Consider the following 57,671-nt stretch of genomic DNA (forward strand, 5'->3'; position numbering starts at 1 on the left):
TACTGGAAGATTGCCAGTTCCGCGTCTCGTCGCGTGTGCCACGACCTGCGCCAGATCAGCTCTGCCTTGATGGTCTTGAAGAAGGTCTCGAGCAAGCCGGCTACATTGCAGCAAGTCGTAGCTATTGGTTACTCGCCCTAGCCGGAATAGGGGGCATCGGTCCATTTATGTAGCCGGTGCAATGGTCGGGTAACGAGATCAACTATTTCGATCTTTCCTATAAGTTTGCCCAAACCGGCGCAAATCGTCACGCGGTCTCCCCCACATATCAGGCTCGAATTCGCTCTCAGCGCCTCTGAGCGTGATGTTCTATCATGGATCCGTGCCAACACGGCACCGAATGCGGCAATCGTAATGCAGGAGGATCAATTCTGGAGGGCGATCCGTTTCCCGGGAGGGATGGAGCGATTTAACGGACGGGATTTCGTCTTCAATTTCAAATACATTCCAACCAGCAAACCCGATGTCGTGCGCTGGTACCAGTTATTGCAAGCACGTCGCGCATTCTTTGATGGAGAATGTGCCAAGAACACCGTGTTGCGCGCGGATTACGCCGTAATCCGGTTTCGGTCAGGGATAGCCCCAGCGGATTGCGTCACTATAGTATATTCTAACAACGAGTTCCTAATCGGACGAGTTTTGCCGCAGGAGGCAGACAGGGTCGACCTTCAACGGACATAAAACCTTTCAATACGGGGATCTACCATCATGAAGTGCATTATCTGGCATTTTCGCACAGTACTTTCTCGCATTCTCTGACACCTTATTAATCTTGATAAGTATCGCTTATCGTGTTTATTTGATTTTGCTGAAAAATGCACGCAGAATAGGTGCCATGAAGCCCGCTGTCCCCTATCTCCCGGCCGCCTCCCCTGCCCTGTCCCAAGCCGATCAGGCGGCGCTGACCGATCTCTATGTCCGCGGCACCCCGGCCAACACGCTGCGGGCCTATGAGCGCGACCTGCTCTACATCACCGCCTGGGCCAATGTGGCCTTCAAGAAGCCGCTTGAGTGGCCGGAGCGCCAAGACATCGCGCTGGCTTTCATTCTCGATCACGCCCGGAATCTCAATGACGCAGCGCCAGATGATCGCGCTCGCCGGACCGCGGAGGCTCTGATCAAACAAGGCCTGCGCAAGTCCCTCGCCTGCCCGGCCCCGTCAACGCTGGACCGGCGCATTGCCTCCTGGCTGGCCTTTCACCGGATGAAAAACCTCGCCGCGCCCTTCGATGCTCCGCAGGTGAAACAGGCGCGGTCCAAGGCGCGGCGGGCTGCAGCCCGGCCCCCTGCCCCAAAATCGCAGCACCCGATCACCCGCGATGTGCTGGAGCAGCTGCTGGCCACCTGTCGCGGCTCTCGCCGGGATTGTCGCGACCGGGCGATCCTGATGCTGGGTTGGGCCAGCGGTGGGCGACGACGCTCCGAGATTACGGCTCTGATGCGGGAAGATGTGTCCTTGAAAGAGTTCGAGACCAAGGGTCTGGTGTGGATCTCACTGCTGGAAACCAAGACCACGAGCAAGGGCGACACCCCGCGATTGGTGCTGAAATCCCGCGCGGCACAGGCGCTGGTGCATTGGATTGAGGTGGGCCAGATCGGGGATGGGCCGCTGTTCCGGCCCATCTCCAAGGCCGACCACGTGCTCAAGCGCCGCCTGTCCCCTGATGCGATCTACCAGATTGTTCGACACCGACTGAAACTGGCGGGGCTGCCTGAAGGCTTCGCCTCGCCCCACGGGCTGCGCTCGGGGTTTCTGACGCAAGCCGCATTGGATGGCGCCCCGATCCAGGCCGCCATGCGCTTGTCCCTGCACCGCTCCATGGCACAGGCGCAGAAATACTATGACGACGTCGATATCGCAGAGAATCCGGCAACGGACCTGTTGGGGTAGACGGTTCGACCAATGCCGTAAGATCAATCAGGCTGACGACTTGCGTGCCGGTCCCCTGCGCCCTCACGCCTGATTTTGGAACGCACAAAGGACGGCTTCGAAATCACCAGAACGTAGGAATACAAACCCGGTAGACTAACTCTCGGATTCTAAGTTTCTTACCACCAAGAAACCTCAATCAAGGACCCAACCAACCCGGCATCGCACAGCCTGCGGCTTGCTGGTTATTCTAGAAAACTGTGCAACCGCAGCCGATCTCATACCGCCCGGTCTTATGGTGTCAATCTTACTGCGGCCGGAACAACCTTCTATTGCATCATGGCAGCTCGAATGAAAAGCTTAAGCATAATTGGTGTTAAGTGGGTAAATCGTTTATGTTTGAAATCTTGTTGCGTGGAATACTGCTTTTTCCATTACTCATTTTGCCCGGTGCATGGATCGCGTTTTCTGGATTACTAAAAAATGTGGACCTCTGGGATCGCCTTGGGCTTTCGTTTGCCCTCTCAATCCCAATGTCTTGCGCACAGTTTCTAGCCTTGGCGTATATGGGGGTTGGTACGGACCACATTCCTTGGGTTATCCTGATAACAAACTTGGGTGCGGTATGGTTAATCGCTCGATCTTGGCAATGGGTACCTATCCAAGGCTATCGTCAGATTATTCCCGGCGCATTGGTACTGCCTTTAGCAGTGTTGATTATACATGCAAACGCACCAAACGTTTATCAATGGTCACACACATTTCTGCATGCCGATCTAATTTATGCCTTGATGGAGAACCCAACGGCACCAGAAGAATGGCAACTAGCCGGACTGGGTACGGGCTATCCTTGGTTCGGACATCTCCAACGGGTTTTGCTTACTCAGGTTCTCAACCAATCTCCAATAAGCGCCTATCTGTGGATCAACCCGGCAATGGCGTTTGGATTTGGCACTCTGTCCATTCTCGTCGTCAGAGCTGTTGGGGGCAGGGTCGTGGCAATGTCTTTGGCACCAATCATCGCCGCCTTGTCAACAAACCCAATCGGTGTACTGGCCAAACCCATTTCTTCATCACTTTGGAGTGGAATTGAACGTTTTCACTTTCTGATGGGAGATCCACGTTATGATGCTACCGGCTTAAAATTTCTTTATCTGAACACCAACCAGGTCGGGTTGATTCTTCTGCTAGCATTGTTGCTCACAATTCTGCGTTCGGGCTCGTCGCAAAACCTTAGAGCAACGGTTCCTATATGGCTAATTTGTCTAGTTGGAACCGGGCTCGTTTATCCGCTCTATCTTCCGTCTGCAGCGGTATTCCTAGGGGCTGCTGGCATTACATGGATGGTTGACAGAACCAAAAACCTCAAAGAACGCCTAAGAAATGTTGCGCTGCTGTATATGTCTGTAGTCTTGGCAGCGGCTTGCACATATTTCCTCGTAACATACCAAACAGGTGATCGCATTACGGGAGCAGGGATCGAACTTAATGTCCCGGGGCAGATTTGGCGTCATGCCGTAGCCACCATAACCGCACTTTTGATCCCTATTTCTGCGTGGCTGTATTTTTTGACTAAAAGATGCCCCATACCTCGTGGACAGCTCATTTTCTTGTCGATTGCAGCAGTTACTTCAAGTTCCATGGCGGTACTTCTGCATATCCCAAATTTTCGCAACGAGTACAAATTTGTGATGGTTGCAGCAATATGCGGCCTACCTTTTGTAGCATTGTTGCTCGAGCGTCTTTGGCAACAGTCTAGAGTACCATGGACCGGAGCAATACTTCTTCTTGTAATCATCGTCGGCGGGGGCATGTCCGTCTACCCAAGGATGAAAACTGATCAAGCACCTTTTGAGATTAGTTTCTCAAACTTAGATCAAAAACTGTCGGACCCCGCAGGGCTGGGCGACGCCCTGACTGTCATACGAGAAAAAACAGAACCCGGTACGCCGACTTTAGTTGGGCAAACCGAGCTGCATGTCACGCCCTTCACACGACGTCCAGTGTATGTCCTTTACAATGAAGATGCTCAGCTAACCGGACTGGGGATGAGGAACGGATACCTTCTGTATGATGTCAAAGGCTTTGATCCTGCCTTGCTAGAATCCAGACAAAACCGCCTAAACACCTTTCTGAACACTGGGTCAGTTGAGGCAAGGGAGCAGGCCTACCGCTCAATTCGCAATGAGCTGGGTAAACCTTTGGTGGTTTTATCGGAAAGAACAAGGCAATTCTCACTATCGTCGTGGATGACAAATCGTGACGCAGAGCTTCTACACGAAGGCGTTCGTTATTCGGTCTGGTATCTCAAATAGCAACCCCCGGTTCACATAATTCCTCCCGATTGCATCTGCATACTCTCGCCCAGTGTTTCGCGCGCGAAACATCAGGTGCTGCGTGCGTGTAGCCAGGTTCTCAGTTCCATAAGAAATTCTTCAGACATCCCTTGGCCGGACAGGGTGACTTGTGAACCGTTTCGACTCTGTTTCAAGTGAATGTCACCGAATGTCTCTTTCGAAACCGTCTCGGGAGCAGGCGATTTTGCATCCCTTGATGACAGGCTGTTTGCCGCGCAGGTCAGAGCCGATATCTCAGTTTCCGATGTCTCGGGCGCGACCCCTTGCAAGGCTTTGGTGATCAAAGCAGCCGCTTTCGACTCCTCCTTCAAAACCTTCGCAATAGACAATCCCAGCCGCTCAGGGATGGCAGAGGCAAATCTCAAATGGCCGTCCAGCGCGTGATAAATCGCCACGAAAGACCCGATCTTGGATCGTTTGGCCCGGCTGGCCGAGGCAAACAGCCCGCGCAGGGCGGCGGCTTCATCCGGGTAAACGCCCTGCTCTGCCGCGCGTGCTACGATCCGGGCGCGCTCATAATAGCTCAGCCCGACGCGGATCTCATTTTCCTCGACCATGGCCACGTAAGCGTCAGATGCGCTCTGTGGTTGCCTGAGAAACGCACGCACGGTTGCAAAGCGCGCCTCACCCGTCTCATGCACCAGCGCCCGCAGCGCTGTCATCCGACGCCAGCCAGAGATCAGCCCATAACGCCCTTCCGGCAGCTCCACGACCTCAATCGGGGTTTGCTGACCGCGCGCTTTCAGGCTTTCCTTCAGCGCCTCCATATCCGCGTCATCTGCCGCCATGCGGTCGCGTACCAGGTAGGTTTCCTCGATGGAATCCAGCGGCAGGTCCTGTACCAGCCGCCCCTCGGCACGGGCCGCACGCAATTCTCCGGACAGCTCCTCCAGTGCCGCCTGAGCCGCCGTGGCTCCGGCCACCTGTGCAACCGGAGGCGCAGCGCGGGGCGTATCCGCAGGAAACATAGGGTTCAACCCGGGGGCAGGGCGGGTGTCTTCCAGATAATCCGGCCGGGCAGGGGTCAACCGTTTGCGTTTTGCCATCACATTCTCCTTTTCCAGCGCAGATCAGACCCTGTTTCGGGCGCCACTGATGTGTTTCGCGCGCGAAACATGATCACCTTAGCGCCAGTTCCGGCGTTCCCGCCGCTTCGGCCTGCTGCGCCAGTTCCTCACCTCGCCAGACGCCAATCAGCAGCTTCTTGAATGAGGCATAGGTGGCATCAAAGGTTTCCCGCCCGCGCACATAGGTCTCGCGGTTGAAATCGCGGTAATCGGCCTCGTAGATACCGTTGACCTGTTCCCCCGCCTGCCCGATCAGCGCCGTGTAGCCCTGCCAATGCGGCGACAGGGTGCGGCCCAAATAGGCTTGCATCAGCCCGGCCAGCTCGGCCTGTTGGCTGCCGTCATAGCGGGTGATGATTGTGCGCACTGCGTCCCACTGAAAGGCCATCTCGGGCCGCCCCAACGCGCGGGCCGCCATGTTCTCTCCGTCTTCGATGGACTGAAACGTGGAATGCAGCATGTCAAAGAACCGCCCGGTGGAGTCGAATTCCAGGAACGAGGCCCCCATGGGCACCAGCAGGATATCCGAGGCCGCAAGCCCATTGATCGTCAGATAGCCAAGAGCAGGGGGGGTATCGATGAAAATGATATCGTAATCGTCCAGCACCCCATCTTCGTCCAGCGTATCTGTCAGCGCATCCCACAGCTTCCAGCTGCGGCCCTGCATTCGCCAGACGGGGATCTGGAACTCGGCCCAGTACAGGTTCAGCTGAGCGCCGATCAGGTCGATATTCGGCCAATGGGTGGTCTGGATCAGATCGCTGCTGCGGACCTTCAGCGCTTCGGACAAGGTGTCGTCGATCGGATGCGGTGCCTCACCCCGATCAAGCCGCCCCTGATTGTCACGGCGCAGATGGGTGGCGTAATGACGGGCGAGTAAGGGGAACACCGTCTGCCATTCATCGCTCACCTTGCCGCCAAAGATCGACGTCATCGAACCCTGACTGTCCAGATCAATGACCAGCACCTTGTAACCATCCAGGGCGGCAGACATGGCGAGATGCGCGCAGGTTGAGGTCTTGCCAACACCGCCCTTGAAATTGGCGACCGAAACGATCTTGGCAGGTAGCCCGTTGGGCCGGTAAGGGCGGTACTCCTTGGCTTTGGACCCCTCCGAGGCAAAATGTGCCCGCAGCCGCAGAACCTCATCCAGCGTGAACCACTTGGCCCCACCCTCGGTTTCGGATTGCCCCTGCGGCAAGTCCGGGTTGCCCTTCAGCACGCGCCGAAAATGGGCGGGTGCAACAGGGATCAGATATTTGGTGATTTCCCAGGTTGAAAACAGGCGCAGCTTCTTCTGACCGTTTTCCTCCAGCCCCCGGTTTGCCAGATCACTGCGCCCCCGTGCACACGCATCCGCGATTTGTGAAAACTCACCCGTGCCGGTTGGATTTCCAAGTTCAGCATAAGCCAGATCCGGATCAATATTGAAATAAGGGGGAAGCCCCTCGGAGGTTGCTGCTCGCATTGAAAACCTGCCTATGTGCTATGTTTTGATCAATATACCACAAAAGGAAGCATGTGGAAGCATTATGAGCACAAAACCGGATTTTCTAAGCAAAATTAAGGAGTAACTATCGATTGAAACACTGGTTTTGAGTGTCCGGCAAAAAAATATCCAGTTAGAATCCTGTTATTTTATTAGTTACGGAGAAATCCTGATGACTTTAAGTATAAGAAAAAAAAGAGGTTTTTGTATTTTTGAGCATTCATAGTGAATCTGATCCCACGTTCAAGCGACTCTGATCCCACGTTCAAGCGACTCTGATCCCACGTTCCGGCGGCTTTACGCGTCCTGTGGATAACTCTACGGTAGGCGTCAATAAAACCACGAACAAAGATTCGGGCAGGACATATGGGCAGGGCAGTATGAGCGGGTCAGGGGCGTTGTTGCCCGACCGGCACCCAACGGGTGATTTTTTTGTATGCGATATCTTCGATGCGCTGCCCAAGACAGATATGGGCTCGATGGAGCATCCGATGTTTTCGCTCTCGACCCGGCCGGATCGCCGGATCCTCAATTACGAGCATAACGGGGTCGAGATCACGGTGACGCCCTCGGTGCGGGGGCTGGCGACGATCCACGACAAGGACATCCTGATCTTTTGCATCAGCCAGTTGATGGCAGCGATCAATGCGGGCCGGACGGTCAGCCGGGTGTTGCATCTGAAGGCGCATGATCTGCTGGTGGCCACCAATCGCGAAACCAGCGGCGATGGCTACAAGCGTCTGCGCGAAGCGTTTGAGCGGCTGGCAGGCACCCGGATCACCACCAACATTGTCACCGGCGAGAAGGAAACCACCACCGGGTTTGGCCTGATCGAAAGCTGGGAAATCGTTCGCCACACCCGGGCGGGCCGGATGGTCAGCGTCAGTGTGAAACTGTCGGACTGGCTGTTTCGCGCGGTGCTGGCGAAATCCGTGCTGACCCTCAGCCGCGATTACTTCCGCCTGCGCAAACCGCTCGAGCGGCGCATCTATGAGCTGGCGCGCAAACATTGCGGTCGTCAGCCCGAGTGGCGGATTTCGGTCGAGGTGCTGTTGAAGAAATCGGGCTCGGCCTCGCCCCGGCGGGTGTTCCGCAAAATGATCCGCGACATGATCGCAGCCGATCACCTGCCCGATTATGAGATGATCGAAGAGCCCGGCGACCTGATCCGCTTTTCGCGCCGTGGCCAGGTGGTCGAGGGACCGGACAAACCGATCCTGCCGTCACAGGCGCTGGAGGAAGCCAGGGCAATGGCACCGGGCCGCGATGTCTATGCGTTGGAAGCGGACTGGCTGGCCTATTGGGCCGCGTCCGGTCGCCCGCAGATCAGAAACCCGCAGCGGGCGTTTCTGGGCTATGTGGCCAAGAGGGTCGCCGGGCGGGATTAGGCGCTTAGCTGGAATAGGCGGGGTTTTGTTTCTGCACGCGTGTCTTCACGGCTTTGACAGCACCGATGACGATGAGAGCAGCAATGATGAACAGCCAGCCGAAGAGGACATAGCTGCCCAGAGCCATAAGGATGGACGCACCGGAGAACAAAGCAAACCCGCCGGCGCACAAGCCGACAAGAATGGCTATTCCGATAACTCCGATCATGTTCTCCAAGTCCTCCGGCTATGGTCTTGGTCTGGCCAGCCCTCAAGTGGTTGCAGTTCAGCCATTGGGCAGATGCCCATAATGATTTCGCGGTGAAATCATGGCAAAACTTTGAACTACAGAGGGTTAAAATTTGGTTATTTTTACCGGGAGGAGCTTTGCTCCACTACTCGTGCCACACCGCTTTATAATTTATTGAGACATAGGAATGTCTGAGAGGATAGTTTCTCAAAACTTTTGTGACAGCAATATGGAACGCCCGCACCCCTGAAAATGTGCAAAGGTTCGCCTATGGCACCGCTCTGTCAATCCGCGGTTGCTTGGATGGAATGCCAGATGAACGTGCGTTTCGGTCACCAAATGTCAGGGGGCTGAGGGGGTCACATCTTGACCAGACGCCCGTCCGTCACCCTGATCCCCGCTTTTTCAAAAACATTGCGCGTATCAAAAACCAGCGCCGCTTCGCGCGCGACCAGACCGTAATCCGGGGCGCTGTGATCGGTGATCACGGCCACCGCCGCATAGCGTTTCAGGTTGTCCGCCGTCAGCGGCTGGGAGGTTCGGCCTGCAAGTTGCGGATATTCGCCGCCTTCGGGCAGGCGGGGGAAATACGGGTCGTGATAGTCGACCTCGGCCCCCAGTTTTTCCAATTCGTCCAGCAGCACCAGCGCGGGGCTGCGGCGGGTATCCTCGACATCGCGCTTATAGGCGATGCCCATCAGCAGGATGCGCTGTCCGGTCAGGGGCTGCCCGGTCTCGGCGATGGCCGAGCCGTTACGCGCCGCCAGTTCGGCCGCCATCCGTGCCGCCAGCATGGATGGCACGGCGTCATTGCTGGTACGGGCCAGATTGATCAGCGGCGTATCAGATCCTGCATCCGCGGCGCGCCAGGCCAGATAGGCCGGAGACACCGGGATGCAGGCCCCACCAATTCCGGGACCGGGATAGAAGGGCATGAAGCCAAACGGTTTGGTGGCCGCGGCCTCGATCACTTCCCAGACATCCACGTCCATTGCTTCAAGCGCGGTCTTCAACTCGTTGACCAGCGCAATATTGACGGTGCGAAAGCTGTTTTCGACCAGCTTCACCGCTTCGGCTGTGGCGGCCGAGCTGACCGGAACGGCGCTGGTGACGATAGCGCGGTAGAAATCCTCGACCAATTGCCGCGACAGCGGATCGTCGGCGCCCACCACCTTCGGGATGCTGTGCGTGTCGAACTTGTCATTGCCGGGGTCTTCGCGCTCGGGCGAAAACGCCAGGAAGAAATCACTACCCGCGCGCAGACCGCCCGCCTCAAGGATCGGCTGAACCAGTGTGGTCGTGGCACCGGGCCAGACGCTGCTTTCCAGCACCACCATCTGACCGGGGCGCAGATGCTGCGCGATGGTTTCGGCGGCGGCGGCGACAAAGCGCATGTCCGGGTCTTGTGCATCGGTCAGCGGTGTCGGCACGCAGATCAGGATGATATCGGCCTCGGCCAGTGCCGCGGCGTCCTGCGTTGCGCGGAACCTGCCGCTGTCTACCGCTTGTGCGATCCGGTCTGACGCCAGATACGATATGACCTGATCGCCCTGATTGATCCGTGCCACCCGGTCAGGGTTGAGATCAACGCCGGTGGTATCGAACCCCTCATCATAGGCGGTCAGCGCCAGCGGCAGCCCGACATAGCCCAGCCCAACCACAGCAACCCGCGCATCGCGCGCCGCGATAAGCTGCTTGAGGGAAAGATGGTGCGAGGTTTCGTAGTTCATAATCTATCCTGATCGTACAAAGTCAGACTGAAATCAAAGGCAGGACGGGCAGCAGGAAATTATCCTTTCTTAACGGATAGGCAGGAATCGGAGCGAATCCAACTAATTTGTCGGCCTTGTATCGGCGGGTCGTATAGTGTTTCAAAAAGGGCTTCAATTATTGGCATTTTACTTAATTGTTCATTTTTTGAAGTTGGCTTCCAGATAGGGTCGCGTGGCTTCAAGCCCGGCTTTCAGATCATAAGCGGGCTCATATCCCAGCCGTATGCGGGCATGATCGATCTGGCATTGTCCCGTACCCGAGAATAGCTCCAGCATATAACGGTCAGGATACAGTTCGTTTTGCCGGGGCAGCCGTTGTGTGGCCGTTTGGACCAGTTTTTCGAACCGGTCCCGACCGATCCAGGCGCGCGCTATGGTACTGACCCGTGCAGCCAGCGACTGTGTGTCTGGTACTTCGCCCGGCTCTTCATCGGGCAATCGGGCCCGGAGTGTTTCCTGGGGAATGAGCCCGATCTTCCCTCGGCCAATGATATCGGCATAACCGGACAGCAGGGCCGACCAACTGACGGGGGTGGGGCCCGAGATGATGAACCGCTCTTGCTGCAGGTCTTCCGGCGCGGCAGCGCACAACATGGCCTGTACCAGATCGTCCACAAATACAGCGTTGCACAGCCCTTCCGGTTTGGGCAGCACCACGGTACCAGCGGCAAGCCAGCGGGTCAGCTTATCTGTCCAGAGCATGCTTCCGGGCCCGTAAACCAGTGTCGGCTGCAGGATCGCAGCGGGGCAGTTTCCCTGCAACAGAGCCTGCTCCATCGCAATCTTGGCGCGCCGATATGGGTCAGCCTTGCCGTTTGAGATCGGGGAGCTCTCGGTCAGGTTTTGCTGCGGCCATCCGTCATAGACAACGATAGAGCTGGCATGAACGATTCGTCCGACCCCGGCTTTTTCTGCGGCGGTTCTGAGGGTCTCGAAGGTGGCAAGATTATCCGTTGCCGTAGCGCGCATGTCATAGGCAAGATGGTATAATACATCCTGATTACGCAGGGCCTTTTCTTGTAAGGCGCGATCCCCTGCCGTTCCCTGTATGACCCGTGCCCCCATCGCGCTGAAGGCTTGCCGACCATGGCGGTTGCGCAACAGGACGGTGACCCGGGCACCGGCATTGATGAGAGCCGGAACAAGTCGCTTGCCGATAAACCCTGTCGCCCCTGTCACGAAGACGGCCTTGCCGTCGAGATGATCTGGTCCGGTGGCTGTCATAGTCTTTTTCTTCGTCTCAAATTCAAGACCCGGCACAATGTGTTTCAAAGCAGAAGCCTAGCCTAGGGTGGGTGCCTGTGCTACTGCGCAGAGGACGAATTATTGTCATAAGTACGGGGTAAGCTGTGCCCCACGTTTGTTAATGAGGAATTCGATGACGATCGGTATAACCGGCGTACAGACGTCGCCGTGGCGCATACTCCTCAAGAGAATATTGTTATGTGAAGCTGACAGTTCGGGTCCGGGCTGTTTGCGGTCTGTCTTGTGAGGAGAAAACCATGCGTATCGGGGTTGTTGGTGGGGCCGGGAAAATTGGCAAACTGCGGGTCGAGACCATTCAGGAATGCCCGGATACAACGCTGGCGGCCGTTCTGGATCTGTCTGAAGAAGCCGCCCGCAGTGTCGCCGGGGGCGCTCCTGTGTTCACCGACCTGAAGCGGTTTCTGGAAACGGATATGGATGCGGTCGTGGTATCAACCCCTCCGCATACGCATGAGGACCCATGTGTCAGCGCCCTGAAACACGGGATGCATGTGCTGGTTGAAAAACCCATGTCCAACAGCGCCGAAACCTGTCGTCAGATGCTGGCCGAGGCAAAGGCCGCAGGTCGGGTGATCGCCACGGGCTTCAACATGCGGTATTACCCCTCATTCGCTTATGTGAAAGACACCATAGCCAGCGGGGCAATCGGAGACATTACTCATATTCGTGCCTTTGGTGGGCATGACGGGCTGGCCCATTTTACCCATGACTGGGAATACAAGGTGCCAGAATCCGGTGGCGGAGCAATGTGGGATATCGGGATTCACATGAGCGATATCGTGCGTCACATGCTGGGCGAGGTGAGTTCGGTTTATGGTGTCGCCGGTGAACGTGTATGGAACCTGCCGGGTTCCGAGGACACCGCAGTTGCGATATTCCGAAATCCCGAGGGTGTGCCCGCAGTTTATCATGCCAGCTGGGGAGAATGGCGCGGATATGATTTTGCAATCGAAGTGCACGGGACACATGGCATGGTGATGGGTGCATATGCACCAATGAAGAATGTTCTTATCACGATGCCGGAACCCGGCGGGACGCCGACTACGACAACGCGCAGGTATTTCGACATTGCAGTCCGCGAAAAACTGTTCTCATGGAAGACAACGGCCAAGATTTCGTTCGCAGAGGAATTACGGGATTTTATCAAACTGTGCGATGGAGATTCGAGTGGCCGAATTGCAGACGGCAAGGCCGGGCTTCGGTCAATTGAAATTGCCAATGCGGTGATCGAGAGCAGTCGCACAAATCAGGTGGTCGAACTGCCCCAGTAAGAACTGGTATATTGCACCTGTTGTTCCTGGTTCATCAGCTTGCAATTCCGGCGCGTTTGGTGACCGGATCAGCGAAGGCCCGCTGTGAGCAGCCCGATCTGACTGGTCCAAATTGATTGTTAGTGCATCATTGGCCTGTGATCCATCGGGATGGTGGTTTCAGGCGCTGGTGGGCGGTAGCCCGGAGCACTGTGGGGGCGTTTTGTGTTGTAGTGTCTCCTCCATTGTTCGATCAGGATTTGTGCCTCGCGCAGGCTGTAGAAGATTTCGCCGTTGAGCAGCTCGTCCTGCATGCGCCCGTTGAAGCTTTCGCAGTAGCCGTTCTCCCAGGGTGACCTGGGTTCGATGTAGGCTATGGAATATATGGCTCAGCTGTTTACGGATCGCTTGCCGATCGTCATCGCGCGCCCCTTTAACTACACGGGGGGCGGGCAGAATGCCCAATTCCTTGTCCCTAAAATCGTGGCTCATTTCCGGCAGCGCGCCCCGCAGATCGAACTGGGTAACCTGGATGTTGCCCGGGACTTTTCCGACGTTCGCGATGTGGCGCGTGCTTATCGGGCATTGCTGCGTCCGGATTTGCGCGGGCGGCAGGTCAATATCTGCTCTGGAGTGGCGACCCCTTTGCAGGACATTGTGGATATGTGCATCGACATTACCGGGCACAATCTGACCGTGACCGTGAACCCCCAGTTTGTGCGGGCCAATGAGGTGAAGGAATTGATGGGGGGTGTCACGTTGTACCGCAGCCTCACCCAGGACGGGCCAAATTACGGCCTGAAGGAAACACTTGAATGGATGTTGATGTAAGCGCTTAAAATTAAGTGTTCTTACGCCATTTTTATGTTGTTTCGGGCTCTTCCCCCTGGAAATATCCAATCAATTCGCCAAAGGCCCACATCGTCACGATCAAGAAAACCAGCGGGGAAGCAGGCCAGAACTTGCGGAGATAAACGCGCTTGTGCATTTGGTTGCGCATATGCCGGGTAAACAGAACAAACGGTAACAGCGGAGTTACGGCTGCGCGGAAGGCGCGCAACCCGAACGAAATTTCGCCGGACCGAATGCGGGCATATTTACGGCCCCAATGAAACCATTCGCCCGCCAGTGTGAAGGTCGGAATACGCGGACGGTATTGGGTTGTTCTGGGGCGATCTGACAGAACCATTTTGTCACCGTTAGCCTGCAGGGCAGCATGGATGGAGGGTTCATAGAACCGATGTTCATACAGATGACGCAGTGCGCGCAGCTTGTCGGCGCGATAACACACATTGGTTGCTGATAGAAAATCTGTCTCACCGGTCGGTAGAGGGGCCATATAGCGCCCGAAGTCGCAGATATGAACGGCCCAGTTCCAGGTCGTATCATATCCGTTGTCAGCACACCCCCCGACCGCTGCGGCCCCGGTCTCATCCATCAGGTCCATCACCGAGGCAATCCAGGTTTCGGCCGGAATGCCGCGATCTTCGACAAGGCCGATCCGGCACCCGCGTGCGGCATTGATGCCCTCGGAACGGCGGATGTCCCAGAACCGGTGCAGATCAAGGGCGTTTCTTGGCACCATACCGCCTGCGAGTACCCCGAGATCGAGAAACCGGAAGCTGGGGAAATCATCTGCCATTCCGGCATCTTCAAGCGACAGCTGATCATATGGCACGATGACTTCCACCTTGTATTCACCAATCTGATTGGCAAGCGCATTCAGACATGCCCGAAGCGCGGCTCCCCCATCAACGATAGCCACAACGACAGAGATATCAGGTAGTGAAGGATCTGGATTGTTCATCACAGACATTTCTCTCATCGAACCTTGGACAGAGACCGACCGGCCCCGAACCAGTATCCGGCAACCTCACCCAGTCCCCAGGACAGTGAAAACGGGACCAGCAAAGGCAGGGAGGGCCACAACCGACGCACATGACGCCCTTTGGTTATGACGTTTCTGACCACGCGGTAATAGACGATCGGAGGCAACGCAAAAGCAACGAGCCCCATAATAAGCCTTTTACCGCTCGACTCCTCGCTGACCCGAGCTCCGGCGAAACTCTTGGAATACAGGTATCTCTGGGTCAGATACAGACCGAATGTATAGTGCATCTTATGCCCGGAAACGATGTCATTGCGCAGGGTCATAGAGATACCATCTGCGCGCATATGATCATGCAGGTGGTTTTCCCATTTGCCATCATCCAGCAGGGCATCGAACCGCTCCAGAACATCACGTCGGTAGACCGTGTTGTTGCCCGGAAGCCAGTCCGAGGGGCCATCATTCAGAGGGGGTAGAACGGCACTGTACTCGCATAGGAACGCCGCCCAATCGATCAGGGTCTCTTTGGCTTCATTATCGACAGGCCCGGCCACTACATCCGAACCGGCCGCGATTTCATCTAGCATCCGCCGGGTCCAGTTCGGCGGAACCAGCACGTGATCTTCAATGACCCCGATAGCATCGGCTGTCGCGGCCCGGATGCCTGTGGCGCGCATCTGAGGGATTGTAGCGTCCTCGGGGACTGCCAGAATGTTTACGTCTGGAAATTCTGTCTCAACATCCCGAATGAAGTCCGGGCCGAGGCGTATAACAGCGATAATCTCGGGTTGGGGGCCGGTCTGGTTCTGCAAAGCCGCGGCGCACCCACGAAAATCAGACAGAGAGTTGACGCATGGAATGACGACCGAAATCTGATGCTGCGTCATGTGTTTTCTCCGGTGTGAGCTGTATCCTTCGGGAGGATCTGACCATAGTCGACCATGGAAACGGAACTGCGTTTACATCTGGGTCTGAAAACCCCGGAGCGCGTTAATTTTTGTGGCATTTTCCGCACTAATAAATTCCTTTTCGATAAATTGTTTCTATATCAGGAGTTATTTTAGGGGCGCTTTTTAAACGCGTTTTCAAAACTGATCTCGGTCATTTCGGCAGCACGATTCCAAGTGAACTTTGCGGCCTGGCGTACGGCCTGCTTTGACAGGCGCGCATGAAGATCGTCGTCACTTAGCAACCTGTTTGTCTGATGGGCAATCGAGGACGCATCGGTTGGGTCAAACAGCAGTCCGCCATCGCCGACAACTTCTGGGACGCTGCTTGCATCAGACCCCAGAACCGGGGTGCCGCAGGCCATTGCTTCGACAGGGGGAAAGCCAAAACCTTCATAGAGCGAAGGGTGCACAAGCGCATGTGAGGCATTGATCAGAAGCGCCAGCTTTTCATCCGAAATCTCGCCGGTGAAAATGATCCGTTCTGACGCAATCACATTGGCTCGGGCCGAAGCCTGTAAATCCTCGACATTATCCCAGAACCGGTCGCCCGTTGTGCGCCCGACAATGGCCAGAAAAGCATCAGGATGTTGTTCCAGGATCATTGGCATCGCATGGATAAGGCGCAGCACATTTTTGTGGCGGTTAAAGCCGCCCACATAAACGAGAACACGGGCCCCGGGAGGAATGTTATATTCCTCTCGAATTTCTTCTATCTTATTGTTATCACTTATCTCTTTGAAAACGGGGGCCGCAGCCATCGTTGTCAGGTCAATCTTGTTGCGCGGAATGCCCAAAATGGATTGCAGGTCTCGGGCCGACGATTCAGAACCGGTGATGAACCGCGTGGCCTGCAATTTAGCGAGCGTGGTTTTTGCTTTCCACAGCGCAAAATTCAGTTTTGAGGGGAAGATCAAATCCGGAAAGCGTTCAGGGATCGTATCGTGGATACAGATGACTTTCGGGACCCGCGACAGCAGGGGATAATACGAAAAAACGGTGGGGTAAAAGAACACATCGCATCTCAGTCGGAGCGTTGCTTGATGCATCTGAAACCGGTTTGCCACATCTGATCCGTTCGGCATTGGCGCAACCACGATATCGACCCCCTGAGGAACCGGGTAAGACGGTTCCTGATCACAGATCAGGGTGTAACGAAACCCACTGTCCCGAGTTGCCAAAGCTTCGAGCACACCTCTTGTGAAGCGCCCAAACCCGCGCTCATTACGCCAAGTCGTCCCATCAATCCCGACATGCATGATGATACCCCGTACCTGCGAAATTCCTTAGCCCAACTGCTTCGAGCAGCGACGGAGGATTTAAATCCAAATCATGAGCTTACTCTATGGCAGGCAGAGCGCGGCCCACAATCATTTGATATCCCTGCATCCCTGTTGCTACATCATCGAGGCCAATTGAAGGGCGGATTCGTAAATGCACGCTGTAACGGAATCAGATGATCGACGGCATCTTCGGATCGCACAGATGTGCACGGATTTCGGAATGGGAGGGATTGCCAGACATGCCCTTGATCTGGGCATCTGGCTAAAAGGTCAGGGTCATGGCGTTTTCCTCGCCGGAACGCCGGGCGAATGGGCGGGGCAAAAGCACGAAGATGGCTTTCTGTCCATCCCGACACGCTATGTTGGGGCGGATGGTGGCAGGCTGATGCGCAGGCTTGCCCATACTGGTCATGGGGCGATTGCCTTGCGTCGCTGGCTTTCGAAGTCGCGTATCGACATTATTCATGCGCATGAATCTGCACCAGCATTGGTGGCGCTGTTGGCGCGGATGCATCTGAACATCCCGCTTGTCGTGACGTATCACGGGTCGGACCCACAGCGGATCAGGGGGTTTGGAAAGATTGCGCGCCATGCTGATCTGGTGGTGACGCCCAGCCATCGGGCCGCTGAGGATCTGGCCGAAATCGCCAATGTATCAAAGGACAAGCTTCGGGTCATAGGACTTGGGATCAAGCCACCGCCTGAGGACACGGATCAGGACGTTGCCGAGTTGAGAAAAACCCTGCTGCGCGGCGGTACGCATCTTGTCGTCTCTCTCGCGCGGGTGGCCTATCAAAAGGGTATTGACGTCTTGATCGATTGCGTCGCGCGTCTGAAGGATACCCACCCCGACTATCGCTTTGTTGTTGTCGGGGACGGGCCACTGGATCAGGAGATGCGGGCACTGGCAACACAGCGCGGTCTGGATGAGCATTTGTTTTTCGCCGGACGTACCGAGGTTCCCTATCGCTATTTGCGGGCAGCGGATCTGATGCTGCTGACCTCGCGGTGGGAGGCGCTGCCCATCTCTATTGCCGAAGCGTTCCAGGTCGGAACCCCGGTTGTAGCCACCGATTGTTCCGGTGTTCACGAGTTGGTGCATGATACGGTCGGCGCCTGTGTACCAATTGGCGATGTCGCGGCGATCACGCAGGCTGTTGAGCACATTCTCGAAGATGATCAAAAGCGCACCGGTATGGCGGCCAGTGCCCTGGAGAGATCGAAAGAGAGTCGATTTGATCCTGACCACATCAATCGGCAGATCGAGGCGCTTTATTTCAGTCTTCTTGAGTGAACAGCGGGCAAAAGCCGCATTCCCTTGCAGCATGCCCGCAACACAGCGTGTGAACAGGGCATCAGGGCAAGTTCCATCTTTCGATCACGGTATGGATCATGCTTTCATACTGGAAAGTCATTGGTAATCCGGTTTGAGTCACATGCAGTCTTTGCGCATTCTGATGTTCACCACATTTTATCCCCCCTATTCCTTTGGCGGTGATGCCATTGGCATTCAGCGCATGGCCCGGGCGCTGGTGGCGCGGGGACATGACGTGACGGTGGTGCATGACGAAGACAGCTATCTGATCCTGGGCGGCAAACCACAGCCAGAAGGTGCCCCGGACGGGGTCCGGCGGATCGGGTTGCGCAGTCGCAATGGCATGATGTCGAACCTGCTGACCCAGCAGCTTGGCCGCCCGGTTGTCCATGCCGCCCGCATCCGCGAGATACTGGCCGAGCGGAAGCCGGATATCATATGGCACAACAATACTTCGCTGATCGGCGGGCCCGGCCTGTTGCCGATGGGCGAAGGGCTGAAGATCTATGAGGCGCATGAGCACTGGCTGGTCTGTCCCACGCATGTGCTGTGGCGGCACGGGCGCGAGCTGTGCGATGACCGCCAGTGCCTGCGCTGCGTGCTGAATTACAAACGCCCGCCGCAGCTGTGGCGCTATACCGGGGCGCTGGACCGGGCATTGGATCACATGGACCTGATCATCGCCAAAAGCGAATTCAGTCGGGCCAAGCATCGCGAGTTCGGCCTGCGGCAGGAGATGCAGGTGCTGCCCTATTTCCTGCCCGATCTGGATCAGGACGCCTTGCCGGAACCGGCAGCACACGAACGCCCCTATTTCCTATTTGTCGGACGGCTGGAAAAAATCAAAGGGTTGCAGGATGTGTTCCCGGCCTTTGATCGTTATCCGGATGCCGATCTGCTGATCCTCGGAGATGGCGATTACGCGGATGAGCTGAAGGCACAAGCCGCAGGCAATGACCGGATCAAATTCCTGGGCCGCAAGACACCTGACGAGTTGAATGCCTATTATCGCGGCGCACTTGGATTGATTGTGCCCTCGGTTTGTTATGAAACCTTCGGTATCATCCTGATCGAAAGCTTCCGGTTGGGCACGCCGGTGATCGCCCGGCGGCTGGGTCCGTTCCCCGAGATCGTCGAGCGGGCAGGGGGCGGGGAACTGTTCGAGACCGAGGATGATTTGATTGCAGCGATGCGTAACCTTCAGCACCAGCCTGACCAGCGCGCAGTTCAGGGTGCTGCAGCACGTAAGGCGTTTCTGGAGATCTGGCACGAAACACCCGTGCTGGAGGCGTATGGCGCGGCGCTGGCGCGCGTGGCCCATGGTGCAGGAAACCAAAGATTGGCTGCGGCGCTGGAAGCTGGGGTCTTTGAAACCGGCGCTGGATAAACACCTCGGAGTTGTAACACTGTCAGGGGGCCAGCATTCCGATCCGGTGGGCGTTGGCCATGACCGAGAAAGTGATGGTTGTGGCCGGGATGCTTGGCAGGCATGAGGCATCGACCAGATGTACCCGTGACAGCCCTTTCGGTCGCCCCAGAATATCCGACTGCCCCGCACCAGGCGTTTTGGCCATGGGAACCGAGCCGCCCACGTGAAAGCTGGATCCCACATCGCCGGGGCGGCGGGCGAAACTCAGCGGCACAAGCCCTGCCAGTTTCAGAACCTGCCCCATGCGTGCCGTGGCGCGCGCCATGACCTGTTCGGTTTCGTCATTACCTTGCACGGTCGGGGTCAGCCGCCCGTCTGCGGCCATCGTTAGATCGATCCGGGCGGAATGGGCAGAATGTAAAAACGCCTGCGCCACGACCAGTCGTTGCGCCAGCAGCCTCCATACCGGGGCCGATCCGGGCAGTTTCGAGCCATAAGTATTGATCAGATCATGGGCATAGAACTCGTTCCAGGTATAGACCTGCGCGTGGACCAAATGCGGTGAGACCGCGGGGTCATCCAATTCAATGAAGATCTGCGGCAGGGTGTGATAGGGTCTTCGGTCCGGGCGCCGCGGCGCGCGCCAGCGGTGCAGGCTGGGCAGAAAGAAATGCTGACTGTCTTGCAGTTGCAAGCGGGCTGCGGAGTTCGGAGATGACGCCAGCATCAGCCGCGCGGTTTCCAGAACCCCGGCGGCGACAAAGATACGGTCGGCTTGCAGGGTTTCGCCGTCCTCCAGCGTGACCGTGACATGACCCGGGCGTTCCTCGAACTGGCGGACAAGACCGGTGCGATAGCGGAAATCCGGATTGTGACGCAGGACGTCAAGCGTTTGCCCGGACGCATAAATCAGACCCCAAGGGCAGCCATGCAGGCACTGGCCGCAATATTGGCAACCGGGTTCAACAGCCAGCCGCGCGGCACCGGCATGGGCTCCCAGTTTCGCAAGCATCGCTGCTTGGCGATCCAGATGCGTCAGCATCCGTTCGGCTTGCGGCGATGGGGTCAGAGGGGCGCGATCCTGCATCGAAAGGGTGGGGAACAGAGTCTGTAATGCGTCCACCCGACCGCTGATGGGAAGGAATTCCGCAACCGCGTGGTAATGCGGTGACAGATCGTCAATTTCGATCGGCCAGTCGGCGATATCTTCGGCGCGGTTGGGCAAGACGGCCGAGCCCCAGAGATTGGACAGCCCGCCTGTGGCGTGTGAGGCGCGCAATCCGATCCGGTCGGGCGATACCAGCGTTTCCGCCCCCGGTACCATGGCAAAATCCGACCCGAACCGGCGGACTTGCCCAGATGGCGTGTCGAACTGAGGAGTTTGCCAGGCTTTTACATCATCGGCGGACCAGCTTTCGGGACCGGCCGCGGCTAGCCTGTCACGGCGAGCCTGCGCCGAGCCTTCCAGTCTGCGCCCTCCATCCAGCATCAAAACCTGTCGCCCCCGCGCCAATAGGGCCTTGGCCACGGACACCCCCGATGGCCCCGATCCGATGACCAGATCGGTCACGAGGTTGGGCCCGTCTGTGTCGGGGTATGCGGCCTCATGCGGGAACCGGGCGCTTCATCTCGGCGACGATGTCATCGATGATCTGCTGCAGCGTTCGCATCGGGCGGAACCCGGTGACACGTTGCAGTTTCGAGACATCAGGCAGGCGGCGCTGCATATCTTCGAAGCCTTCGGGATAGACCGTGTCGTAAGGAACACATTGAATTTCCGAGGCAGAGCCGGTCGTTCGGATGACCTGTTCGGCCAGCTCGCGGATCGTGACCTCCTGATCGGTGCCGACATTGAAGACGTCGCCGCGCGCCTCGGGCAGGGTCATCAGACGGCACATGGCCTCGACCACATCGGCGACATGGCCGAAACAGCGTGATTGTTCACCAGTGCCGTGGACCATCAGCGGCGCGCCTTCCAGTGCTGACTTGACGAAATTCGGTAGCACCATCCCATAGCGCCCGGTCTGACGCGGACCGGTGGTGTTGAAGAACCGCAGCACCGTGACCGGCAGGTCGGATTCACGCGCGTGGGCCAGTGCCAGAAACTCGTCGAGTGTCTTGGCACAGGCATAGGACCAGCGCAGATTGCGGGTGGCGCCGATGGTCAGATCGCCTTCTTCCTGAAAGGGGAAATTGGTGCTTTTGCCATAAACCTCGGAACTGGAGGCGATGAACGTATGCGTCTTGTTCACCAGCGCGGCATCCAGCACGTTCTCTGTCCCCGCCACATTGGTCAGGATCGACCGGCTGGGTTCGTCCATGATCAGCTTGACCCCGACGGCCGCCGCCAGGTGGAACACTACATCTGCCGGATCGACCAGTTCGGCGACCAGCCCCCGGTCAAGAATGCTGCCTTTGACAAAAGTGAAGCCCGGATGATCCGCAACAGAAGCCAGATTGGACATCAGCCCGGTCGACAGATCGTCAAGGATCGTGACCCGATGCCCTTCACCGATCAGCCGTTCCGTTAAATGGGAGCCTATAAACCCGGCGCCGCCGGTAATCAGAATATGCATTTGTTTGTACCAGTCACTGTGTAAGAACCAACTTTACCACGATTTTCCCCGCACCATCGCACGGATGCCGCGCATTGCCCTGCGGGCCGTGAGATAGGGCCCGCCGCGTCCGGCAAGATGTGTCTTCCAGCGGGCGATGTTGTTGAAATAGAACATCTCGAGCCGGGGCAGGTCGTGCATATCATCCCCCGCTTTGGCCACGCCCAGCCTTGTGCCGACCGAGGTGTCGTAATGCTGCGCGACCTGTCTGAGCACGCTAGAGTTCGACGCGCCATAAGGCGGTGCGAAATGTCGGGTGGGCTGGCCAAGCCGGGCGGCAATGTCCTGGCCGGATCCGCTGACTTCCTCTTCCAGCATGAGCGCGTCCAGCGTGGTGAGATCGGGATGAGTGACACTATGCGCGCCAAAACAGACGCCTTCAGCTGCCAGCGTCTCGACCCTGTCCCAGCCCATCAGCGGGCGGGCAGGGATATTGCCTCCGGCCCAGCTGTCGCTGCCGCCCATCAGGCCCGAGGGCAGATAGACGATCGGGCAGAAGCCATGTTCGCGTAGGATCGGCCAGGCGGTATCGGCGAAATCCTGGAACCCGTCATCGAAACTGATGATGACCACGCGGGGGGCAGGCGGGTTGGCCAGCGCATCAGGTGTGACCACCGGCAGGCCCGAGTCCGCAAGCGCCTTCATCTGTGCCTTGAACACCTCGGGTGCAATCGAGGTTGGCCCCGGCGCATCCGAGATCGAATGATACATCAGGATATCGGCCTGCCAGGCGGACATGGATCAGTCTTCCACCACATGGGTGGCAAAGACCTCGCGATATTTGTTCCATTTCGCGCGGTCGACATGGCCCTTGCCGTCGATGCAATCCGCCGCGCCATAGGCCATGGCAAAGGCGTGATGGGTATTATCGTGGGCAAACAGGCCCTGCCGTCCAAATACGAGCAATCCATCCAGATTTGAGAGCCACTGATCCACCGTATCGAACCGCTCTTCATAGCCCATATCGTAAACCGGATAGGCGTGGCTTAGCCGCCGGGTTTCACAGCGGCGCACCGGAACCGTGACCGGCAGGCCCAGCTGACCCAGCCATTTGGTGAATTCCTGCCCCAGCTCCTCGTCGGACATGGACCACCATTTCTCATCCGGGTCGCAGGGCAGTTCGGCGCACAGCACGGTGACGCCTTTTGGCGTGCCGCTGGCGTTATAGTTCTTGGGCTCTGACATCCGGCTGATCGGGATCGAGAGTTCCGGGAAGTAATGTGCATCGAACTCGGTGAACTGGTCGGTCTCCAGCACCAGATACAGCAGGATCATGCCCCGGAAGCGGATCGCGCGAGCCGCCTCGACCACCTCGGGCGGCGGCGTGTCGATCAGGCGGGTCAGTCCGGTCAGCGGGATGGTCGACAGGATCAGATCGCCGGTCAGGCGCCGTTCACCCTCGCCCTCGCGGATCGTCAGGCCAGTGATGTGGTTGCCGTCCCTCTCGATGGCAGTGATTTCGGTGTTGAACAGGAAAGTTGCCCCGTTGCTTTCCGCGCTGTCCCGCATCGCGTCGGAAATCTGACCGAACCCCTTGCGCGGATAAAAGAACCGCCCGGCGGTTTCACTGCGCAGCCCTGGCAACAGACGCAGCATCTTCATCAGGATCTTGCCGACCGACCCGCTGCCGACCCGGCGCTCAGCCAGTTTCACGGCCAGCTTGTCCGGGTCCAGCCCCCACAGTTTGCGCACATAAGGGAAATAGAAATTGTCCGAAATCGTCGGCCCCAGCCCGTCATAAAGCACGGTCGAGAATGTCTCGGGCCCGGTGCTTTTCTTGCGGAACGGCTTCAGCACCATGTCGCCGATCAGCGACAAGGCAAAGGGTTTGGGCAGGCGCATCAGCGCGTCGGTCAGTTTCAATGGGAAGTGGATCCATTTTCCGCCCAGCCGGATGCGCCCGTGGCGCGGGCGCAGCAGCAGATCGTCCCCCAGCAGGGCTTTCACATCGGCCAGAACCTCAGGCTCTGCCGCCGGGTGGAACCGATGCGAGCCATAATCGCAGATCACACCCTCAATCGGGAAGGAAGCCGAATTGCCACCGGCAATAGCGGCGCGTTCGATTACCGTCACGCGGGCCTGCCCGGTTATCGCATGGGCCGCGGCCAGCCCGGCCGGTCCGGCACCCAGTATGATGATATGGGGCTTGTCGTCGCCGTTGGGTCGGGAAACATCCGTCACTTGCACTCTTCCTTTTGGGAATTTGCCGGGGTGCTGAACCGCATCCCGGACAGGGTCAGAACCAGCGCGCCAAGCCCGCCTGCCGTAAACAACACTACCTGCCAGACCAGCCCGGCGGCCACGACCGCAGGCGCGCTGGCGCCAAATGGGGCCAGAAACCCGGCCAGCGTGGCCTCGCGCAGGCCTAGTCCGTTCAAGGACACGGGCAGCACGGCGATGATCTTGGCCAGCGGCCAGGCGAAGATCCATGTCCCGGCGGCCACATCGACACCTGCCGCGATGGCCAGCCACCAGGCCAGTAGGACCAGCAGCAACTGGATCAGCACAGATGCGATGAAAGCGACTGCCAGCGTGCCGGGTTTGCGGCCCATCCCGGCCAGTGCATCGGCCAGACGATGGGCAAACCCCTTGCCGGGCAGGGATGGGACATAGCGCCAGGGCAGGGGCAGCAGGCGCGGCAAGGCGACCATACCCGCCAGCGCGGCCAGCAGGATCAGCGCCACGGGCCAGATCATATGCCCGCCCGCCGCGCTTTCCCATGTCAGGACCAGGCCCAGACAGGACAGGGTCAGCAGGGCGACCATGTCGATCAGCCGGTCAACGGTTGCGCCCGCGACGACCTGCGCGCCGTCTTTCATCGCGGCCTGCGCCAGACCGGCCCGCACCGTATCACCACCAATTGCACCGGGCAGGCACAGATTGGCGGCCAGTCCGGCAAAATGGGCCCGGATGGCCAGCAGGGGCGGAAGCCCCCGGTTCAGCAGCAGCCACCATTTCAGCGCGGCCCCCACATGGGCCAGCAGGAACAGGGTCAGCACGCATAGAAAGACCCAGATCGGGATCGACTTCAGTGCCGTCACGATGGCCTTAGCGGGAAGCAACCAGAACAGGATCGCCAGCACCACGACCGATCCGGCCACCCGGATCAGCCAACGCCGTTGACTTGGGTCGGAAAGCAGCCTGCCGCTCATGTCACGGTCTGAGGTGCAGCCGCGAGATCATGTCGGCGATCAGCCCCAGTGACCAGATCATGATCGCGGCCAGGAATGAGAACACTGCAGTTTCGCTGAGGTTCCAGTAGAACATGTCGATAATGAACTTCACCGTGCCCAACGTGAAAAATGCCAGACCCAGCGGAATGAACACCCGCAGAGGATTGAAGAGCGTGCTGATGCGCAGGATCAGGATGATGAAGTTCAGGAAATCAATCGGTCGGATTTTCGATTTGCCCACCCGTTTGCCGTATTCGATGGGCGTATAGATCATCCGCTTGCCATTCGACGTCATGCACAGCGTGATCGTGGTGGTGAACGAAAAGTTCTGCGGCAGCAGCGGCAGGAATGGGACCAACTCGGATTTGCGGAACACGCGCAGGCCCGAGTTCAGATCGTTGATCTTGCGCTCGGCCAGAAATGAAGCGAAGGCGAACAGGAATTTCTTGGCCGGCCTGCGCAGCAGCGGCACGTTTTTCATCGCCGCCCCCCGGTCGCCCACCACCATGTCCTGATCACGGCACATGGCCAGCATGCCCGGCAGATAGCGCGCAGGGTATGTGCTATCGGCATCCAGAATGGCCACATATTCATGCTGCGCCATCCGCACCCCGCGCTTGAGGCTGGCGCCATAGCCGGAATTGACGTCGTTGAAGGTAACGGTGGCACCACTGGCCTCGGCCTCGGCGCGGGTATTATCCTGGCTTGCATCGTCCACCACGATGATCTCGTAAGGGATATTCAGCGGCTCAAGATGGGTGCGCACGTCCTCGACAGTATGGCGGACGGCGTTTTCCTCGTTATAAGCGGGGATGACCACGCTCAGGCTCATGCCGGCGGTTTCCGATGCGACCAGCTCTTCAGATGTGGTGCTGTTCGTCACCATCGGCTCTGCGACTTTGTTCATGAAAATGAAAACCTTTTATTCACTTAATAGTCCCAGCCCCAGCCCCCGCTGCAAGATTTGCGTGGCGCATGGAACGTAACGGGCATAATTCCCTGTATTGCGTATAGTATTCGAACACGTACAGACTGAACATAGACAATAAATTTGACCAAATTCGACCGTTAAGGCGTCAAGTTTGTAATTACGTATACTGCACGCAGCAGGTGCAAGTGTTTGAGGCATGTGCCGCCTGGAACATGGCGGGGTGCGGGCAGCAGGAAGGAAACGGATGTCAGGGCGGCAGAGTTTCAGCAGCGGAGTTGCCTGGATGTCGGCTGGTATCTGGGTCGAGCAGGCGTTCAACTTCATCATTTTTGCCATTCTTGCCCGTATTTTAGGGGTCGAGGCCTTTGGTTTGCTGGCGATGGTTGCGGCCTTTGTGCTGTTTTCCGAGTTTCTGGTGCGCGAAACGATTTCCGACATTCTGCTGACCCGTGATGCGCTGTCACCAGAGCGGCTGAATTCGGTTTTCTGGTTGCTGGCGCTGCTCGGGGGTGTGTTGACAATTGCGCTTTATCTGGGCGCAGGGCTGGTCTCGAAATTCTACAATGAACCGATTGCGGGCGAATTGTTGATAGGATTGTCCCCAACAGTTCTGATGATTTCTCTGACGGCAGTGCCTGTGGCGATCCTGCGCCGGGAAATGAAGTTCCGTGTTCTGGCCATCCGCGCAGCACTTGGCGCGGCGGTCGGAGGGGTTGTGGGAATTGGCATGGCGCTGACCGGGTACGGGGTCTGGAGCCTGGTCGGTCAGCGGCTGGCGATGACAGCGACCAATATCGTGATGGCCTGGGGCGCAGTGTCCTGGCGTCCGGCTTTTCACGCGTCGCGGGATCACATGCGCAGGATTTTGCATTTCAGCCACCGGATTCTGGGCCTGCGCGCGGCGGAACTGGCGGCGGTGCAATCGCCTGCGGTAATCATCGGCGCGATGCTGGGGCCGGTGCAGGCGGGGTATTACGCAATTGCCTGGCGGGTGATCGAGACCGCCTCGTTCCTGATTATCACACCGCTGCGCACCGTGGCGCAGCCTGCCTTTGGGGCGGCTGCGCGCGATGGTGGTCCGGCGACGGATTTGCTGATCGACATCATGCGCCTGACCGGGTTTCTGGCCTTTCCGGCCTTTGCCGGGCTGGCGGTTCTGTCAGAGCCCGCGCTGGTCTTGCTGTTTGGTCAGAAATGGGCTCTGGCGGCTCCGGTCCTGAGCCTGATGTCGGTGTTCGGCATGTATCTGTGCGCCGAAAAGGTGCAGCAGACCTTTTGTCTGGCGGCAGGTCAGGCCGGGCGTCTGGCGGTTCTGTCCTGGGTCGAAGTGGCGCTGGCGGCGGCGGCGATCGTGGCACTGGCTCCGTATGGTTTGCCCGTCGTCACCGCCGGTTTTGTGGCGGTCTTTCTGCTGATCTGGCCGCTCAAATTCGCCAATCTGGGGCATATTGCAGGGCTGCCCGGCCCGGCTTTGATGCGGCAGCATCTCGCACCGTTTCTGCTATCTGCAGGAATGGCTCTCGCAGTGTTTGGAATTGTGCGGCAACTGGACGGGATGTCTCAGGTTTTGTGTCTGCTGATCGGCACTGCGACCGGAATGGTTGTTTATTGTCTGTTGGCTGCATTGTTTTTGCGTGACAGGTTGCGTCTGCTGATCGCAATGGTGCGCAGGAAAGAGGAAACAGGCCCCGAGATTGACCCGCAAGAGGTCAGTGGATAGCACATATTAATGCGCTACCCATCCTGGTTGATGAGCGGGACAGGCAGCTACCAAATCGGTGCGCCGAGGCGGAAATTGACAGCCTTCTCCGCGCCGTTGGATTTTTTGAGGTGAGCGGTGATGTTATTCTCCGCCTCCGAAGGGAGCAGCTCAAAACTGGCGATGGCCCTGTCACCGTTCTGTGTGAATTTGACCGCCTGCACCTCATCGCCATTGATCGTGATCGCTGCAGCCTGAACATCAGGCTCACCGATCCGAAGTTGGATATCAAGGGCGGTGTCGCGCCGGAGTGGGGCGTCCATAATCAATCGGGCAACCGACGGTGGGGCGTCGATTGCAAAAGCTCTGGTTCTGTCGTGGGAATTGGGGCCAAAACGGTAATACGCGGTAAACAGAATACCTGCCAATAACAGAAGGTATCCCCACCGGGTCCATCCCATACCACGCCAGATGCGCCTAAGTGGGCCATTTTGTGTGGCATCAGGGGCAATTCTGGCCGCGAAAATCAGGGCGCCTGTAAGGGCAAGGCCGGTGGCAATCAGGCCGAGAATAATCCATAGCGCCATCGAGAACGCGCCGCCCCAGGTGCCGAAATGCAGCATGTTCATCAGCTCTTTCCACTTCGCAAGCCCGCCCAAACCGTTCGGCGTCAGAACCCCCAGAACCTCGAGCGTCGCCGGATCCAGCGCAACGGAACTCATGCCGCGAAATTCTGCGATCCCTTCTACATGCCCGATAAAGACAAGGCTGTCGGCTTTGCTGCCGGGTATAAGCATCACAACAGGATCAAAACCGGACAGGGCCGCCTGGGCGCGGGCTTCGGCAATGTTTATCATCTCTGGCCCAAAGCCCGTCGGCAAAGCGGAGTCGCGAGGAGACGAGGGAGGAAGCTCTGGTGTTGTGCCACTCATTCCCAACCCACCTAGCATGAAATAGAAGCTGGTCAGGGCGATCAGGATCACAACCGGTGCGGACCACACAGCGGTGAGCCGATGCGCACCGCCTGCCCATGATCGTATTCCGTTCGAACGGCTGGGCCACCGGAAAAACCCTTTCCAGAACCGCCGATACGTAACGAGCCCGCTGATGATCTGTCCCAGCAGCAGGACCGATGTGGACGAAACCAGTACGAACATGGCCCGTTTCTCGGTTAGAAGCGTATCGTGCAAATCCCGCAATATGTTGCGAAAGCCTAGGTTGCGCGTTTCTTCGACAACCTCTCCGGTGGCCGGATCTGTCCAGAATGTTACCGCCTCACCCCAACCTGTGTTGCCATAGACCTGGTCCACGAACCAGGGGGTTGAGCGTTTGACGATCACGAAAGGCCGGCTTTGGGGATGGGATTCTTTGACACCTTCATAGATCATACCGAAGCTGGCGGTGCGATCTTCCTTGGCGATAGTGGTCCAGATCGCCGGACGGCCAATCGATTCAAGTTCGAATCCGGCCACCAGAAGGGTTCCGGTCAGAAACATGAATGCAAAAAAGAGAGATAATTGCAGGCCCATCCAGGTGTGGATCTGAAAAAGCGCATTACGGATTCTACGATTCATTTGAATTTTTCAGTCTACAATTCCTTAGTATACTAAAATCGATTAAGGCTCGGGAAACAATAGTCGCGCGGTAACGTTACCGGGTAGGACGGATTTAATCTTCTCTGTGGCTGCGAATACGCATTGTTGCATGATTTTTCTGCGGTGCAGATGTTGTGCGAATCCCAAACTTTGCGGGATGCTATGATTGTGTCTGCATATTGGGTGGGTAAGTGGTGCCGTTAGATGTTAGATGATGATATGAAAACAATTTCTGTTGTCTCTCCTTGCTTCAACGAAGAAGACAACGTGGCAAATTGCTACGAAACCGTTAAGGCGATTTTTGAAAAAGAGCTGCGGGGTTACAGGTGTGAGCACGTCTTTGTCGACAATGCTTCGACCGATCGTACCGTGGAAATCCTGCGTGGGATCGCCGCCAAAGACAAGAATGTAAAAGTGGTAGTGAACGCCCGCAATTTCGGTGTGTTTCGATCCGCCTTCAATGGGCTGCGTTATGCCGGGGGGGATGCGATTGTCGTCATTCTGCCGGTTGATCTGCAGGACCCGCCCGAAATGATCCCGGAATTCGTACAGTTGTGGGAAAGCGGGTATGATGTGGTCGCGGGTGCACGGGCCAGCCGTGAAGAAGGCTTTATGATGCGCTGCGCACGATCGGCGTTTTATACGATCGTTAACCGATTGTCAGACGTGACGATGGAATCATCTGTCGGTGAGTTCCAGTTGATCGATCGCAAAGTGCTCAAGGCGGTGTTGTCGCATCGGGATCATTACCCGTATATCCGTGGCATTATAGCAAGCTGTGGGTTCCGCCGGGTGATTGTGCCTTATGTCTGGCGGGCTCGGGCACGGGGGTTGTCCAAGCATAATCTGATGGCCCTGACGGATCAGGCGCTGAACGCTATTTTCGCCTTCACGCGCGCGCCAATGCGGTTTTGTACGCTCAGCGGTCTGGTCATTGCCATTGGCTGTATCCTGTTTTCCCTTATTGCCACAGTTTTGTATTTCCTTAACCCCGAGCAGGCCCCGCGGGGGACAACGACCATTATCGTAGCGCTGTTTTTCCTGTCGGGTATCCAGATGTTGTTCATCGGTATGCTTGGGGAATACATTACCTCGATCCACAACCAGGTGCGCGGCGGACCGATCGTCACCGAGCAGGAACGTATCAATATTGATGGTCCCGCACGGGATCCTGCGCTGGTCAAAGAAGAACACATGGCATGAGCCTCCGTTCAAGTCAGTTTCTGTGGGGTCTTATTGGCCTTTTCGTATTGGGGTGTGGTCCCGCGTGGGCCGCAGATCCTCCGACCACCAATGCAACTCTGCCCGAGCTGCGCATATGGTTTGGGTGCATGGTGGTGGCCTCGGTGTTTTTTCTGGGCTTCTTCTGGCTGCGTGGTCAGGTTCTGTTTGGCTTTCTGAGTGCAATAGCTCTTTTGGGCGGCGCAGCCCGGCTGTGGCTGACGCAACCGCTTTGGTTTCCACGCCTTGAGATTTCTGCGGACCCGCCTGAGAACCTGATCATGCTGGCGATACTGACGATGCAGGCGGCGGTGATCGGCGTTGTTCTCATACGGCCTGCAGGGCGCGCAGCCATAGGCGGTCTTTTCGCCAAAGCGGGGATATTTCGCCTGTTTCAGCTGATGGTTCTGGTTGCGGTTTTCGGCCTGTCGGCAACTCCTTATATCGCCTATGGCTATCATGTGGCCTATGGCTTGCAGATCGGTGTTGGCGGTGTGTTGTCACTGGTTCAACTGGCCACGATACTGGCCATGTTTGTTGTGGTTGGGCCAGACCACATGCCGCGAATCCCGGTGGCTGGTTTGGCGGTGTTTGCGACTTTGGTCAGCGCCATACTGGCCTGGACGGCGTTCGATCAGGTGCCCCATGTCGAGGATGAGCTGGCCTATCTTTTTCAGGCACGGACCTTTGCGGCTGGCACGCTCTGGGCTCCGGCCCCGCCCGAAGCGGCACACCCCGCGCTGGAATATTATCTTCTCGAAATACATGAGGGCAAATGGATCAGTGTTCCGGCACAGGGCTGGGCCATGGTTTTGAGCCTTGGGGTGCTGGTCGGGGCGCCATGGGCGATCAATCCGATCCTGACCGGGATATCGGTTTGGCTGGCCCATGACATTGTCCGCCGGGCAATCAGCCGGGAACGCGCGGATATGGTCGCGTTGCTTATGGCAACCTCACCCTGGGTGCTGGCTGTTGGGGCCACGCTGATGAACCACGCGCTTATGCTGGTGACGATCTTACTGGCCTGGTGGTGTTTGATCCGGGCCGGAGAGGGGTCTGCCCGCCGGGCGGTATTCCTGGCATTTGCCGCCGGGTTGGCCTTGGGATGGGGATTTGTCACCCGACCGTTGGACGGGTTGATCGTGGGTGGTCTGACAGGCCTGTGGGTGCTTCGCCGACTGCCTGCCGGGATCGGGCAAGTGCTTGCCTGTGGTGTCGGGGGCATCCTGTCCGGGTCTGTCGTTTTTCTGGTCAATCACGCGATCACGGGCGATCCGTTGTTAACCGCACAAGCCGACTATCTCAGCCGTCTGTGGCCGGACACGCAAAACGCATTTGGATTTGGGGAAAATGTGGGCCCGCCCGCCCAAAGCTGGGGGGCGCTGGATATCTGGATCGGTCACAGCCCCGCCGAAGCCGTGTTGAACCTGGTCAACGCGCTTGCCTCGCTTAACCTCGAACTTCTGGGCTGGACATTCGGGTCGCTGGTTCCGCTCTGGATCGTCTTTATCTGGCGCAAAAAGCTGACCGGGTTTGACCGTGCGATGCTGGTGATCTTTGCTGCCCTCGTGGCTGTTCTGTTCTTCTATTGGTTTACAGGCACCTTCTACCTCGGACCGCGCTATTGGCACACGGCATTGCTGCCTATCCTGGTTTTGTCTGCGGCTGGGATCGAGGCGATCAATGATCGGTTGCCCGAGCAGTATCGCGGCCGCCTGCATTGTGTTGTTCTGCTGCTCTGCGCCATTTCGGTTGTCAGTTTCACATCCTGGCGCGGTGTTTCGAAATATGACGGATATGGCGGGTATAGCGGTGACATCAGGCGACAGGTTGAAGCCGCTGATCTGGGCAATGCGTTGATTTTTGTCTCGACAAAAGGAGACATCGGGTCTGCGCTTTATCTCAACGATCCGTTCCTGCCGCCGGATAAGCCAATTTTCCTCAACGATCTGGGGCCGGATCAGAACGCGGCTATTATCGCTGCCTTCCCCGGACGCGAGGTTGTCTACCTGAGCGACGCAGACTGACACGCCCCGGGTCAGTCGGGTTTTCCCGAGCGCAATTACTCAGCAGCGTGCTGGTTTTCGGCGGCCACAAAGTTGCGTCTGAAGTCATTGGCAAACATCGTCCGCGTAAAGCGTCCCAGCCCCGAAGCATGTTCACCAAAGGTGTCGATCCGGGACAGCAGGGTCGTTTTTATGCGTGGATCGACCTGTGTCTGGAAATTGCGCGGCGCGTCGAACTGATGATCGGTCAGAGTACCCTCATACCCCGAGTTCCGCCAGGCTTCGACATCAAAGGATGAACTCCAGACCGGCTCGTTCTCCAGGCTCTGAGAGAAGGGCACATGCAGCATCACGGCGCTGTAATAGTTGATGATCGTGTCAAGCATGGCATGCGCTTCGTGATCACCTTCATCCAGCAGGTCCGAGATGGCCCGCTTCAGGAAAATAAGCGCTTCGTCCAGTACAATGAACCGGCCAATCATCGAGTATTTGCTGAGCAGATTGCCCCCCAGTTCACCGCTGATCAGGTCATCGTAATTGTCCTGCGCCCAAGCCACGCAATCGGCCCGGGTTTCAAACAGCTCAGCCTGGTTCTCTTCCAGATAACCAGCCACTGCATTGCGGAACGGCTCCGGTGCCTGATCCAGAATCTTTTGCATATGCTTGATGATCTGGAACGGTCGGATGTCCAGAGAACGCGCCAGCCGGAAGGCTTCTTCGAAATTGTCTTCATAATAGAAGATCGTCAGAAGCAGATGGAAAACACGGGTATCCAGGTAATCCTGGAACGAGAAATTCTCGGACTGGACCACCATTTCCTCGGTCTCGACCACGGTTGGACCGTTATATTTGCCCAGGCATCGGGCAACGACCCGGTGCAGGGTCTTGAAACCAAATTCTTTGCGGCTGTCAGGATTGGCCAGTGGCGCGCCATGCAACAGCATCAGCTGGTGTGCCGCCACCCGGCTGACACCGGTTTCGATCAGCTTGTCGACCGCATCCATAAAGGATTCCTTGGTCTCACCCGGCATGCACAGGATCAGCTCGCCATAGGATTGCATGCCCTTTGAATGAAGCTCCTGCTGTACCTCGGTATAAGTATCCAGGCTGATGTTGTCGCGTTTGATGTTCTTCAGAACTACCGGATTCAGGGACTGAACCGATGAGGTCATTGGCAACCGGCCCTTGGCCTTGCGCATCACCTTGATGATCCGGTCGCCGCGGTTTTTGCCGGTGGTTGTCCGGATATATTTGGGCCAATCGTATTTATCCATCAGATGGCCCAGATAGTCGGCCACCTCTTCGTCCTGCACATACATGCCGAAATTGTCGTCAGCAAAGCACAAGGGGCTGGCATGGTTGATGCGGGCCACGATGTAATCCAGATCGGCCTTGGTACGTTCGAACGAATGGCGGAAGACTTTCGAGTTCGATTTGACTGCCGAGTTGCAGAAGGCACAGGTGAACGGGCAGCCGCGGGCCAGCTGCATCAGTGCAAACAGGCCGGTATCAAAGAACTTGTCCATCAGCCCGGCAAGATAGGGTGACGGGATTTCGTCCAGATCGCGGATGCGGGGCGGCTCGCTCCCGCGCAGGATCTCTCCGGTTTTCGGGTGCACGTAAAGCGCGCCATCAACGGCCTCTTCCCACATGCCTTCGCGGCGGGCGCCAACATCGATGAACCGTTGCAGCGTACTGAGGAATGCACGCTCGCCCTCATAGGTGGGGCCGCGCACATGCATGTCGATCTGTGGCATGGTCCGGATCCAGCTGTCCTGTTCTTCTTCGGTCAGTGGAAAATTGGGGCCGCCCATGAGGGTCAGAACATTGGGATTGATCGCCTTGACGTAATCCGCAAAGGACAAGGCCAGGTGGTGGTTCCAGGAATAGCTTGAGAAACCAATGATGTCGGGTACCGCCGCATCAATGGCTGCCTTCAATTCCTGAGGGTCGCGGAAGATTGCAACCTCGATCGATGTCGGGCTTTTCGCATAGGCTTGGGCGAAAGTCGCAAGATTGCCGACACCTAATGGGTAGGTGTCTGATGTTGCGGTAACGAGGTTATGTCCAAGATCAGCAAGATAAAGACGCATTGACGATTATCCTTCCAGCACTGGTACCAAATACATTTAACAGTCCATATCCTACTGTATCAGATGGACCGGTTCGGGGGTGAAAGTGTTTTTGACGCATTATTTCAGACCTTCTGCTGCCACGGGAAGCGATCGGTCAATGCCCGGGAAACAAGGATGAATGCCAGCACCGCAGCGGGTAGAACCAGCAGACCTTGTGCAATGATCGGAGGCAGCCCTGCGAGCAGGAGCGCTTCGAGCGAAAAAGCGTTGAAGATGTAAACTATGGCATATGCCACGAGGTAGAAGGGTAATCTCCTCAACCCTTTGGTTTCGAATACAATGCGGGCGTGGGTCATAAAATTCCACGACACGCCGATGACGAACGAGACCGCAAGAGCGACCTGTGCTGGCAAGCCTGACAGGCTCAGAACCGAAAAAACCGCGTATGCAAAGATCGTGTTAACAATACCGACCAGAGCAAAAAGCATGAAGGACTGTTTTCGCAGAAAGAACGAAGATTTCATACAGCTTCCTCGTTTGTCAAAAGACACCGGGCGACTCCGGTGATAATATCATATTGTGGCGAAAACCCGGCTTCGTTCCGCAGCCGGGTTACATCCGCTGCCAGCCGGTCGGGATCATTTGCCGCGCGGGAGATAGCCCCCAGCCGGATCAGGTCAGGGTGATGCATCTGGTTTGCCACCTCTTCAATCAACTGCCGGACCGGGACGGCGGTGCCGCTTGCTATATTGATCGCACCGGTGACATTGGTTTCCAGCAAAAGCGCCAGCGCGCGCGCCAGGTCATCGACATGCAGGAAATCCCGTTCCTGTCGTCCATCGGTGCAATCTACGGGCTCACCTATCTTCAGATTTGAAATCAGATCGCCAAACAACCGGCCCGGCGGTTCATCCGGTCCGTAGACAAAGAAAATACGAGCCCAGGCCAGAGACAAGCCAAGCGCATCCTGGCCTGCGCTCAACGCCAGACCGGTCGCAGCCTTTGCGGCCCCGTAAAGGGTCCGGGGCCGCAAAGGCGTTGCTTCGGTCAGGTCCGGCACCGACCAGTCATATTCGGCACAGCTTCCGGCGCAGACCACACGCCGCCCGCCTGTACGCGCAAACTCCCGCACCAAGTGCAGCGTGGCGGCCATCCAGTCCAGATTGGCCGGGGAAGCCCAGCGGTCGCGTGGTCCGTCATGCCAAGCCAGATGAACCAGATGGCTGGCGCGAGCTGTTTCAAGGGCTGCTGTGGTGGCGCTGGGGTCCAGCAGATCACAGGGGATGTCGCTTGCCGGGTTGCGGCCCAGCGTCACCACCTCATGGCCCGCCTGTGTCAGAACCGGGACTGTTGCACGTCCGATCAATCCGGTTGCGCCGGTCAGCAGAACCCGTGCCATCAGCTGATCCTGACTTCCGGCACGGCGGTCACGAACCGCACCTTCAGGTCGGACAGTTGCCCGATGACCTCATCCCGGATGTTCCAGGGCAGGATCAGCACGTAATCCGGCGGCGCCTCGCGCAGGGCTTCGACCCCATGCACGGGGATATGGCTGCCAGGCAGCAGCGTGTTCTGCTTGGCCGGGTTGCGGTCGACGCAGTAAGAGATCAGATCGGGGCCGATCCCGGCATAGTTCAGCAGCGTATTGCCCTTGGCAGCGGCACCGTAGGCGGCAACCGTGTCGCCCCGCGCCTTTGTTTCACGCAGGAAGGCAAGCAACCCATCGCGCAGCGCTTCGACCTGAGTGGTGAAATTCATGTAACCTTCAGGCCGGTCGAACTGTGCCGCAGTCTCGTCCGCGCGGACCTTGGCCAAGCCGGGCCCTTCGGGGTGGCTGGCTCCTTCAAGACAGGTATAAACCCGCAGCGATCCGCCATGGGTCGGCAGCTCTTCGACGTCGAAGACGCGCAAACCCGCCCTGGCAAAGATTGTCTCGACCGCCAGCAGCGACAGATAGGAATAATGTTCGTGATAGATCGTGTCGAACTGCACGCTTTTGATCAGGTTCAGAAGGTGCGGGAATTCAACTGTATAGACCGCGTCCCCCGTCAGCAGGGTGGCGATGCCGGCAACGAAATCGTTGATGTCAGGCACATGCGCCAGCACATTGGCCGAGGCGATCAGGGCCGGGGGTTTCTCGACCGCAGCAACCTTTCGGGCCAGCGCCTCGCCGAAATAATCGACCAGCGTGCGCACACCTCTTTCCTGTGCCGCCGCCGCCACATTGCCTGAAGGTTCGATCCCCAGAACCGGGATGCCTTTTTCAACGAAATACTGCAGCAGATACCCGTCATTCGAGGCGATCTCGATCACCAGATCGTCCGGTCCGAGATCGAACCGATTGACCATTTTTTCCACGTAATCCCGGCAATGGGCCAGCCAGCTGTCCGAGAAGCTGGAGAAATAGGCATAATCGGTCGAAAATATCTCTTCCGCCGGTACGACATCATCCACCTGAACCAACCAGCATTCGGTGCAGACGCGGGCGTGCAATGGATAGACCGGGTCCGGTTTGTCCGCTTTCGCGGGGTCGACATAGGAATTGGCCAGAGGGGACAGTCCGAGATCGACAAGCGTCATCTCAAGGTCCGCGCCGCAATGGCGGCAGGTGGGATGGGTCGTGCCGGTCATACCTGTCTCATACTCAGTGTTTCGAATTCGGCAATCTGGGCGTGGCACAGCTCGGTTGCCGGAGTGCCGCGGGCCCAGCCCGCATACCAGTCTGCCGTCAGCCTGACGGTGTCGTCAAAACTCAGGACCGGGCGCCAGCCAAGAAGTGCACGCGCCTGCGATACATCCAGCCGAAGCATCTTGGCCTCATGCGGCGCATCCGCCGGGGTGTCGATATCGATCCGGCCCTGCCCAAGCGCCTTGATGACCGCCTGGGCCACATCCAGAACCGGGCGTTCATCGTCACGTTCGGGGCCAAAATTCCATCCCGCTGCGAAGGCACCGTCCTGTTCGAGCTTCTGGGCCAGCATCATGTACCCCCTGAGAGGTTCCAGAACATGTTGCCAGGGGCGGATTGCGCCGGGATAGCGTAATACGACGCGTCCTTCATCGCTCAGACAGCCGCGCACGATATCGGGAACCAAACGGTCTTCGGCCCAGTCGCCACCGCCAATGACATTGCCCGCGCGTGCGCTGGCAATCCGGGCCGGATGTGGATCGGCGGCATCCGGTGAATAATAGCTGCGCCGCATTGCTGCGACCGCTATTTCGGTCGCACCCTTCGATGCGGAATACGGATCATGCCCGCCCATCGGGTCGGTTTCGCGATAGCCCCAGACCTGTTCGACATTCTCGTAGGCCTTGTCAGAGGTTGCCACCACCACCGCGCGCAGGCTCGGGGCTGCACGCAGTGCGTCCAAAAGCTGAACTGTGCCCAGAACATTGGTGGCGAAGGTCTCAACCGGAGTGCGATAGGAGCGCCGGACCAGGGATTGCGCCGCCAGATGAAAGACGAATTCAGGGTCGGTGTCCGCGATGATCCGGTCCAGGGCCGCACGATCATTCAGGTCGCCAGTGACCGACCTTATTTTGCGCTGATCCAGCAATGCCCAGAGATTGGGTTTCGTTTCGGGGGCAAGGGCGTATCCGGCGACTTCTGCACCAGCCTCGGCCAGCCAGGCAGCCAGCCAGGCGCCTTTGAAGCCGGTATGCCCGGTTACAAGCACCCTGCGTCCGGAAAACGCGCTCGCACTCATTCCCAGATTTTCCACGGCGCATTGCCTGTGGCCCAGTGTTCTTCCAGTTCCTGGCGTTCGCGAATAGTGTCCATGGGCTGCCAGAAGCTTTTATGTTCAAAGGCCATCAGCTCGCCATCGCGCGTCAGGTTCATCAGGGGGCTGCGTTCCCAGGCGGTATCGTCGCCATCAATGTAATCGCCCACTTTAGGGGACAGCACGAAAAACCCGCCATTGATCAGCCCACCATCCCCGACGGGTTTTTCAGAGAAATTCAGGACCTGATTGCTCTGCAGCTCGAGCTGGCCGAAGCGGCGGGGCGGAGGAACTGCCGTGACGGTTGCGAGCTTGCCATGCGCCCGGTGAAAATCGATCCCGGCCCGAATGTCGATATCACCAACACCGTCGCCATAGGTCAGGCAGAACGCTTCTTCATCCTTGAGCAGATGCATGACCCGGCGAAGTCGCCCGCCAGTCTGGCTGTCGTCTCCGGTGTCGATCAATGTCACGCGCCACGGTTCTGACTTGCTGTTTGCAATTTCAAGACCGCCATTGGCCAGGTCGATCGTAACGTCCGAGTTGTGCAGAAAGAAATTCGCGAAGAATTCCTTGATGACATAACCTTTGTACCCCAGGCAGACGATGAAATCCGTGACGCCATGGGCCGCGTAGATTTTCATGATATGCCAGATGATCGGTCTACCACCAATCTCAACCATGGGTTTTGGTATCTTGACGGTTTCTTCGCTGAGCCGCGTGCCTAAGCCACCGGCCAGAATAACGCATTTCATAAAATTACTCCCTCGTTAACAACGAGACTGGCTACCAATACACTCATCTTAACCCGGATCTGGGCATCCGGGTTATTGCAAACATTCGCACGCATTAGGACGACAGCGCCGCCACCCTGTCAAGATTCACAAAGCCACGAGTCGTGAGGCACTGAATTTCCTGTTGCCTTGGCGCTCAAACATACACAATGGGTGGAAAGAGGCGATATTGTTGACACGCTCTTTCAGCCGGGCAATCCAGTGAAGAACATCACAGAGATAGCGCTCAAAAGAGCTCATATTCAGGGTCGTACATGTTGTATCAGAATTGCGCGGACCAAATGCACATTTCACACCTGCGGGAAATTTTGACAAAGCTATACCGGTCGGAAAACATCGTTACGATTCAAATTATTGGAAAAAGCGCATGCGGTTTAGGACTGTGTAGGAGACAGAGGTTTTTACCAATTCTGAACCGGTTTTCGACACAGGCGATCCGGTTCGCATCTGCCCCCTCTCTTTATGGGATGGACAGCGGGTGCGGTTCGTCTAATCAGGGTGCCTATTTTCTGTACGGAAGGCCGGGCTTCAAAACTCAGGCCCTCTGTTTAGGGCGCTGACAGGATTTTGTTGTGAATCCCGGATAACCTCTTGTAGCCTTAGGTAAGTGTTTTGGTATGGGTGTTAGTCATTTGAAAAAAGATATTGTTCCCGTTGTCGTCATCGGTGGTGGCCCCGCAGGGCTGACAGCCGCCTATGAACTGCAAAAACTGAGCGGCACACATGTTCCCCGGGTCTTTGAGGCTTCGGATATGGTGGGCGGCATTTCCCGAACGGAAACGCATAAAGGGTATCGCTTTGACATAGGCGGCCATCGGTTTTTCACCAAGGTGCGTGAGGTCGAGGACATGTGGCATGAGGTGATGGGGGATGATTTCATCACCGTGCAACGCCTGAGCCGCATCTTCTACCGCAACAAATTTTATGATTATCCGCTGCGGATCTTCAATGCTCTTGGCAATATCGGCCCTTACGAGACCTACAAGATCATCGGCAGTTTCATCAAATGGAAGATCCGACCGCGCCAGCAGGAAGACACCTTTGAAGATTGGGTCGTCAACCGCTTTGGCGGACGGCTCTACATGCATTTCTTCCACAGCTACACCAAGAAGGTCTGGGGTATTCCACCGTCGGAAATCCGGGCCGACTGGGCTGCGCAGCGGATCAAGAACCTATCCCTGCCCAAAGCGGTCTGGAACGCGATTTCGGGGGCCAATGATACGGCCAGCCTGATCGAGGAATTCCAGTATCCCCGTCTGGGCCCCGGCATGATGTGGGAAAAGACCCGCGATCTGATCCGGGAAAAGGGCGGTTCGGTCGAAACCCGTTCCGAAGTAGTGAAGGTCAACCGCGATGGTAAACGCGTCACGTCGATTGATGTGCGTCATTGGGACGAAAGCGGTGACAAAACAACCGAACGGGTCGAGGGTGAGGAATTCATCAATTCGATGGCCGTGCGCGATCTGATCCACGCCTTTGATCCACCGCCACCACCCGAGGTGGTCGAGGCCGCCGATCGCCTGAAATATCGCGATTTCCTGATCGTGACCCTGATACTGGATCACGCCGATCCGTTCCCGGACAACTGGATTTACATCCACAGCCCACAGGTGAAGGTTGGTCGTATCCAGAATTTCCGAGCCTGGTCTGCAGAAATGCTGCCCGATCAGAATACAGCCTCGATCGGGATGGAATATTTCTGCCAGAAAGGTGACGGGTTGTGGTCGTCAAGTGATGAAGACCTCAGGCATCTTGCGAGTGAAGAGCTTGAAAAGCTTGGTCTGGCCAAGGCCAGAGATGTCATTGATCACGCGGTTATCCGGCAGCCCAAGGCCTATCCCGTCTATGACAGCGAATACAAAGAGGCACTGGACACGGTCAGCGGTTGGCTGAAGACGCTGGAAAACTTCCAGACCGTGGGTCGCAATGGTTTGCACCGCTACAACAACCAGGATCATTCCATGCTGTCGGCGATGTACGCGGCGCGCAATATTCTGGGCGAGAATTATGACGTTTGGGATGTCAATGTTGAGCGCTCTTATCACGAAGAGTTTGAAGCTAAGCCCAAGAAGAAGGCGTCGCCGGGCAAGAGTCTCCGCAAAAGCACTGCGCTGTGAAGCTGTAGCTCCGCTCGTCCACCGTGTTGTACGGCTATTTAGCTGCGCTTGACGCGCAGCTTCTGCTTCTGCCCCAGTACATAATATTCGAACAGGCACCAGACATAGATGGTGGCCGAGTAGACATAATAGACCTGATGATAGAGCAGGCATTTGAATGCGAACCACGGTCCGCCATGCCCGGACATGGCGCGCACCAGATCGAAATTGGCGACAAAGGCGGCTGCAAGCAGCAATAAGGGCAGGGGCCATGCCCCCGGCCAGAATGGCAGGACCAGAAGCGACAGCAGCAACAGCCCCGCAATTGCAGCCCGCGCCCGCTCGGCCATCGAGGTGTTCAGGTCATCCGTCAGCCCCTCACGCGAGATCATCAGCCGGGCCCAGGGCAGGGCGCGGCAGAAAATATCCGTGCTCAGGCTGTTGCGGATGGTCCAGACTTTCAGGTGTTTACCCTGCAGCTGTGGCTCGACAAGGATACGGCGACCGGTCCCCGCGATCCGGTAACCCAGTTCGATATCCTCGATCGACGGAACCTCATAGGTTTTCACATCAAAGCCACCGACCTCAAGAAACACATCGCGTCGGATGGCGCCACACCCGGCCCAGAAGGTGCGCGCCTCGCGCCGGGCGCGCTGATGGTGATAGCGATGCAGAAGGTTCTTGTAGCGCGAGAACCACGATTGCCCATCCGGCGCGTCGTCATAGGATCCGAACACGGCACCAACATTATCCTCGGACATGGCACGGCGGATATGCTCCGGGCCGTCGGGCCAGGCGATGACGTCGGAATCGACGAACCACAGGATGTCACCGGTGGCGTGTTCGGCGGCTAGGTTGCGCGCCGCCCCCGGTCCGCCATTGACTGGCGTGGTCAGAACCGTGGCCCCCATTTCGCGGGCAAGGGCCGCAGTGCCGTCCGGGGACTGGTCATCGACGACCAGAACCTGCTGCACCTGGCCGGTATTCAGCATTTCAATCAGGGGTGTCAGGACACGGGGCAGCAGATGCTCGGCCTTGTAGGCGGGCATGACGACGCTGATGGAAAGGGTTTGATCTGAAGTCACGAGGTATCTCCGGCCGTGCCTTGCGACACTGACGAACGCTGAACAAGAAAAAGAAAAGCAGCCGTGAAAGGCAACAACCACATCACACGGGCACCATATCGGTCTGCGGGTTGCGAGACCCCGCCACAGACCAGCGCATTCACTGCAATCCCGATCAGAATGAACAGTGCGAATAGTTTCATGTCTCGGGGGATTCCCGGTCGCAGCAAATTGATCAGGATAAAGGCAAACGACACAGCATAGATCAGACCGTGTATGGCATTGGCCGTTTCTATCCAGCCCCTGTCCTGAGACAATGAACCGCTCTGGAACATATCGGGCTGGATGTCTCCCATTCTGGCCAACCAGCGGGCGTTCTCCAGCTCTACATCCGTCGGAATCGTCATAGCAATACTATAGCGCAATACCTGCTGATAGCCGTTCCGGGCCAGCGCCAACGAGGTGGAAAGAGGCCGGGACAGGAAAACCGCTTTGGCGAAATCCCGTTGGGACAGAGCAACCTGTTTCTGGTTTTCCGGCGACATCAGCTGAAATGAACCCAGGCTGGGTGAGCGTTCGAATATGATGTGGGATGGTGTCAGCCTGTAAGGGTCGTCCGACCACGATAGCGCTTCGTGTAACGCGCAGGTGGGTATTTTAGTATTCGGGCAGACCTCGTTCAGGTAATCCATGCCGGGCCCATCAACGATGAGCCGCGCAGTGATATGCGGTGTATAGACGACCTCTTTGTCAGTGGCGATTTCCACGGTGACCTGAAAAGCCTTGCGCTCGGCCAGTGCCAGCGCCAGAACCATCATCATCAAAATTGTTGCACGCCAACGCCGCGGTCTTTTCTCACTGAGCGCTGCCAAAGCCACAAAGGGGATCGTCAACGCTGCAACCGCCAGATGAGACGGGTGCAGAAGAGCGCTGAAAAGGGCCAGACCGGATATCAACAAAAGCTCCCAAGTCTGCATTATCCGCCCGAAGGCCGTCAATGAGGCAATCACGATCAGCAACACCGGGGCAAAAATATCGGGCATCATGTAGGCGATATAAAACGGCAATGAAGTACAGGCTGCCACCAGCAAAGGCACCGCAGTCATCGTGATTGAGTTCTGCATGCCGCCCAGAGACCGGCCAGCCGTTCGCGCCAACATCCAGACAGCCAGCAACGTAACGGCCAGATGCAACACCGGAAGGGTGGACAGGGCGTCAACCCTAACAAATGCGGCCATGATGAGGCCATAGATTAGTGACCGTGATCCGGTTGCGGTGGTATCCTCGTCGGCGACGTGGGTTACGCCCGCCGCAGCACTATCAGCTGTCGGCGGCAGAAAACTGCTCAGGGCCACATTCCCCTGCCGGATGTAACTGCCGGTGTCGAAGTAATAAAGCGGCCCGCCATTGATCAGAAACACGGACAGACAGGCCAGCAGCGCCGCTATCAACAGAAGGGATGTCTTGACCCTCCAAGATGGTTTGTCTGGATAAACCGACACGGTCATATCCGTTCTGCAGCCTGTTTTGCCGCAAGTACGGGGTGCTGAAAACAAGCGACTACCGTCTTCAGCCTGCCCTCCAGCGCCATTTCACAGAGATAAAAATCAGGCGCGTCCATCAGCGTTCTCAGCGGCCTCCATAAATCGATTCAAAATAGGTGTTACCCCACTCCGGCTCTCACCGACATGGCGTTGAGTAATCAGTTGATTGCAAGAAATCCTTCAAAGCAAATGTATTTCTGGGTACTCATCACATCCTTGAAACCGGCCCGGGCTAACATATCCGGATTGCCTTGGGTCGAAAACGGCTCCAGCACGCTTTTCAGACTGCGTGCCTTTTCGGCGTCGATGCCAATCCAGCGGGCATCCGGTTTCCCGGCATTGTGCTTTGCCAGCTGGTGGATCAGCTCCCCTGTTGATGTGCCCATTTCATAAAGAGGTACTGATAACTTGATGTGATCAACAAAAGTATCGGGATCACTGCCCCCAAAGATCCAATTCGCATTCTCAGCGGCTATGTTCTGGCCAACACCCATGCGCAATGTCTCCTCGCAAATAGGCAGGCACTCGAAACAAACGGCTAAACTGCAACTTCCGATTGATAATGCGTGCCTGAACTTGGTACAATAACAAGCCAAAGCTACACGAAACTTTCTGACCATCGAAGGAGAAATATGGCTGGGCTCAGCTTTCTTCTATTTTTCCGTTCAGATGCGGTTCGCAGATATTCTAAATTGAACAATTCGGCAAAATAGTTCAGATTGTTTCGCAAATTTGCGACGGATAGTTGCCCGCCATGTGAGTAAGGCAGTTTCGATTTCACCTAAAGACGGATTGGTTTGGTGCGGATTTGCATCAAGGAACCCCGCAGACTATGTCTGGAGCGGGACGGAGACCTCAGAAATTTTGGAAGTCCACCGCGCTCTCCCAGACGCAGATTCGTCTTATTCAAACGATTCCGGTTCTCAATGCGGAAACAAAAATAGTTACATTCGACTATTGTGCTGCGTAAAGCAGCTCAATGCCCAGAAAAAGACACATTCTTTCGAAAAATCCTTCGCAATCAAATTGAAATGAATTATGAATGACTTCAGTAGGTGCCCTGCCGGGATTTCGAGCGGGTTGTGTGTATAAAAATCAAAGGTGGGACTTTGCATGTTTAGAAGTTTGAAAATGATGGCGGCGGGGATTGTTGCTGCTGTGATGATGGCTGGATCGGCCAGCGCGCTGACCTCGGTGACGGCAGGCGGCAGCTATGACATTAAATCGGATACGGCCTTTATCGGATCTGTCTCCACACTCGGTGGGCCTGGTTCGTACTCGGTCAACTTCACATCTCCGGTTGATCCGCTAATAGCGACGGCAAATGCATCGGTCACCATTCGGGTACTGGGTGCGTTCACAGGTCTGACCATGAGTTGGGTTGACGCGGCAAACCCCGGCAACGTTTTGGCAAGCACAGCGGTTCTGGGCGGCATCCAGACCACGCTCAGCACATTGTTTAGCAGCGTGAGCCCGAACTCCCTGAGCCAGAACCTGGTGTTCAGCTGGGCTAATGCGCAAGCGACGACGAATGGTGGTCCGATCAGCTTTGACTTTGACGTAGCTGCGGTTCCGCTGCCCGCAGGTGGCCTGCTGCTTTTGACTGCGCTTGGCGGTTTGGCCCTGACGCGCCGCCGCAAAGTAGCTGCCTGAACGGGCGCGCAAACCCGACAGATTAAGACAAGGGGCTGTGTTTTACGGCCCCTTTTCGTTTGGCAAGCTCAGATGTCGCCACTCGCTGCCTGGCGCAGCATCCAGATCATCCTCTGACATCTAAGCCGGAACAACGTGGCAATCGCCCGCCAGGTTTCTCCTGTCGAGGCCAATTTGCCGCTGGAGATGACTTTTGGTGCATGCACGATCGCACTGGCAGGCATGGCCAATCCACGGATTGCCCATCGCAGCCGCGCGCCGGGGTTGGTGCCATGCAGCAGATACGCCTCTTGTGTCGTACGCTGCCACTTGGTTTTGAGCGCGGCCCAGTCCTGACGGGACGGATGGCTGACGCGAAAGTCGTCCCGGTATTTCAGGCTGTAACCGCGCGCGACCGCGCGCATGGTCCATTCCCGATCTTCCGATACACCGTTGACGAATCCGCCGATCGCATCGAACACATCCCTCCGGGTCAACAGGTTTCCTGCGCCGGAAAACCCCTGAACCTCGATATACCTGCGGAAGTTGAATGCAAAAACAGCCTCGAACGCTTCTGCGCCGCTGCGCGGGGGTGGCGTTTCGTCAAAGACATCTACCCGGCCACCAATCAGATCGGCCTGATCCGCGATCTGGCGCCCGATGGTCAACCAGTCCGGCGCGGGCACACAATCAGCATCGATGAAAAACAGTCGGGGCGCTTTGGTTTCGGCAACCCCGCGGTTGCGGGCATGGGCCGCGCCCTTTTGGGGTTCCACAACAAAATGCACCTCGGGAAAGGTCTGGCGTATCGTGTCCAGCGATACCGGAGAGTTGTTGTCAACGACGACGATTTCCGTCGCCGTCAAATCATTCTCTCTGAGAGCCTGAAGGCACCGTTCCAGCCGGGGCAAATCGTTATAATGGGGAATAATTACCGCATCAGTCGGTACAGCGTCAGTAGGAGCCGTACTCATTGCCAAAAGTCCCGCTGATGTACCGACATTTATTCAACACAATACCCATGACGCTGGTCAGTTCTGCCAGTTGCCGCTCAGCCACGTCGATATGATCAATGCTGGTCTCTTCGGCTGCTGCCAGAAGCAGGGCGCAATCAACATTCCTAAGAAATCCGTGGCTGTCATCGCTCATCATCAGGGGGGGGGTGTCGAACAGAATGATGTCGGGTTTGTATTCTGCTTCGAGTTGTTCGAGAAATTCGATTGTCCGGCGGCTTTGCAAGACTTCCGCCGGGTTGCGGGTGGACGTGTAATTAAGTCCGAAGATGACGTTCTTGCCATAACGCTTCGCATGTTCGTGAAACGGTACGGCCCCCTGAATGACGTCAGCCATGCTGTAGCTGCCGGTTTGCTTCAGAATCTCAGCCAGCCCCCTGCGCCGCATATCGAAATCGATCACGATCGTGCGCAAATCTTCCTGCCGCCCCAGGCTGAAGGCCAGATTGGCAGCTGTCGTGCTTTTGCCGCATCCACTATAAGGGGAAGTCAGCGCTACCCGATGCCAGTTATTGGAAAGGGTCTGCTGCAGCATCTTGGTGCGCAACATGTCATAGGGCGTGGCGTCCGCACCCCCATGGAATGACATCAAACGGTTGCGAGAGACAAAGCGTTGCTCGATCTGTATCTCTGACACAGCCAGCCAAATATCTTGGTCACCGCTTTCTTGCGGTGCCGAGGACTTCTGTATGTCTGCGGGAGGCACAGGCTGAAGCTGCTGCCGGCTGTTGCGTTCTTCACGCGCTTTCTGAATAGCTTGCTGAAGACGGTCCATTACAAATCCACCAAATCAATCGAAACAATACTCACCAGAATGTCTCCAGTTTATCCATGACCCTCTCTGCGATAAGATCGAGGGGCAGATAATAGGTGTGCACCGTCCAGACCGCAGCGGGAACCCCGACTAGAATGGCTAATATGATTCCACCCCATACGGTTCGCTGCAGGATAACTTCACCCCTTGAAGGGGCATAGGGAATGGTGGCAATCGGCCAGACCTCAAGCTTGCTGATCAGGTCTTCCGGCCGACGTACAGATCGGTTCAGGATTTCCAGCAGAACCACAAGCCCCAGCCCCAGCCCCAGCCCGAAAGCGGCCCCGCCCCCGGCGATCATCAACCGGTTCGGCTTGGCCGGTTCGGTTGGCGTGGACGGATGCTCAATCACGGAAACACGCTGCCCCTGGGACGTGACCTCGATCCGCTCTCCGGTCGAGGCCGCGGCCAACCGGCTGACTGCAGCATTATACTGGGTTTGTATGTTGTCGTGTTCGCGCTGCAACTCTGCAAGAGTGATAGCATTCGCCGGTGTCTGGTCAATTGTCAGGGTCAGCGCATCAAGTCGACTCTGCGTCACGCGGCGCTGATCCTCAAGCGCAGATATCTGCGTGTCAACCTGAGCCAGTTGCAGATCAAGAGTTGAATTGCCCGTCTGTGTGCTAGGTGAGGCTGGAGTGGTCGCCTGTTCAGAGGCCACGACCTGTTCAAGCTTTCCGATCCTGGCACGAAGCAGTTTGATCTGTGGGCTGTTCTCGGAATAGACCACCAGCTGACTGTCGAGCTGGGTTTGTAGCTGATTGAGCTGTTGTTGTGCCGGGGTCCGGTTTTGCTGCAGAGGGCCGACAACCTGCCCTGTCGAACTGAACACCCTTACAAGTTTTTCCCGCTGAGCTTTGAGGGAAAATATCTGCTGATCCGTCTGTTCAAGATTGGTTTGCAACGCCCCTTGTTGCGCCAATCTGAACTGCAGACTGTCGGGGAGCGCATCGGAGTTGTCATTCTTAAACTCAAGAATGCGGGCGCTGCGTTTGCTCAACTCGTCGTTGAGGCGGTCGACTTCCAGTTGGAAGAAGGCCAACGTATCGGTCGCGCGTTCCTTGCGGTACGCGACATCCAGCTTCTGGATCTCCGTCAAATACGCATTCAGGACGCCAGCCGCAATCGGGCCGGTCCGCGCCTCGAAACTGATTGTCATCAGGTTGGCTTGATTGAGACCACCGGAAGTCCAGATCGAGGTGTTCTTGCGCATGGCTTTGACAATTTGGTCAGGGCTTACCTCATCCTGGTTAGGCAGCACCTGAAGCTCACGTGCGATCTCCAGAAGGACCGGACGGGTCAGCAGGCGCTGTTCGATAATCTGAAGCTGTTCCGCCGCAGGTGTGGTGACAGTACTGGCCGCCAGACTGCCCGGAATCTGGGGCGATTCAACTATCAGGCGCATTGTCGAAACATATGTGGCTGGCAATGTTCTGGCGACAATGAACGAGGCCACGGACACGATCAGGGCGACGGCCAGAAAATACGGAAACCGCCGCAGGAAAATGGAGAAATAGTAGCGTACAGGACCCATCTTAGACCGTCAGCTCCTTCTCAAGTGAGTTTCCGCCAAAGAACACGCCATCATCGATCACCTGATTGATGATGGTTTCGTCGATCTTGTCCGCTTCATTTGTCCAGGCATAAAGCAGGGCAAAGTCACAGAACTGATTGACCAGGCGCGGCACACCGCGGGTCTGCTGAAAAATCACCTTGCAGGCATCTTCTGTAAACTCACCGCCGGACCCGCCGGCCGTTTTCATTCTGTGTCTGATATAGGCTTCGACGGACGATTCATCCATCCGTTCCAGGTGAAAACTTGCGGCCACGCGCTGCGTCAGCTGGCGCATCTTGGGGTCCAGAACCATGTCGCGCAATTCAGGTTGGCCAACCAGAACAAGCTGGATCAGTTCGTCCGTGTTCGAGTTGATATTGGTCAGCATACGGATTTCTTCCAGACCTTCGACTGTCAGGTTCTGCGCTTCGTCAAAGATCAGGACCACCCGCCGCCCTTCGGCATATTCCGCAACCAGAAAATCCTGCAGATCCCGGAACAGCTGAACATAGGGGGCGTCGTTGTTAATTGGCAGGCCCAACGCGTGCAGAACCCATTGCAGCAGCTCTCCGCGACCACCCTGCGCATTCGAGATCAGCCCAACGGTGATCGACTCTTCCATTTCACTCAGAAGATGCTGCACCAGAGTTGTTTTCCCAGCCCCGATCTCGCCTGTCAGCACTGTAATGGGTGCACAGCTCATGATGCCGAACTGCAGCACCGAATACCCACGCTTGTGCAGCGGTGACCAGTACATGAATCCGGGGTCCGGAAGCAGTGTGAAGGGCCGCCGATCGAGCCCGAAATAGTCTAGATAAAACCCGTCACTGGACGCCATTGCACCTCGGCTGCCTTCCGCCTTGTCAAACCTCGTACCGGCCCCCTGGAGATTATCCAAACTTAAACTCTGAACCACCAGAAATCCCTTACATAAAGAACACGTCACATAAACAAAAAGTACTTGGGTACTACTTTGCCACAAAATCAAGATAGCAGGCACCACTAAACTGCACACGCGGTGAATTGACCTGCGGCCCCCTTCAATCAGAAATATTTCTCGCAATTGTTTCCATCTACGCCTTTGGAAAAGGTCCGTCGATGGCGCCTTGGCAATCTGGCTTGAACACGAGTCAAAAAGGCCTCTGGGAGGTCAAAGTTGGCTCCAAAAGCACAAAATTTAATCCATTGTACCCAGTGAGGAAACAGAAACCCTTGAACTTTCAACAGACCAGTTGAGCAAAGTTTCACGATCCTGTTGGAAAACTCTCGTACTAAGTCGTTCTGAGGTGTCCTTGCCAGTATTATTGTTTTGCAAGCCAAGCCGAATTTGTTAACACTTGATTACGGGAAAGTGGCCTCGCGAGTGAACAAACGCAGGGTCGAAGTGGTATAAAAATATAAGATTTTAAGTATATGTAGTTGAGGTCGAGCGTGTTCTGTTCCTGAGTTTGGTAAGTGGTTCGTGAGTATTTGTGTGTGTTGGGGGTTTAAATAGTGACAAGTCATTCAAAAGAAGTGGCCAACGCTGGCGCGGGCTACTCTAGCATCTCTGTTATGCCAACCTCAGTTCAGTATCCGGGGTTCTACAGAGGTGTGGGAAAACGCATCTTTGATATCGCGTTTACACTGCTTGCAGCGCCGTTCGTCGTTCCGATGGTTGTGCTTCTGGCCGTATTTCTCGCCAGTCAGGGCGTAACACCGTTTTACCGGCAGGAGCGGGTTGGAAAAGACGGCAAGAGCTTCAAGATGCTTAAACTGCGCACGATGGTGCATGACGCTGAAAACATACTACAAGAGCATCTAAAAACAAATCCTGAAGCCCGCGAGGAATGGGACCGCGACCAGAAACTGCGAAATGATCCTCGTATCATCAAGTTCGGGACGCTCTTGCGCAAATCTTCGATGGATGAATTGCCGCAATTCTGGAATGTTTTTGTCGGCGAAATGTCGATGGTCGGCCCCCGCCCTATGATGGTGTGCCAGAAAAAGCTTTATCCAAACAACATGTACTACAGAATGCGCCCCGGCATTACCGGCTCATGGCAGGTATCGAACCGGAACAACTCGACTTTTGCCGAACGCGCGCAGCATGATGTGGAATACTGGAAGGACATGTCATTCAAAACGGATATGCAGATTCTGTTTCGGACAGTTTTCGCGGTTCTGCGCGGCACAGGCTGCTGAAACTGAGGTGTGCAACCGAACCGATTGATGGGTTGCATGCTTTTTCGTACGTTTTGCGGGAGAATAGCAATGGGCAGGATCGTACCCCAAGTTGGTGCACGACTGGTCGTCGCCTTTTTTGCCGCGACGCTCTTGCTGAGCGCGTGCGACTCGGCCGAAGAGCGCGCGGAGGCGCATTTCCAGGCCGGTCTGGCTCATCTGGAAGCTGGTGACGTCGAGCGCGCATTGGTCGAATTCAGGAATGTCTTCAAACTCAACGGTCAACATAAGGAAGCCCGCCTGACGTTTGCCCGGCTAGAGCGCGAGCGCGGCAACATCCCTGTTGCATATGGTCAGTATCTGCGGTTGGTGGAACAATATCCAGACAACCTTGAAGGTCATCGCAACCTTGCTGAGATGGCTCTGGAAGTAGGTAACTGGGAAGATGTCAGGCGCCATGGCGCATTGGCGAGCGCTCTGGCGCCGGATGATGCCGAAATCAAATCTATCAACAATATGTTGGCTTACACCGACGCAGTTCGGGAGGGCGATTTCGCGAGTGTGGACTTTCTCGTACATACGTCCCGCGAAATGATCGAAAGCAATCCGGAACTGATGACCGCGCGTCAGGTCATAATTGACCACCTGGTCCGCGATGAGGACTGGCCCGGCGTTCTGCAGGAAACAGAGGCGGCAATAGCCATCGATCCAATGGAAGCAAGTCTTTATGGAATCCGGCTCCGCGCCCTTCAGGAACTGGATATGCCGGCAGAGATCGAGGCTTTGCTTAGGCAGATGGCTGTGACATTCCCTGACGATGAAGGCGTCGAGCAGTTGCTTGTGCAGCATTACATCGACCAGGGAAATTTAGATGCGGCAGAACAGATGCTGCGCGCTGAGGTGGATCCGCAAGCCAAAGATCACATGCCGGCACAGCGGCTGATCGCCTTTCTGAATGACAACCGCGCTTCTACAGCGGCAATTTCCGAGCTGGATAGGATCATCGCCGAGGGTGGTCCCAACACGTTCCATTTTAAGACGGTGCGTGCAGCGCTGAAATTCCGATCAGGTGATAAACAAGCCGCAATCTCCGAGATGCAAACACTGCTTGAGGGGGCGGAAAGAAACATACAGACCCGGGCCAGTGAGGTGGAGTTTGCCCTCATGATGTTCCAGTCTGGAAGACCCGATGAAGCCCGGGTCTTAGTCGAAAAAGTCCTGTCCGAAGATGCAGCCCAGGTTGGTGCGCTCAAGTTCAAAGCGTCCTGGTTGATTGATGAGGACAAGACCGGCGATGCGATTGTGCTTTTACGCGAAGCGCTTGGTCAGGCACCCCGCGACCCACAGTTGATGACTCTGATGGCTCAGGCGCATGAGCGTAATGGAGACAGGGAACTGATGGGCGAAATGCTGGCGCTCGCGACGGAAATGTCCGCCAATGCACCGGACGAAACGCTACGCTATGCCCGGTTTCTGATGGAAGAAGGTGATCTGGAAATCACCGAGCGTGTTTTGGCCCATGCCTTGCGCCAAACCCCGGAACACCCCGAACTTCTGTTCCTGCTGGGTGACGTGCTTCTGAACATGCAGGACTGGGATCGGCTGGGCACCGTCCTTCTTGCCATTGGGGACCTGGACAGCCCGGAAACACGACGTGTCGCCAACGAGCTCAGGGCCCATATGCTGGCAGCACAGCAGCGCACAGAGGAGTTGACCTCTTTCCTGAACGAGTTGGCGGATGATCCCGAGTTTGGCCTGCCCGCCGATATCGCGCTTATTCGCCTGATGCTTACAAAAGGGCAGACGGCAGAGGCATTCGCCCATCTTGACCAATTGCTTTCTGAGGACCCGAATTCTTTGCCAATTCGCCTGATCAAAGCACATGCTCTGATCGGTGAAAACAAACGCCGCGAGGCCGAGCAGCTTTACCGCGCCATTCTCGAGGATTATCCGAACACAACACGGGCGTGGACTGCCTTGCACGAGTTGGCAACGGAACGGAATGCCCCGGATCAGGCCAGCGAAGTTTTAGCCAAGGCATTGGCTAATCTGCCTGAAAGCCCGGATCTGCTCATGCTGCAGGCGGCGGAATACGAACGCACTGGGGATCTGGATCAGGCAATCGAAACATATGAAAAGCTTTATCCGATCACCAATCGGTCCCTGGTTGTGGCCAACAATCTCGCAAGCCTGCTGACGACGCACCGCACCGATGACAGCAGTCTGCGGCGTGCACAGGTTTTGGCGCAACGTTTGCGCGGCACACAAGAACCCGTGTTTCAGGAAACATACGGTTGGGTGGCCTACCGGATGGGAAATTATGAAGAGGCGGTCACCTATCTCGAACCTGCGGCGGCGGCATTCCCTGAACATCCCCTGGTTCTGTACCATCTTGGGAAAACATACGCGGCCTTAGAGCGGAGCGAAGATGCTCTGCGTTTGTTTCATAAAGCCAGGGCTTTCAGTGACGCTTCAACGGAAGTTGCATCATTGGTGGACGCTGAGATTGAACAGCTGAATGCTGCACCGGACACCAGCCATTAGGAGGGGGTGGATGACGCCGCTGCATTTCTGCCGCATCTTGCATGTATCAGACTCCTTGTAGATTGTTTTGCATCCCGTAGGGCGGCATAAAGAAAGAAAGTGAGAGATTTGAATATGCGTACAGTTATCGGATCATTGATCGCCCTTGTTATCACCATGATTGCGGCCACCGTATCATGGGCGCAATCATATCAAATTCAGCCCGGCGATGCGTTGCAGGTTGAGGTTCTTGAAGACCCCACCCTGAACCGGACCATTCTGGTCTTGCCGGATGGATCCATCAACTTCCCGCTTGCCGGTTCGATCCGGGCAGCTGGTCAATCTACCAGCGGGTTGAGCTCGTCTCTCTCATCGGCGCTGGCCTCGAACTTCAATACGCCGCCAACGGTCTTTATTTCGGTGGCGGCGCTGGCTCCGCCGCCGCTCCTGGGTGGGCAGGCCGCATCCGGGCCAACCATCGATGTTTTCATAATGGGTGAGGTCAATGTACCCGGGAAGCACCTTGCTACTGAAGGTACAACCATTCTTCAGGTTTTGGCTCAGGCTGGCGGCCTGACCAATTTCGCGGCTCGCAAGCGCATCGAATTGCGCCGGGCTGACAGTAAAACAGGCGTGATGAACAGATACACTTACAACTACAACGGATCGGGCGGTGGCATCCAAGGCAATACAGTGCTTAAACCCGGAGACGTTGTTGTCGTACCAGCACGCCGCTTGTTCGAATAGGGGCTGATACAGGTGGGGAAATCCAAGAACAGGCTGTCCACCATTCTGGGGGGCGGGATCGCTGTCATAAGTTCGTTTACACCGGCCGTCGGGCAGCAGGCTTCGACACAGCAAACATCCGTGCAACAGACAACAGTCGCATCAACGGTTGTGCAGCAAACACCCAGCCAGCAATTGATCTCACAACGGGCCCAGAGAAACCCGGCCCGAAGGGTCGGTCTTCCGACCGGTCAGCAGGTTGGGACCGGGACCGGCCTGAGTGTGACCCTGGATTATCTCTCATCGCTCAGGCACGATAGCAATCTTCGCCTGACCGACCCTTCGCTTGGATCCACGACCTGGTGGGAAAATACGCTGGCTCTGGGTATTCTGAAGCAGACCTCGGATTCGAGACTATCGTTCGATCTTTCCGGGCTGTACCGGATCGCCAATGAGCCGATTATTGGAACGGAATCCAGTTTTTCAGACCCGTCTGCCCGCCTGTCGTATCAGCGGGCACGCCTTAACAGCCAGCTTGACTTTCTATTGGATTACCGCGAACAGGATCTGGCCTTTAACCGTTCACTGACCGACACCAATCTGGATGGCAGGATTGATGCCGCCGATGTAACCGGAACCATTGGAGATCAGGTCAACACCCTGGGCAACCTGGATTGGCAAACCGGCCTAAATGACCCAATCGGGTTCCAATTCATCTACAGCTATCGCGAACGCACCTATACAAACACAATCGATCCGAACCTGTTCGACAATAAATCAAGCGATTTCTCGGCGATCACGACATTGCGGGTGTCACCGGTTTTTCAGGCAAACTTGCGTCTCGGCTACACTGACTTCTCTGCAGAAGACAATGTGCGGACCGATCAGCAAACGACGGTTGTGACAGTAGGGGGGACCTATAACGTATCTCCCGTTACCACCGTCAGTGCGAATATCGGCTACAGTCAGGTGGATGAAACACTGCGTACGACCAATACCAACACTGTGACCGAGGATTTCGTCTGGGATTTCGCCTGGAACAAAACCTTGTCAGACGGCTCGGCGGATTTTCAGATTGACCAGACATTCGGGGTCAATGGGTCGCGGATAAACGCAACCGCCGGTCGTAGCTTTCAGCGCGCAAATGGAGTGTTGAGTTTCAATGTGGGCCTGTCCAGAGGACCATTCGACGAGGTCACGCCGATCGGGCAACTCGACTACAGCTACCAGCTGGCCAGTTCTCGGATCGGGGCGACGTTACAACGCCGGGTCGGCACCAGTACGCAGAGCATAGAAACACGCGAAACACTGGCGTTTCTAACATATGACTATTTCATCAACCCGGTATCGGGGCTGTCTTTCAGCATCGATTACATTGATCAGGAAGATGAGGGAACCGGCCAACCCAATCCACGCCAGCGTGGTACGTTCAGTGCATCCTATACACGGGCTATCACAAAAGACTGGGCTGTAAACGTAGGGTACCAATATGAAATGGATGACCAGAACGGTTTTACGGCAACGTCGAATTCGGTCTTTATGACTTTGGGCCGGCGCTTTTCTCTCAAACCCTGACTTTCGTTTGCGCGACTCACGACATCAACAATCAAGATATTTTGAGATCAATGTTTCGAATACTGATCGAAAATGTCTGAGCTTTGGCCGTCACAATTTCAGGGCCTCTCATATTATGCATGATGGTTTGTGATGCATCGTCTCGATTCGAACGACAGCCGCAGCAAAATGCTTGAGACGGCCCGAAACGCCCTGCCTGCCATCAACGCTGCGGGGCTGTTCTGGTTTGCCCTGTTGCTTCTGGGGTCGCTTCCCATTTTCTGGATCGGCATTGTCTCGCTGGGCGCGGCGTGGAGCACGCCGGAATACAGCCACGGACCGCTGATCCCCATTATTTCACTGTACCTGTTCCTGCGTGAATTGCGGGACATGCCGCCGCCCAATCCCATTGTGCGCGACCGCTGGCCCGGCGTGGCCGTGATTGCCGTGGCTCTGGCCGTCGCCATTCTCGGCAACCTGGCGCGCATTCCGGATATCGTCACCTATGCAATGATCATCTGGACCGGTGGCGTCATGGTGACCGTCTTCGGCTGGCAACGCGGCATACATCACCAGTTGCCTGTGATCCATCTGGTCTTCATGCTGCCCCTGCCGCAATTCCTGTACTGGAAGCTCACGATCTTCCTACAATGGATATCGTCCGAGCTGGGCGTCTGGTTCGTGCAGCTCGCCGGTGTTTCGGTCTTTATCGAAGGCAATGTCATCGATCTGGGGGTCTACAAGCTGCAGGTGGCCGAGGCCTGTTCCGGGCTACGCTACCTGTTCCCAATCCTCAGCTTTTCATACCTCTTTGCCCTGCTCTACCGCGGCCCGATCTGGCACAAGGTGGTTCTGCTGGTCTCGGCCGCGCCGCTGACCGTTCTGATGAACTCCATCCGCATCGGCGTGATCGGTATTCTGGTCAATCAGCATGGCATCGAACAGGCCGAAGGGTTCATGCATTTCTTCGAAGGCTGGATCATCTTCCTGCTCTGCGTCGCCATTCTGTTTCTCATGGCGCTCGGCTTGCAGCGTCTGGCTCCCGATCCAAAGCCCTTTGCCGAGACAATCGATCTGGATACCGAAGGGCTGGGTACCGTCGCATTGCGTATCTTTGCCATCCGCGCTTCGGTCGCGCTGGCTCTCGCGGCGCTTTTGACGCTTGCGGTCTCGACCGCGTGGACACTGCGCCCCGCCTCCGAGGTGAAACTCGTCGAGCGGGACCCCTTTGTCCTCTATCCGCGACAATTGGGCGGCTGGTCGGGGTCAACCACCAGCCTTGATCCCAATGTTGAACGAACTCTGGGCGCCAGCGATTACCTCCATGCCACTTATATCGACAGCGGATCGGGTGATTTCGTGAACATGTTCGTGGCCTTCTACGACAAGCAAACTGATGGCGACGGCATCCATTCACCCGAAGTTTGCCTGCCCGTAGGTGGCTGGGAAATCTTCAGCCTTGAGCCATATGAGATCAATCCGGGCAACACCCCCTACGGCAGCTTTACCGTCAACCGCGCTGTCATCCAGAAAGAACTGTCAAAACAGCTGGTCTACTACTGGTTCGAACAGCGCGGCAAACGCATGGTCAACGATTTCCGCGCTAAGATGAGCGTTATTCAGGACGGATTCACCATGGGCCGGACCGACGGCGCATTGGTTCGTTTTGTCACCCCCATCCTGCCCGGCGAAACCGAGGCGGACGCGGATGCACGACTGCAGCGAT

The 57,671-nt window shown here is 56.7% G+C and carries 45 protein-coding genes and 1 pseudogene (1 of these 46 running past the window's edge); 17 read left to right on the forward strand and 29 right to left on the reverse strand.

Annotated features, from left to right (window positions below; all coding sequences use genetic code 11):
• Positions 1 to 835 precede the first annotated feature (835 nt).
• Together ACR0M3_RS15565 and ACR0M3_RS15570 are read left to right on the forward strand one after the other, a co-directional pair.
• A complete protein-coding gene (locus tag ACR0M3_RS15565) occupies positions 836 to 1,891 on the forward strand; it encodes a tyrosine-type recombinase/integrase (RefSeq protein WP_480529108.1) in 1,056 nt (351 codons plus the stop codon).
• A gap of 374 nt (positions 1,892 to 2,265) precedes the next feature.
• A complete protein-coding gene (locus tag ACR0M3_RS15570) occupies positions 2,266 to 4,185 on the forward strand; it encodes a hypothetical protein (RefSeq protein WP_480484465.1) in 1,920 nt (639 codons plus the stop codon).
• Positions 4,186 to 4,256: 71 nt separating this feature from the next.
• On the opposite strand, the gene ACR0M3_RS15575 is transcribed toward ACR0M3_RS15570, so the two are convergent.
• Positions 4,257 to 5,273 carry a ParB/RepB/Spo0J family partition protein gene (locus ACR0M3_RS15575; protein WP_480911578.1) on the reverse strand — a complete coding sequence of 339 codons (1,017 nt, stop codon included), beginning with the start codon at positions 5,271 to 5,273 and terminating at the stop codon, positions 4,257 to 4,259.
• A gap of 73 nt (positions 5,274 to 5,346) precedes the next feature.
• The gene (locus tag ACR0M3_RS15580) at positions 5,347 to 6,762 is read right to left on the reverse strand and encodes an AAA family ATPase (RefSeq protein WP_209599307.1); all 1,416 of its coding nucleotides are present in this window, start codon (positions 6,760 to 6,762) and stop codon (positions 5,347 to 5,349) included.
• Between the two features lie 401 nt (positions 6,763 to 7,163).
• Between ACR0M3_RS15580 and ACR0M3_RS15585 the strand changes: the two genes are divergently transcribed.
• A complete protein-coding gene (locus ACR0M3_RS15585; protein WP_209507478.1) occupies positions 7,164 to 8,171 on the forward strand; it encodes a replication initiator protein A in 1,008 nt (335 codons plus the stop codon).
• 4 nt (positions 8,172 to 8,175) lie between these two features.
• On the opposite strand, the gene ACR0M3_RS15590 is transcribed toward ACR0M3_RS15585, so the two are convergent.
• The 3 genes from ACR0M3_RS15590 to ACR0M3_RS15600 form a co-directional block, all read right to left on the reverse strand.
• Entirely contained in the window at positions 8,176 to 8,379 is a 204-nt protein-coding gene (locus ACR0M3_RS15590; protein ID WP_480484468.1) for a hypothetical protein, read from the reverse strand.
• Between the two features lie 380 nt (positions 8,380 to 8,759).
• A complete protein-coding gene (locus ACR0M3_RS15595; protein WP_480900679.1) occupies positions 8,760 to 10,130 on the reverse strand; it encodes a nucleotide sugar dehydrogenase in 1,371 nt (456 codons plus the stop codon).
• 180 nt (positions 10,131 to 10,310) lie between these two features.
• Complete coding sequence (locus ACR0M3_RS15600; protein WP_480911580.1) at positions 10,311 to 11,396, reverse strand: NAD-dependent epimerase/dehydratase family protein; 1,086 nt, start codon at positions 11,394 to 11,396, stop codon at positions 10,311 to 10,313.
• A 278-nt stretch (positions 11,397 to 11,674) separates the two neighbouring features.
• Between ACR0M3_RS15600 and ACR0M3_RS15605 the strand changes: the two genes are divergently transcribed.
• Entirely contained in the window at positions 11,675 to 12,709 is a 1,035-nt protein-coding gene (locus tag ACR0M3_RS15605; protein WP_480484471.1) for a Gfo/Idh/MocA family protein, read from the forward strand.
• A 119-nt stretch (positions 12,710 to 12,828) separates the two neighbouring features.
• Here ACR0M3_RS15605 and ACR0M3_RS15610 read toward each other — a convergent pair.
• A pseudogene (locus ACR0M3_RS15610) lies at positions 12,829 to 13,062 on the reverse strand (integrase core domain-containing protein); the annotation flags it as partial.
• A 10-nt stretch (positions 13,063 to 13,072) separates the two neighbouring features.
• Here ACR0M3_RS15610 and ACR0M3_RS15615 point away from each other — a divergent pair.
• The gene (locus ACR0M3_RS15615; RefSeq protein WP_480911582.1) at positions 13,073 to 13,519 is read left to right on the forward strand and encodes a GDP-mannose 4,6-dehydratase; all 447 of its coding nucleotides are present in this window, start codon (positions 13,073 to 13,075) and stop codon (positions 13,517 to 13,519) included.
• Between the two features lie 31 nt (positions 13,520 to 13,550).
• Here the strand turns inward: ACR0M3_RS15615 and ACR0M3_RS15620 are convergent, their stop codons facing one another.
• The 3 genes from ACR0M3_RS15620 to ACR0M3_RS15630 form a co-directional block, all read right to left on the reverse strand.
• The gene (locus tag ACR0M3_RS15620; RefSeq protein ID WP_480911584.1) at positions 13,551 to 14,495 is read right to left on the reverse strand and encodes a glycosyltransferase family 2 protein; all 945 of its coding nucleotides are present in this window, start codon (positions 14,493 to 14,495) and stop codon (positions 13,551 to 13,553) included.
• Between the two features lie 14 nt (positions 14,496 to 14,509).
• Entirely contained in the window at positions 14,510 to 15,403 is an 894-nt protein-coding gene (locus ACR0M3_RS15625; protein ID WP_480911585.1) for a glycosyltransferase family 2 protein, read from the reverse strand.
• A gap of 173 nt (positions 15,404 to 15,576) precedes the next feature.
• The gene (locus tag ACR0M3_RS15630) at positions 15,577 to 16,722 is read right to left on the reverse strand and encodes a glycosyltransferase family 4 protein (RefSeq protein ID WP_480911587.1); all 1,146 of its coding nucleotides are present in this window, start codon (positions 16,720 to 16,722) and stop codon (positions 15,577 to 15,579) included.
• A 175-nt stretch (positions 16,723 to 16,897) separates the two neighbouring features.
• Here ACR0M3_RS15630 and ACR0M3_RS15635 point away from each other — a divergent pair, with 175 nt between their 5' ends.
• Positions 16,898 to 18,040 (forward strand): glycosyltransferase family 4 protein, encoded by a 1,143-nt coding sequence (locus ACR0M3_RS15635; protein WP_480484476.1) that lies wholly within the window; start codon positions 16,898 to 16,900, stop codon positions 18,038 to 18,040.
• A 142-nt stretch (positions 18,041 to 18,182) separates the two neighbouring features.
• Positions 18,183 to 19,448, forward strand: a complete 1,266-nt coding sequence (locus tag ACR0M3_RS15640; protein WP_480911588.1) for a glycosyltransferase — start codon at positions 18,183 to 18,185, stop codon at positions 19,446 to 19,448.
• A 22-nt stretch (positions 19,449 to 19,470) separates the two neighbouring features.
• Here ACR0M3_RS15640 and ACR0M3_RS15645 read toward each other — a convergent pair whose 3' ends face one another.
• The 6 genes from ACR0M3_RS15645 to ACR0M3_RS15670 are packed head-to-tail and all read right to left on the reverse strand — an operon-like array spanning position 19,471 to position 26,125.
• A complete protein-coding gene (locus ACR0M3_RS15645) occupies positions 19,471 to 21,000 on the reverse strand; it encodes a GMC oxidoreductase (protein ID WP_480911590.1) in 1,530 nt (509 codons plus the stop codon).
• 34 nt (positions 21,001 to 21,034) lie between these two features.
• Positions 21,035 to 22,006 (reverse strand): NAD-dependent epimerase/dehydratase family protein, encoded by a 972-nt coding sequence (locus tag ACR0M3_RS15650; protein ID WP_480529129.1) that lies wholly within the window; start codon positions 22,004 to 22,006, stop codon positions 21,035 to 21,037.
• Positions 22,007 to 22,039: 33 nt separating this feature from the next.
• Complete coding sequence (locus ACR0M3_RS15655; RefSeq protein WP_480911592.1) at positions 22,040 to 22,783, reverse strand: polysaccharide deacetylase family protein; 744 nt, start codon at positions 22,781 to 22,783, stop codon at positions 22,040 to 22,042.
• 3 nt (positions 22,784 to 22,786) lie between these two features.
• Positions 22,787 to 24,226 (reverse strand): protoporphyrinogen/coproporphyrinogen oxidase, encoded by a 1,440-nt coding sequence (locus ACR0M3_RS15660; protein ID WP_480911594.1) that lies wholly within the window; start codon positions 24,224 to 24,226, stop codon positions 22,787 to 22,789.
• The gene (locus ACR0M3_RS15665) at positions 24,223 to 25,197 is read right to left on the reverse strand and encodes a lysylphosphatidylglycerol synthase transmembrane domain-containing protein (protein WP_480911596.1); all 975 of its coding nucleotides are present in this window, start codon (positions 25,195 to 25,197) and stop codon (positions 24,223 to 24,225) included. The genes ACR0M3_RS15660 and ACR0M3_RS15665 overlap by 4 nt, the downstream gene beginning before the upstream one ends.
• Before the next feature lies 1 nt (position 25,198).
• Positions 25,199 to 26,125 carry a glycosyltransferase family 2 protein gene (locus tag ACR0M3_RS15670; protein ID WP_480911598.1) on the reverse strand — a complete coding sequence of 309 codons (927 nt, stop codon included), beginning with the start codon at positions 26,123 to 26,125 and terminating at the stop codon, positions 25,199 to 25,201.
• Positions 26,126 to 26,432: 307 nt separating this feature from the next.
• On the opposite strand from ACR0M3_RS15670, the gene ACR0M3_RS15675 reads away from it, so the two are divergent.
• Complete coding sequence (locus tag ACR0M3_RS15675) at positions 26,433 to 27,869, forward strand: lipopolysaccharide biosynthesis protein (protein WP_480484420.1); 1,437 nt, start codon at positions 26,433 to 26,435, stop codon at positions 27,867 to 27,869.
• A 47-nt stretch (positions 27,870 to 27,916) separates the two neighbouring features.
• Here ACR0M3_RS15675 and ACR0M3_RS15680 read toward each other — a convergent pair whose 3' ends face one another.
• Complete coding sequence (locus tag ACR0M3_RS15680; protein ID WP_480911600.1) at positions 27,917 to 29,422, reverse strand: PepSY-associated TM helix domain-containing protein; 1,506 nt, start codon at positions 29,420 to 29,422, stop codon at positions 27,917 to 27,919.
• Between the two features lie 240 nt (positions 29,423 to 29,662).
• Here ACR0M3_RS15680 and ACR0M3_RS15685 point away from each other — a divergent pair, with 240 nt between their 5' ends.
• Positions 29,663 to 30,646 carry a glycosyltransferase family 2 protein gene (locus ACR0M3_RS15685; RefSeq protein ID WP_480911601.1) on the forward strand — a complete coding sequence of 328 codons (984 nt, stop codon included), beginning with the start codon at positions 29,663 to 29,665 and terminating at the stop codon, positions 30,644 to 30,646.
• The gene (locus ACR0M3_RS15690; protein WP_480911602.1) at positions 30,643 to 32,691 is read left to right on the forward strand and encodes a glycosyltransferase family 39 protein; all 2,049 of its coding nucleotides are present in this window, start codon (positions 30,643 to 30,645) and stop codon (positions 32,689 to 32,691) included. Before ACR0M3_RS15685 ends, ACR0M3_RS15690 begins: the two co-directional genes overlap by 4 nt.
• Positions 32,692 to 32,726: 35 nt before the next feature.
• On the opposite strand, the gene ACR0M3_RS15695 is transcribed toward ACR0M3_RS15690, so the two are convergent.
• From ACR0M3_RS15695 to rfbF, 6 genes are all read right to left on the reverse strand, one after another.
• Positions 32,727 to 34,763, reverse strand: a complete 2,037-nt coding sequence (locus tag ACR0M3_RS15695; RefSeq protein ID WP_480484424.1) for a B12-binding domain-containing radical SAM protein — start codon at positions 34,761 to 34,763, stop codon at positions 32,727 to 32,729.
• Positions 34,764 to 34,867: 104 nt separating this feature from the next.
• Positions 34,868 to 35,269 carry a GtrA family protein gene (locus ACR0M3_RS15700; RefSeq protein ID WP_480484425.1) on the reverse strand — a complete coding sequence of 134 codons (402 nt, stop codon included), beginning with the start codon at positions 35,267 to 35,269 and terminating at the stop codon, positions 34,868 to 34,870.
• On the reverse strand, positions 35,266 to 36,144 hold the full coding sequence (locus ACR0M3_RS15705; protein ID WP_480911604.1) for an NAD-dependent epimerase/dehydratase family protein: 879 nt from the start codon (positions 36,142 to 36,144) through the stop codon (positions 35,266 to 35,268). Before ACR0M3_RS15705 ends, ACR0M3_RS15700 begins: the two co-directional genes overlap by 4 nt.
• A complete protein-coding gene (locus tag ACR0M3_RS15710; RefSeq protein ID WP_480897087.1) occupies positions 36,144 to 37,376 on the reverse strand; it encodes a methyltransferase domain-containing protein in 1,233 nt (410 codons plus the stop codon). The genes ACR0M3_RS15705 and ACR0M3_RS15710 overlap by 1 nt, the downstream gene beginning before the upstream one ends.
• The gene (rfbG, locus tag ACR0M3_RS15715; protein WP_480529070.1) at positions 37,373 to 38,452 is read right to left on the reverse strand and encodes a CDP-glucose 4,6-dehydratase; all 1,080 of its coding nucleotides are present in this window, start codon (positions 38,450 to 38,452) and stop codon (positions 37,373 to 37,375) included. The genes ACR0M3_RS15710 and rfbG overlap by 4 nt, the downstream gene beginning before the upstream one ends.
• Entirely contained in the window at positions 38,449 to 39,222 is a 774-nt protein-coding gene (rfbF, locus tag ACR0M3_RS15720) for a glucose-1-phosphate cytidylyltransferase (protein WP_480484429.1), read from the reverse strand. The genes rfbG and rfbF overlap by 4 nt, the downstream gene beginning before the upstream one ends.
• 671 nt (positions 39,223 to 39,893) lie before the next feature.
• On the opposite strand from rfbF, the gene ACR0M3_RS15725 reads away from it, so the two are divergent.
• Positions 39,894 to 41,378 carry an NAD(P)/FAD-dependent oxidoreductase gene (locus ACR0M3_RS15725; protein ID WP_480911606.1) on the forward strand — a complete coding sequence of 495 codons (1,485 nt, stop codon included), beginning with the start codon at positions 39,894 to 39,896 and terminating at the stop codon, positions 41,376 to 41,378.
• A 38-nt stretch (positions 41,379 to 41,416) separates the two neighbouring features.
• Here the strand turns inward: ACR0M3_RS15725 and ACR0M3_RS15730 are convergent, their stop codons facing one another.
• The 3 genes from ACR0M3_RS15730 to ACR0M3_RS15740 form a co-directional block, all read right to left on the reverse strand.
• The gene (locus tag ACR0M3_RS15730; protein WP_480911608.1) at positions 41,417 to 42,442 is read right to left on the reverse strand and encodes a glycosyltransferase family 2 protein; all 1,026 of its coding nucleotides are present in this window, start codon (positions 42,440 to 42,442) and stop codon (positions 41,417 to 41,419) included.
• Positions 42,439 to 43,929 (reverse strand): hypothetical protein, encoded by a 1,491-nt coding sequence (locus ACR0M3_RS15735; RefSeq protein ID WP_480911610.1) that lies wholly within the window; start codon positions 43,927 to 43,929, stop codon positions 42,439 to 42,441. Before ACR0M3_RS15735 ends, ACR0M3_RS15730 begins: the two co-directional genes overlap by 4 nt.
• Before the next feature lie 194 nt (positions 43,930 to 44,123).
• The gene (locus ACR0M3_RS15740) at positions 44,124 to 44,459 is read right to left on the reverse strand and encodes a hypothetical protein (protein WP_480911612.1); all 336 of its coding nucleotides are present in this window, start codon (positions 44,457 to 44,459) and stop codon (positions 44,124 to 44,126) included.
• 619 nt (positions 44,460 to 45,078) lie between these two features.
• Here ACR0M3_RS15740 and ACR0M3_RS15745 point away from each other — a divergent pair.
• A complete protein-coding gene (locus ACR0M3_RS15745; RefSeq protein WP_480484434.1) occupies positions 45,079 to 45,618 on the forward strand; it encodes a VPLPA-CTERM sorting domain-containing protein in 540 nt (179 codons plus the stop codon).
• Positions 45,619 to 45,686: 68 nt separating this feature from the next.
• On the opposite strand, the gene ACR0M3_RS15750 is transcribed toward ACR0M3_RS15745, so the two are convergent.
• The 4 genes from ACR0M3_RS15750 to ACR0M3_RS15765 are packed head-to-tail and all read right to left on the reverse strand — an operon-like array spanning position 45,687 to position 49,736.
• Positions 45,687 to 46,571, reverse strand: coding sequence for a glycosyltransferase family 2 protein (locus ACR0M3_RS15750; protein ID WP_480911614.1), 885 nt, complete (start codon positions 46,569 to 46,571; stop codon positions 45,687 to 45,689).
• Positions 46,552 to 47,385, reverse strand: a complete 834-nt coding sequence (locus tag ACR0M3_RS15755; RefSeq protein ID WP_480911616.1) for a CpsD/CapB family tyrosine-protein kinase — start codon at positions 47,383 to 47,385, stop codon at positions 46,552 to 46,554. Before ACR0M3_RS15755 ends, ACR0M3_RS15750 begins: the two co-directional genes overlap by 20 nt.
• A 31-nt stretch (positions 47,386 to 47,416) precedes the next feature.
• A complete protein-coding gene (locus ACR0M3_RS15760) occupies positions 47,417 to 48,958 on the reverse strand; it encodes a GumC family protein (RefSeq protein ID WP_480911618.1) in 1,542 nt (513 codons plus the stop codon).
• Position 48,959: 1 nt separating this feature from the next.
• A complete protein-coding gene (locus ACR0M3_RS15765) occupies positions 48,960 to 49,736 on the reverse strand; it encodes an ExeA family protein (protein WP_480484438.1) in 777 nt (258 codons plus the stop codon).
• A 797-nt stretch (positions 49,737 to 50,533) separates the two neighbouring features.
• On the opposite strand from ACR0M3_RS15765, the gene ACR0M3_RS15770 reads away from it, so the two are divergent.
• From ACR0M3_RS15770 to xrtD, 5 genes are all read left to right on the forward strand, one after another.
• On the forward strand, positions 50,534 to 51,163 hold the full coding sequence (locus ACR0M3_RS15770) for a sugar transferase (protein ID WP_480484439.1): 630 nt from the start codon (positions 50,534 to 50,536) through the stop codon (positions 51,161 to 51,163).
• Between the two features lie 69 nt (positions 51,164 to 51,232).
• Complete coding sequence (locus tag ACR0M3_RS15775) at positions 51,233 to 53,686, forward strand: tetratricopeptide repeat protein (RefSeq protein WP_480911619.1); 2,454 nt, start codon at positions 51,233 to 51,235, stop codon at positions 53,684 to 53,686.
• A 114-nt stretch (positions 53,687 to 53,800) separates the two neighbouring features.
• Positions 53,801 to 54,412 (forward strand): polysaccharide biosynthesis/export family protein, encoded by a 612-nt coding sequence (locus ACR0M3_RS15780; RefSeq protein ID WP_480484441.1) that lies wholly within the window; start codon positions 53,801 to 53,803, stop codon positions 54,410 to 54,412.
• A 120-nt stretch (positions 54,413 to 54,532) separates the two neighbouring features.
• Positions 54,533 to 55,966, forward strand: coding sequence for a hypothetical protein (locus ACR0M3_RS15785; protein WP_480911621.1), 1,434 nt, complete (start codon positions 54,533 to 54,535; stop codon positions 55,964 to 55,966).
• 132 nt (positions 55,967 to 56,098) lie between these two features.
• On the forward strand, positions 56,099 to 57,671 hold the 5' portion of the coding sequence (gene xrtD, locus ACR0M3_RS15790; RefSeq protein ID WP_480911623.1) for a VPLPA-CTERM-specific exosortase XrtD. Its footprint extends 47 nt past the window's final position; 1,573 of the gene's 1,620 nt are visible here — the first part of the coding sequence; it begins with the start codon at positions 56,099 to 56,101; its stop codon lies beyond the right edge, outside the window.

The organism is Ruegeria sp. O5 (assembly GCF_056535105.1).

Excerpts from the sequence above, each read along its gene's own strand:
- ACR0M3_RS15565 (WP_480529108.1), top strand. The coding sequence starts at position 836 with ATGAAGCCCGCTGTCCCCTATCTCCCGGCCGCCTCCCCTGCCCTGTCC.
- ACR0M3_RS15570 (WP_480484465.1), top strand. The coding sequence starts at position 2,266 with ATGTTTGAAATCTTGTTGCGTGGAATACTGCTTTTTCCATTACTCATT.
- ACR0M3_RS15575 (WP_480911578.1), bottom strand. The coding sequence starts at position 5,273 with ATGGCAAAACGCAAACGGTTGACCCCTGCCCGGCCGGATTATCTGGAA.
- ACR0M3_RS15580 (WP_209599307.1), bottom strand. The coding sequence starts at position 6,762 with ATGCGAGCAGCAACCTCCGAGGGGCTTCCCCCTTATTTCAATATTGAT.
- ACR0M3_RS15585 (WP_209507478.1), top strand. The coding sequence starts at position 7,164 with ATGAGCGGGTCAGGGGCGTTGTTGCCCGACCGGCACCCAACGGGTGAT.
- ACR0M3_RS15590 (WP_480484468.1), bottom strand. The coding sequence starts at position 8,379 with ATGATCGGAGTTATCGGAATAGCCATTCTTGTCGGCTTGTGCGCCGGC.
- ACR0M3_RS15595 (WP_480900679.1), bottom strand. The coding sequence starts at position 10,130 with ATGAACTACGAAACCTCGCACCATCTTTCCCTCAAGCAGCTTATCGCG.
- ACR0M3_RS15600 (WP_480911580.1), bottom strand. The coding sequence starts at position 11,396 with ATGACAGCCACCGGACCAGATCATCTCGACGGCAAGGCCGTCTTCGTG.
- ACR0M3_RS15605 (WP_480484471.1), top strand. The coding sequence starts at position 11,675 with ATGCGTATCGGGGTTGTTGGTGGGGCCGGGAAAATTGGCAAACTGCGG.
- ACR0M3_RS15615 (WP_480911582.1), top strand. The coding sequence starts at position 13,073 with ATGGCTCAGCTGTTTACGGATCGCTTGCCGATCGTCATCGCGCGCCCC.
- ACR0M3_RS15620 (WP_480911584.1), bottom strand. The coding sequence starts at position 14,495 with ATGAACAATCCAGATCCTTCACTACCTGATATCTCTGTCGTTGTGGCT.
- ACR0M3_RS15625 (WP_480911585.1), bottom strand. The coding sequence starts at position 15,403 with ATGACGCAGCATCAGATTTCGGTCGTCATTCCATGCGTCAACTCTCTG.
- ACR0M3_RS15630 (WP_480911587.1), bottom strand. The coding sequence starts at position 16,722 with ATGCATGTCGGGATTGATGGGACGACTTGGCGTAATGAGCGCGGGTTT.
- ACR0M3_RS15635 (WP_480484476.1), top strand. The coding sequence starts at position 16,898 with ATGCACGCTGTAACGGAATCAGATGATCGACGGCATCTTCGGATCGCA.
- ACR0M3_RS15640 (WP_480911588.1), top strand. The coding sequence starts at position 18,183 with ATGCAGTCTTTGCGCATTCTGATGTTCACCACATTTTATCCCCCCTAT.
- ACR0M3_RS15650 (WP_480529129.1), bottom strand. The coding sequence starts at position 22,006 with ATGCATATTCTGATTACCGGCGGCGCCGGGTTTATAGGCTCCCATTTA.
- ACR0M3_RS15655 (WP_480911592.1), bottom strand. The coding sequence starts at position 22,783 with ATGTCCGCCTGGCAGGCCGATATCCTGATGTATCATTCGATCTCGGAT.
- ACR0M3_RS15665 (WP_480911596.1), bottom strand. The coding sequence starts at position 25,197 with ATGAGCGGCAGGCTGCTTTCCGACCCAAGTCAACGGCGTTGGCTGATC.
- ACR0M3_RS15670 (WP_480911598.1), bottom strand. The coding sequence starts at position 26,125 with ATGAACAAAGTCGCAGAGCCGATGGTGACGAACAGCACCACATCTGAA.
- ACR0M3_RS15675 (WP_480484420.1), top strand. The coding sequence starts at position 26,433 with ATGTCGGCTGGTATCTGGGTCGAGCAGGCGTTCAACTTCATCATTTTT.
- ACR0M3_RS15680 (WP_480911600.1), bottom strand. The coding sequence starts at position 29,422 with ATGAATCGTAGAATCCGTAATGCGCTTTTTCAGATCCACACCTGGATG.
- ACR0M3_RS15685 (WP_480911601.1), top strand. The coding sequence starts at position 29,663 with ATGAAAACAATTTCTGTTGTCTCTCCTTGCTTCAACGAAGAAGACAAC.
- ACR0M3_RS15690 (WP_480911602.1), top strand. The coding sequence starts at position 30,643 with ATGAGCCTCCGTTCAAGTCAGTTTCTGTGGGGTCTTATTGGCCTTTTC.
- ACR0M3_RS15695 (WP_480484424.1), bottom strand. The coding sequence starts at position 34,763 with ATGCGTCTTTATCTTGCTGATCTTGGACATAACCTCGTTACCGCAACA.
- ACR0M3_RS15700 (WP_480484425.1), bottom strand. The coding sequence starts at position 35,269 with ATGAAATCTTCGTTCTTTCTGCGAAAACAGTCCTTCATGCTTTTTGCT.
- ACR0M3_RS15705 (WP_480911604.1), bottom strand. The coding sequence starts at position 36,144 with ATGGCACGGGTTCTGCTGACCGGCGCAACCGGATTGATCGGACGTGCA.
- ACR0M3_RS15710 (WP_480897087.1), bottom strand. The coding sequence starts at position 37,376 with ATGACCGGCACGACCCATCCCACCTGCCGCCATTGCGGCGCGGACCTT.
- rfbG (WP_480529070.1), bottom strand. The coding sequence starts at position 38,452 with ATGAGTGCGAGCGCGTTTTCCGGACGCAGGGTGCTTGTAACCGGGCAT.
- rfbF (WP_480484429.1), bottom strand. The coding sequence starts at position 39,222 with ATGAAATGCGTTATTCTGGCCGGTGGCTTAGGCACGCGGCTCAGCGAA.
- ACR0M3_RS15735 (WP_480911610.1), bottom strand. The coding sequence starts at position 43,929 with ATGACCGTGTCGGTTTATCCAGACAAACCATCTTGGAGGGTCAAGACA.
- ACR0M3_RS15740 (WP_480911612.1), bottom strand. The coding sequence starts at position 44,459 with ATGGGTGTTGGCCAGAACATAGCCGCTGAGAATGCGAATTGGATCTTT.
- ACR0M3_RS15745 (WP_480484434.1), top strand. The coding sequence starts at position 45,079 with ATGTTTAGAAGTTTGAAAATGATGGCGGCGGGGATTGTTGCTGCTGTG.
- ACR0M3_RS15750 (WP_480911614.1), bottom strand. The coding sequence starts at position 46,571 with ATGAGTACGGCTCCTACTGACGCTGTACCGACTGATGCGGTAATTATT.
- ACR0M3_RS15755 (WP_480911616.1), bottom strand. The coding sequence starts at position 47,385 with ATGGACCGTCTTCAGCAAGCTATTCAGAAAGCGCGTGAAGAACGCAAC.
- ACR0M3_RS15760 (WP_480911618.1), bottom strand. The coding sequence starts at position 48,958 with ATGGGTCCTGTACGCTACTATTTCTCCATTTTCCTGCGGCGGTTTCCG.
- ACR0M3_RS15765 (WP_480484438.1), bottom strand. The coding sequence starts at position 49,736 with ATGTACTGGTCACCGCTGCACAAGCGTGGGTATTCGGTGCTGCAGTTC.
- ACR0M3_RS15770 (WP_480484439.1), top strand. The coding sequence starts at position 50,534 with ATGCCAACCTCAGTTCAGTATCCGGGGTTCTACAGAGGTGTGGGAAAA.
- ACR0M3_RS15775 (WP_480911619.1), top strand. The coding sequence starts at position 51,233 with ATGGGCAGGATCGTACCCCAAGTTGGTGCACGACTGGTCGTCGCCTTT.
- ACR0M3_RS15780 (WP_480484441.1), top strand. The coding sequence starts at position 53,801 with ATGCGTACAGTTATCGGATCATTGATCGCCCTTGTTATCACCATGATT.